Raw genomic sequence first — 57,671 nt, 5'->3', positions numbered from 1 at the left:
CACCAAAAATGTACCCCCCTGTACTTAAAACAAAAGGGCCGTTAAAATACATGTTGCCTGTTTCCCACATTAGTGCATATTTGCCCTTGCTTTTATCATTAAACGTTTTACTGAACTCCACAATTTCATTAAATGTTTTTGGTGGTTCAGGCAATAATGACTTGTTATAAAATAATGCGGTTGTTTCTGCTGCACGTGGATATCCATATAACACACCATCATAAGTGGAAGCCGTAATAGAAGCTTCTGTATTGTCCTTTTTTGTTTCTTCTGCAAATACATCATTGGCTAAGAGCAAGCCCGATACGGCTGCATTCCCCATATGATCATGTGGAATAACGAGAACATCCGCTGCTAAACCCGAGGGTGCATCTTGCGTCAGCTTTCCAACCTGATCAGGTGGAGCTACCTCTTCAATTTTCACTTTAACCCCATATTTTTGTTCAAACCGCTTCACAACCTCATTGGTATAGGCCTTCTCATCCTTACTATCCCATACAAGTAATTCTGCACCCTCCTCTGGCTTAAGGTCTTCCGCTAATTGGATGCTATCGTTAGCTTGAGTTTGATTAGCTCCACTCTGATTATGGCTTGAACCCTCAGTACTCCTGCTTCTACTACTCTTAACCCCACATGCTGCAATCATTGACATTAACGAGATAACAACAACTAAAACCATCAGTTTTTTCACTTTCTTCACAACTAACCCCTCCTAATGATGATGATAGGTTAACACTAAAATACAAGAGCGCAAACGATTGCATTAAGATAACTAGATATATGTAAGCGCTTTATGTTTTGAGGATATAATACACCACCATTTTACATTATAAAAACGTTTGCATTGGTCATTTTTACCGTTTTTAATTAAAATTCCTTAACTTTTCTCTCGAGAACAAGGTTAATCGTAAATTTACTCTGTTTTTTAGATTGAAAAAAATATTTTTTCGTGTTCTCTATCTATATAAAATGGCTCCTTTATCAGTTTTCTACTATCTTGTGCAAAGGTTTGAACTCATGCTATAATTCACTGCAAATAATGGAACAGCTAGAAGATTACACCCTTGATCACGTTTAATTATCCTTTTAAAGCCAAGGAGGTTTGAAGTGTCATGTTTCTCGAAGCAATTTATCACCGTCCACAGCTGAATTGGTCGTATGCTTATGATAAAGAGACCATTCATCTCAGATTACGCGCTAAACGAAATGACCTTACAGAGGTCACAGTCCTTGCAGGCGACAAATACGCTTGGGACAAAACGAAGGAACTTATTCCTATGAATAAACTGATTGCTGATGAGCTATTCGATTATTGGGAATGTAGCATTAAGCCACTTCACCGTCGTCTTCGTTATGCTTTTAAGTTAAAATCAGAAGATGACCAAATTTGGATGACTGAGCATGGCTTCACGCCACAACGTCCTGAAACACCAAATCCATTATTTGAATATCCATTCCTTAATCCGATAGATATATTTACGACACCAAAATGGGTAAAGGATGCTGTGTTTTATCAAATTTTTCCGGAACGTTTTGCAAATGGAGATATTACTAATGATCCTCCTAATGTCCTGCCTTGGGGTGATACTCCTGCAAGGGACAATTACTTTGGTGGAGATTTACAAGGAATATTGCTACATTTGGATTACTTACAGCAGCTTGGTGTAAATGCACTTTATCTCACACCTATTTTTGAAGCAAATACGAATCATAAATATGATACAACTGATTACATGAAGGTTGATCCTCATTTTGGTGACATTAAAACATTAAAAAAGTTAGTTCAAGCGTGTCATGAACGAGGAATACGTATTTTGTTAGATGCTGTATTTAATCATGCAGGCAGTAGGTTTGCTCCGTTTCTGGATGTACTGGAGCATGGGGAGTCCTCGAAGTATAAGGATTGGTTTCATATTCATCAATGGCCAATTACAAGCTTAGAGGAAAGCGCATACAACTATAGCTACGATATGTTTGCATTTGAAGCCACCATGCCAAAGCTAAATACAGAGCATCCTGATGTGAAAAAGTATTTATTGGATGTAGCACAATTCTGGGTTAAAGAAGTGGGGATTGATGGTTGGCGACTGGACGTTGCGAATGAAGTTGATCATCAATTTTGGCGGGAATTTCGAAATGTTGTTAAACAAGCAAATCCTGACGCCTATATTTTAGGTGAGATCTGGAATGATTCAACTGCCTGGCTACAAGGCGATCAGTTTGATGCCGTAATGAACTATCCTTTTACAGAAGCAGTGTGGGACTTTATTGCCAAAAATAAGCTTGATGCAGAACAATTTTCACATACAATGGGTAAGCAATTAGCGCGTTATTCTAAGCAGGCTAGTGAGATCACCTTTAACTTGCTAGATAGTCATGACACCCCACGCTTGCTCACACTTTGTCAAGATGACAAGCTCAAAATGAAGCTAGCCGCTGCTATTCAGTTCACCTATCTTGGCGTGCCGTGCATATATTATGGGGATGAGGTTGGGCTAACAGGAGAAGATGATCCTGATTGTCGAAAATGCATGGAGTGGGACGAGAGTAAACAGGATCAACAACTTTTGCAGTTTTACAAACGCTTGATTGAAGTTCGTAAGCAATCACCTGCACTCCAATCTGGTTCCGTCCGTTTTCTAATCGCTGAGGCTGGTGGTGACATCCTAGCTTATGAGCGTAGGCTTGATGATGAAGTTGTTGTCGTCGTAATCAACAACTCGGATATGAAGCAAACGGTGTTACTCCCTGTTGACCATACAGAATGGCAAGATGTTATGAACCAGAAGAAGCTTCATAATAAAAGCAATTTCTCTTCAGGCTCAGGGCTACCCATCATATTAGGTGCTTATGACTTTGTAATTTTAAATCGTCTTCATTAAGATATGAATATATCGTTTGCACTCATTTAATTGTATGCTATACAATACAGAGAAGAAGGAGCCTAGTCTTTACATTTAAGGAAGATTTAACGGCTTTTGTAACAAGGAGGATTTTTATGTCCGTTACGATAAAGGATGTGGCCAAAAAGGCTGGAGTTTCACCCTCCACCGTGTCTCGTGTATTGTCTAATCATCCTAAAATTAGCACTGAAACATCACTAAGAGTAAAAAAAATTATGAATGAGCTTGGGTATCATCCTAACATCATGGCGAAAAGCCTTGTCTCTAAAACAACACATACGATTTGCATTATGTTACCTAAATCAGCCGAAGATTTATTTTCTAATTTTTTCTTTATGGAATTGATTCGAGGGATTATGACACAGGCAAGAAAAATGGGATACGATGTATTATTAAGTTCTGGCTCCAATGAAAGGGAAGAGCTAGAGGGCATTTCTAGATTGTTAAATGGCCGTAGAGTAGATGGCGTCATTTTACTGTACTCTCGAATTAATGATCCTGTCATTGATTTTTTGCGAGATAACCATTATCCCTTTGTCTTAATTGGGCGTAGTGAGCAGTACCCGGATATATTATCCGTAGACACCGACAATATTCAAGCCGCATATGATACTGCACAGCATTTAATTTCACTCGGGCATCAACGGATTGGCTTTGTCAGTGGTCCTTCTGAGCTTGTTGTGTCTCAAGATCGCCTAACAGGCTACATGAATGCTTTAGCTGATGCTGGGATAGAGACAAGACAGGAATGGATTGTAGAGGGCGACTTTTTGCAGGATAGCGGCTATCGAGCCATGTCATTTTTTATGAGTTTACCAGATCGACCAACTGCAATTATTGTCATTGATGATGTTGTCGCTTTTGGTGTATTACGTGGATTACATGAGCTTCATTATAACGTCCCTAAGGACCTTTGCCTTGTAAGCTTTAACAATATTCCATTAGCTGAACTGGCAACACCCCCATTAAGTAGTATGGATATTGGAACTTATAACTTAGGTTACACTGCTTCACGTTTATTAATTCAAAGTATTCAGCAGGACGGAAAGGGGATTACGCAAAAAAGGCACATCATTCCCCATCGTCTCATGATTCGAGACTCATCTATATATAGCTTACCTCAACAATAGAGAAATTTTTGGTTTCTCTATTTTCTTTCACAGTTCAAACGTTTGCACTAAGGAGTGATAAGATGAATTTGAATTTTATAAAAGCATGTATTTTTGATTTGGATGGCGTTTTAGTAGATACAGCACATTATCATTTCCTCGCATGGGCGCGACTTGCAGCAGAGCTTGGCATTGAATTTACAACGCATGATAATGAAGCACTCAAAGGGGTGAGTCGGATGGCCTCCCTCGATATTTTGCTGGATAAGGGCAACATGATTGTAGACGAGGATACAAAAATTAAATTCGCTGAGCGCAAAAATCGTTGGTATGTGGAATATATAAAACGTATGAATGAAAATGATCTTTTACCTGGAGTCGAACAGTTTCTAAATGCCTGCCGAGAACGGGGATTCAAGTTAGGACTTGGCTCTGCCAGTAAAAATGCTAAAACGATCCTTACCCTCACTCAACTAGTCGATAAGCTAGATGTAATTGTGGATGGGACGTGTGTAGCATCTGCAAAACCAGATCCTGAAGTTTTCCTGCTAGCGGCCAAGCAGCTTGGTGTAGAGCCACAACAATGTGTTGTATTTGAGGATGCAGCAGCTGGTGTTGAGGCAGCCAAACGAGCCGGTATGTATTGTGTTGGCGTAGGAAATTCAGAGATACTACAGGACGCCGATCTTGTAGTTCCTTCTCTAAATGCAATGTCACTTACGTTATTAGACAGCTTGACTATTTAGTTAACAATTACCTAACTATTACCTACTATTACCTAAGGAATGGAGAGAACATGCATGGAGCAGTATTTACAATTAGATGAATGGTCCATTATCGAAGAAGGCTTTCATCCTAATCACCATGAGTTATCTGAAAGTATTTTCAGCATTGGAAACGGATACATGGGGCAACGTGCTAATTTTGAAGAAAGGTACAGTGGCTGCTCCTTACAAGGAAGCTATATGGCAGGTGTCTATTATCCTGATAAAACGAGAGTGGGCTGGTGGAAAAACGGCTATCCTGAATATTTCGCAAAGGTACTTAATAGCACCAATTGGATTGGGATTGATGTCAACATTGACGATCACCCGCTTGACTTAGCTACCTGCAAAATTCTTTCCTTTAGGCGAGAGTTAAATATGAAGGCGGGTTATCTTTTAAGGGAATGCATTGTTGAGTTGCCTAATTTTAAACAGGTTAAAGTTGTATCCACACGTTTTGTTAGCTTAAAGAGACGCCAAATTGGGGCGATTAAGTACCAAATCACACCTTTGAACTTCTCTGGAAAGCTAGCTTTAACCTCTTATCTAGATGGTGATGTCTCCAATAAGGATGCCAACTACGATGAAAAATTTTGGGTAGAGGTAAATAAACAGGCTACTGCTGACTGTAGCTATTTAACCGTTAAAACTAAAAAACTTGATTTCCATCTTACATCAGCGATGCATACAAAGTTATTTCATAATGATGCTCAGCTTGAATTACCTTTACTTACAGGGCTGATTGAAAGGGATAAATATGTAGGTGTGAGCTCTGAATTTATTACGCAACAAAGGGAAACGGTCACACTGTATAAATACGTAGCTAACGTGACCTCAAGAGATTATGATCCGTCACAGCTCATTAATCAAGCGATGCATTTCCTGGATGAAGCTAGCCATATTGGCTTCGAAGCATTACTTGAGGAGCAACAGCAAGCATGGGGTGCGCACTGGAAGGAATGTGATATCGTTATTGCAGGGGATTTAGCTGCTCAGCAAGCTATTCGCTTTAATATTTTCCAATTGTATCAGACTTATACTGGCGAGGATAACCGCCTTAATATTGGCCCTAAAGGCTTTACAGGGGAGAAATACGGCGGAAGCACCTATTGGGATACTGAAGCTTATTGTCTTCCCTTCTATTTAAGCACAGCAGATGAGCCTATTGCTCGGAACTTACTTATTTATCGTCATCATCACTTGGAAAAAGCAAAAGAAAATGCACGCAAGCTTGGATTCAGTAAGGGTGCACTTTATCCGATGGTGACAATGAATGGTGAGGAATGCCATAATGAATGGGAAATTACATTTGAAGAAATACATCGTAACGGCGCAATTGCTTACGCCATTTATAATTATGTGAATTATACAGGGGATGAGGCCTATTTATTTGAATATGGATTAGACGTACTGATTGAAATTTCGCGTTTCTGGGAAGAGCGTGTTCAATTTTCTAAGGTGAAACAGCAATATGTCATGTTAGGGGTTACAGGGCCAAATGAATACGAAAATAACGTAAATAATAACTGGTACACCAATCGTATAGCAACATGGACATTGGAATATACATTACGGTCATTAGAAGCGTTACGTCTATCCCATACAGCCAACTATAACCTACTTGTAAACAAACTGGCCTTACAACAAGAAGAGCTTACACAATGGCAGCATATTATTGATCACATGTATTTCCCAGTGGATGAGGAGCAAGGTATATTTTTGCAGCAGGATGGATTTCTAGATAAAGAAATCGTCCCTGTGAAGGCGCTATCTCCTGCCCATCTGCCTATCAATCAGCATTGGTCATGGGATCGTATTCTTCGCTCTTGTTATATTAAGCAAGCGGATGTCTTGCAAGGGTTATATTTTTTAGGTCATTTATATGATATTGAAACAAAAAAACGAAATTTTGATTTCTATGAACCAATTACAGTTCACGAATCGTCCTTATCCCCTTGTGTTCACAACATTTTAGCTTGTGAATTAGGATATATCGACAAAGCCTATGAAATGTATTTACGTACCTCGAGGTTGGATTTAGACAACTATAATAACGATACAGAGGATGGTTGTCACATTACGAGTATGGCAGGCACTTGGATGTCAATTACACAAGGGTTTGGTGGAATGAAGGTACGACAGGATATGCTGTGTCTTGCTCCGATTATTCCACATTCATGGACTGCATTTTCCTTTAAAATCATGTTTCGTCATGCTAGATTGCAGGTTCATGTGTCCCAAGAAAAGGTCACCATCACTCATGAGGCTGGACCAGAGATTACAATACGACTCTACGAAGAGGTGCACACGCTTGCTCCTCAACAAGTAATAGAAAAACCAAAAGTATTTTAGTTCAAAAGTATTTTAATTAAAGAAAAATCCGAACTATTACGGAGTTTCAATTACAATTCCTTAAACTAGTTCGGATTTAGCTTTTACCCAAAAGCAAGCACAACCATGCCAATCCCATCAAGGTGAAGCTTATTATTTCTCAACTCCACTACATGCTCGCTCCCATAACGGATTTTCCATGCTCCATACCCTAAATGAGGCAACTCTACAGTTATCGGCGTCCTATTGGCATTGTAGATCACATAAAGATGAAGATCCCAATCTCCGCCAGCATGATTGCGGAGTGTATAAGCGACACTCCGAGATGGCGCCATTTCAAAAAATAAATGGTTTCGTATTTCCTCAGACGTACGCAAACGAAAGGCTGGATGAGATTTACGTAGAGAAATTAGACTTTGCATGTAAGCCACATCATCACCAAACTGAGCACAACGTTGCCAATCAAGTGCATTTAACTCAGCAGGGCTATTATAGCTGTTGTCCACACCTTGCTTTGTTCTCATAAACTCCTGACCTGCATGAAGGAAAGGAATGCCTTGGCTTGTTAAAAGGATAGCCGAAGCTAAGCGATGTAGCTTGCGATAATCTGCTTCACTTGCATTCGGACAACTCACGACTAGTTTATCCCATAACGTTAAATTGTCATGGCATTCTACATAATTGACGGTTTGATCAGGCTCGGATGCAAAACCAGACAGTTGCTTGTTATACTTTATACCGCCAACAATACCACTTTTAATCGAAGCTTCAAGTCCTTCCTCACCATGAATAAACCCTTTGCTTGATACATCAAAATTACTGCCCTTGATCGCATCTCTAAATAAATCACTAAACTGCCCAATCCGTGGCAATAAGCTGCTATTACGCTGTGCAGCACGCTTATTTTCAGGTAACACCGTGGGCAAATTCCAGCCTTCACCAAGCATTATAATCGATGGGTCTATTTCATCTAACCTTCTACGGATTTCATTCATCGTTGCGATATCCAATAAGCCCATCAGGTCAAAACGGAAACCATCCATATGGTATTCCTTAGCCCAATACAGGACAGAGTCCACGATAAATTTAGACATCATAGGCATTTCGGAAGCGCATTCATTTCCACAAAATGAACCATTAGATAAGCTACCATCTGGCAAATGTCTAAAATAATAATCTGGAGCTAGCTTGTTGAAGCTGCTTTTAGCGACATCAAATATATGATTGTAAACCACATCCATAATGACAGAAATCCCCTTACTATGAAGCTTATGAATCATAAGCTTCAGCTCGCGAATCCGAGCATCTGGACCATAAGGATTTGTTGAATAAGATCCTTCAGGCGCATTATAGTTCTTAGGGTCATATCCCCAGTTGTAGTGAGGCTGCTCCAGCTTCGTTTCGTCAACACTTTCTGTAGCATAATCAAAAATAGGCAATAGCTGCACATGCGTAACTCCTAATGCCTTAATATAATCAAGTCCTGTCTTTATACCATAAGGTCCCTTTGTACCTGGTTGTGCTAATGCAGTATACTTTCCTCTCGGAGACATACCAGAATGGGGATTATAAGAAGCATCCCTAATGTGCAGCTCATAAATAACAGCATCTACAGGCTTAAATGATGAATCCCGTTTTAATCTTTTCCAGCCCATTGGATTTGTGTCCTCTAACTCAACAATCGCTCCTCGATCCCCATTCACCCCTACGGCTACCGCATACGGATCAACAGCTTCATGACATTGCTCACCTATCCAAACCTTGTAAGTGTAAAAGTAATTACGGAGGTTTTGATTAATGTAACAGACAAATGTACCTGCCTGATCTCTGTGCATCATATAGCTTTCACCTGAAACTGAAGACCAATCCAAGTACAAGACAACCTCTGCTTTCGAAGCGGTGGGTGCCCACACCCTAAAAAATGATCCTTCTGGATGATAGGTTACTCCTAAGTCATCTCCATCATAAACATCATAAACAAACTGCTCGGCAAGATTACCATCATGTATACTAACATCGGTTCCCCTTTGTAGTGACAATTGGCTCACCCCAATCCTAATGAGATTCATCTTCCCTATAGCTTGCTCCAAAAACATAAAGGCTAGTTCTAATTCATAATATGAAATCTTACCCTACTGGCGTTACGGCATTATGGCTAAAAAAACTTAGCAATATAGCGAGAAAATTGTCAAATTTTGTTTCTCAAATGTCATTAAATTAGGTATAATGAAATCATATTGTGCTAAAGTTAAACGGAGGTCTCCCATGCACTGTTATCATTGTTCTGAATTTTATGAAGCAAATGCTCCAGCATGTCCAATGTGTGGAAAAGAAAGGGACATTTCAAAAAATGAAAGCGCTAACTTGAATTTATTCTTGAACCATGAGCTTGGGTTATTTGTAGGTACAAATACAAATTTTTATATGAAAAATTGTACAAAATCTCGTTATTGGAATTGGTCTGCGTTTTTATTTGGTGGCTATTGGTTAATCTATCGAGGGATGTACGCGTATTTAATTGTTTATTTGTCCTTACTTCTAGCCTATTTATGTTCTGCTACCCTTTACATTTGGCATAGTATTGATCCTTTTTTTGTCATTTCACAACTAACAGTTGTCTTTTTACTATTAAGAGCGATGTTTGCCTGTTTGGCCAATCATATTTATTTATGCTTTGCTACACGCAAAATCCAAAGGCTACATCAAAAATACCCCGATGATGTTCAATCACGTAATATACGAATTATGCTGGCAGGTCGAACGAACTTATATTTCCCAATTGCCATATCGATGTTACCGCTAATTCTAATCCTCTTTCTAATCATTTATTACGTAATTAACATGAATCATCAACCAACTCAAAATATAAAGGTATTAAGCTATTGCTACAATTTTTTCCGTTACTTGGTCACACAGCATCTTACATAACAAAACTGTAGCAAAAATATTCATAATTATTAGATTAAACACGTAAAGTTGATATAGTATAAATTTTTATAATGTTAGACGTGCAAAACAAATCATTTATGAACGATATCCCCCTTTTATGGCATTCGCATTCATTAGCGGTATCCGCTATAATGATTATAAGTTTTTATCAAATTATTCATAATAGAGGAGTAGATGTTTATAATGCAAGGTGACAGGTTTTTGACATTAAATTTGGGTTTAGTTGTATTGCTTATTGCTGCAACAGCATTTTTTGTGGCCGTAGAGTTTGCGATTGTCCGCGTACGGAGTAGTAGAGTTGATCAGTTAATTGCGGAAGGACGCAAAAATGCATTAGCAGTAAAGCAAGTAACATCAAATTTAGATGGCTATTTATCAGCCTGCCAGTTGGGTATTACAATAACAGCTTTAGGACTAGGATGGTTAGGTGAACCAACCATAGAAGCTTTATTAGGACCTATCTTCCACCAATTACAGGTACCTACAGCGATTACTGGGGTTTTATCCTTTATTATTGCGTTCGTTATTATTACGTATCTTCACGTTGTTGTTGGTGAGTTAGCACCAAAGACTATTGCAATCCGTAAAGCAGAAGAAGTCGCGATGTTAACTGCAAAACCACTTATTTTATTTACTAAAGTAATGAAGCCATTTATTTGGACACTTAACGGTTCTGCGAATCAGCTTGTTAAATTGGTAGGGATTAAACCTGCTTCCGAGCATGAGGAAGCCCATTCCGAAGAAGAGCTTCAAATTATTATTAACGAAAGCTTTGAAAGTGGAAAAATTAATCAAAGTGAATTCGGCTATGTAAACCGTATTTTTGCCTTTGACAACATGCTTGCTAAGGAAATTATGGTGCCACGTACCGATATGATCTGCTTATATACAGATAAAACACGCGAGGAAAACTTATCTATCATTACTGAACAGCAGTATACTCGTTTCCCTGTTGTTTCAGGTAACAAGGATAATATCATCGGTGTTATTAATACAAAGCAATTTTTCTTAGCCTATGAGGGTAATCCTAATTTAGAAATCTCCTCGATCCTTCGCCCAGTCATGGCGGTTTCAGAGGTGATGCCTGTCAATGAGCTTCTGAAAAAGATGCAATTGGAAGGTAGCCACATGGCGATTCTGATTGATGAATATGGTGGCACATCTGGTCTTGTTACAATTGAAGATATCCTTGAAGAGATCGTTGGCGAAATTCGTGATGAATTCGACACGGAAGAGGAGCAACCGATTCAGCAGCTAAGTGATCACCACTTAATCGTAGATGGAAAAGTTGCCATTAATCAAATTAATGATACGTTGTTAACGAACCTAGACTCCGCTGAGGTAGACACGATTGGCGGATGGTTATATGGGATGCATCCTGAGATGGAAGAAGGGGAAACGCTAGAGCATGATGGTGTAATATTTACTTTACTTGATAAGGAGCCACATCGCTTTAGACGGTTAGAAATTGTAAAACAAGAAGCTACAGCAGAAGCGGTTGAAGCTGAATAATAATTACCACAGAAAGGGCATTCCAATTAGTCAGTAATAACTGACCTTGGAGTGCCCTTTTCATGAAGCTATATTTTAAATAAATTAACTGCCTTCTGTAGCTCCTGTGCCAAGGAAGATAGCTGACCAATGGATACGGAAATTTGCTCCATCGCAGCACTTTGCTGTTCAGCTGATGCCGCTACTTCCTCGGATGCTGCCGCTTGCTCCTGTGTCACTCCAGAAATTTGCTGAACTGAGGTGGATATACTCTGATAGGATCCCTCGACAACGACCAAGGAATGTAACAGTTGCTCCGTTTGGCTAGTAAACTGCTCAATCCCCCTAAAAATATCCTGAAAATTATCGTAAGTAATACTCATTAATTTCTGCCCTTCTTCAATCGCACGACTTCCTTCATTTATGCTTTCAATTACGGATAAGCTATTTTGCTGTGTACCCGCAACTAATCCTGTTATTGATGCTGCGGCAGAAGCAGACTGCTCTGCTAACTTACGAACTTCACCAGCAACAACTGCGAACCCTTTGCCTTGCTCTCCAACTCTTGCTGCTTCAATGGATGCATTTAAAGCAAGTAAATTGGTTTGTTCAGCAATTCCTGTAATTATACTAATAACCTCACCAATTTCAACGGAGCGTTGCTGTAATTCAGCTGCAATTCCCTCTGAGCTTTGCATAACCTGCTCGACCTTATTAATCTGCTCCAAGGTTTGCTCAACAATATTTTGTCCTTCAGATGCCTTATGACTTACTTGCTTCGCAATAATTTGCATATCGTTAACCTCTACACCTACACCTGACAATTGTTTTTCAATCTCTAGCACAGAGATGGAGCTTGCTCCAATAGATTGCACTACCTCATTTATTCCTTCTGCCATACTGTTCATAGACACAGCAACCTGCTCAGCACTTGCACTAGATTCTTCAACCACCTGAAGAAGTTGCTCACTTGTACCTGCAACCTCATTAGAAGACTTTGAGATATGACCAATAAGCTGTTTCATATTTGTACTCATCACTTGGAAGGCCTGCGATAATTTGGACACTTCATCGCTTCCCTTCACATGAATTTCCTGAGTCAGATCACCTTCTGCAAATGCTTGTGTTACCTTCATCAAATCTTTTATTGGTCTGGAAATAAGTCTGCCTTGCAAAAACGCCATTATCAAGCCCACAATAATAACAGAGATTATGACAATTATACTATAGAAGGTTACACTTTTTAGTGTATTAGGTATAACCCCTGCATCTAAGTCGATTCCTACAATCCCTGCAACTTGACCTTGTTGATTCTTCATCGGGACAAAAATGGACTGATAATACCCATCATCATCACTATAAATGTCACTTAAGATGGTTTTATTACTAGTAATAGCCTCTTTCATCTCTGCAGTTAGTTCATATTCTTTATTAAAATCATCGGGAGTGTCAGAATATACTAAAAATCGTTCCTTTCCTCCCTCATTTGTTAAAATAAATACGTTTTTCACTTCATATTCCTTTTTGAATTGATCAAATAACGCCCTCGTCTGCTTGTAAGTTTGACTGTCTGCGCTTTGTATGTTTAATATTTTGACTCCCATAACTTCCATCTTATCGTTTAAGGATTGCATATTAACAGATAGACGAGTAGTTAATTCACTACTCAATTTTTCACTTAACGTAGTGTAGGTATAATACAATAAACCTGAAAAACAGATTGCAGTCATAAAAATTGTAAGTATACTTCCCCACATAATTTTTGAGGCTATTTTACCTATGAATAAATTTTTTATATTTAAATTTTTAATTTCCATATTGTCTAGCTCCTCACTTTAATAAAATATAAACCAAATTTATAGTACACAAAAAAACCCTAATTAAAAGCTAGTATTAAGGCTGAACATTTTTCGTTTTATATCATACGGATATGGATTATTAATGATTTCACCGTTTTATGTATGGCTTTATATCTGACAGAATCAATAATTTCATCCATCAGACATAAGTAGCTAGCCATCCATAAATTAAAACGGTGTTACAGTTAACCCATATTCCATACCTAATTACAGGTTTATAACTTAAACACGTTAACCGCCTTTTGTAATTCCTGTGCTAATGAGGAGAGCTGATCAATTGCTGCTGAGATTTCCTCCATCGCTGCACTTTGCTCTTCAGAAGAGGCTGCAACCTCCTCTGATGCAGCTGCCTGCTCCTGCGTAATACCAGAAATCTGCTGCACAGATGTGGATATACTTTGATAAGATCCCTCTACTAATACTAAAGAATGTAAGAGCTGCTCTGTACGATTGGTAAACTCTTCAATCCCTTTGAAAATCCCTTGGAAGTTTTCATAAGTAGTATTCATTAGAAGTTGACCTTCAACAATCGCACGACTACCTTCATTAATACTTTCAATAACAAGGTTGCTATTATGTTGTGTGCCAGCAACTAAGCCCGTAATTGATGCAGCTGCGGAAGCAGATTGCTCTGCAAGCTTACGCACCTCTCCCGCCACAACTGCAAACCCTTTCCCTTGCTCGCCAACTCTTGCAGCTTCAATCGAAGCATTTAAAGCAAGCAAATTCGTCTGCTCTGCAATTCCTGTAATGATTCCAATTACTTCTCCAATTTTGATGGAGTTTTGTTGCAATTGTCCTGCAATCTGTTCTGAGTTTTGCATAACCTCTTCAACTTTATTTATTTGCTCTAAGGTTTGCTCAACGATATCTTGTCCTTCTGAGGATCTCTTGCTCACTCTTCTAGCAATGAGCTGCATGTCGTTAACCTCAGTAGCTACACCTGATAACTGCTTTTCAATTTCAACCACAGATGTTGTACTATTACCAATTGATTCTACTACTTCATTAATTCCCTCCGTCATATTGTTCATTGATTCAGCAACCTGCTGAGCACTTGCACTTGACTCTTCAATTACTTGTTGTAGCTGTTGGCTTGTACCTGCCACTTCATTCGAAGAGGTTGATATGTGTCCAATAAGCTGTTTCATATTTGTACTCATCACTTTGAACGATTGAGATAATTTTGCAATCTCATCATTACCTGTGACCTCAATAGACTGAGACATATCTCCATCCGCAAATTGCTGTGTAACGTGCATTAAGTTTTTAATTGGCTTCGCAATTAACCGTCCAAGTAAGAAAGCTAGCAATAAACCAATTCCAAACAATATTACTGAGATCACTACAGTATACCAAGTTACACTGGAAATCGTATTAGGGATTACCGCTGCATCAAGGTCAATACCTAACAGACCTTCAACATCACCTTTACTATTTTTTAACGGTACAAAAATGGATTGATGAATCCCATATTCGTCTTCATAAATTTTGCTCAAGGTTTGTTGCTTGGTTTCAAGCATTCTTTTCATATCGTCTGAGAAGGTGTAATCCATATTAAAGTCATCTGGTGTATCTGACAATGCGATAATCCGCTCTTTTCCACCCTGATTAGACAAAATAAACACATTTTGCAAATCATATTCTTGCTTTAGTTTATCCATTAAAGCTCTTGCTTCTTTATAGGTTGGACTATCAGCGTTAGGGATTTCAAGTAAGTTACCCTTTACCCCCTCTAATTGTGTGGATACGGTATGGATATTACCTTTTAAGCGCGTTTCTAATTCATCACTTAGTTTTCCACTTAATGTAGATGTAGTAAAAATCAATAAACCGATAAAACATGCAACAGTGATGACAATCGTTAATGCGCTTCCCATCATAATTTTAGAGGATACACTACCAAATAAATGTTTTTTTATTTTTTCCATCATGTTGTTTTCATCTCCTAGGTTGATCATAGCTACATAACTAGATAGGCTTATTTCACAGTACTAACAAATTGCTCATATACTTCTGTAATACATGCCTTTAAATAGTCTACAACCTCAGTAACAAGCTCTGGCTTGGTATGTGGTGAAATGACAAAAAACTTACTAACATACAATGGGATACTTTGATCCTCTAAGGTGTTTACGATTAAATGCTTTTTTGTATCCCCAAAAAACATTTGGTCTCTTTGCTCGCCTAGCTTTTCAAAAAGACGCTCATTTAACAGGTTTGTTTGTTCAATATCACGAATAGAACAAGTGCCTTTAACTTCATCTTGGAATCTTGGTGCCTGTGGCGGATAAATCCGAAAGACAGTGGAAATAGCATAATTATCTGGATTTACAATATCTACTTCTGGAATTTTAGCTACCAATTGCTTACGGAATTCATAGCTTACCTCTAAAAATTGAGCAAATAATCGCTGATAACCTTCAATTCCAAAGGCTAGTAATGCGCTATACATGCTAATCGAACTAGCCATACGTGTGCATTCTAATGTATAGCCGGTATGATAATCTCCATAACCACGATGTCCCACATAAGGTGTCTCGTCCTCACCAAGCTCTAGCAGTCCAAAATCGTTTGCATTTTTCACTAGGAATAAACTAGACACATACGGTGTTTGTCCTAGCTTTTGGAAATCAAAGCACATGGAATCTGCTAGATGTAAATGTCTCATTTTTACTTGTAGCTTAGCGACCATGTCAAGCACACCCGCACTAAATCCAAGCTCGTTTTTACTCAAATTATAGTCATTAAATACGGCGAAAAAGCCACCTAATGCGGAATCTGCATGAATATGCGGACAAGCTAAACCAGCTTGCTCAGTCACCTTCTGAGCAACTTGACGAATAAGAGAAACATCATCAATTCCAATTGCATCTGTCGTTCCTGTAGTGGCTACTATGTATACTGGAATTCCACCACTAGCTATAACCTGATTCATTTTACGTTCTAGATCTTCTGTGTCCATCGAGCTGTCTGATAACGTCTTAACTTTAACAAGATGATTGCTACCAATTCCTGTTGCTTCTACTGATTTGAACAAGCTATAGTGTGCTGCCTCCGAGCAAAAGACATATAAATTTCCTGGAACACCATGCTGTGGTGCTTGTGGATCATGTTTAGCAATCGCGATTCTTAATCCAGAAAATACAGCACCTTGTCCTCCCCACGTCGTATAACCACCACTTTGTTCAGCATCATAGCCGACCAGCTTTGACATCATTGCTGTCACCCTAACCTCTGCTTCAGCACCAGCAGGTCCATACACATCCCACAAATTGTTCCCGTTTACTAACATCGCAGTCAGCATTCCCATCATGCCTGGCATCGAAGCCATCGGTAAAATGTTCGAAAAGAAATATTTAGTATGATATGGATGACCATGCAATAGCTTTAATAGTTCTGTGTTCACCTCCTCCATTGCTGCTCCTACTTGGGGTATGTAGCTTTCTTTGGTTAGCTCTCCATAAAAATTGCCGTCTCGCTTCTTATCCCCCTTTAAATTAACTCCATCAGGATTTTTTAATTCGTCTACACCTGTAATAAGCTGTTCTATTAGTTTCATCATTTCTTCCCGTTTTTGATTGTTACCATCTTCACTTGGAAACCAGTCTCTTACATCGGGCTTATTTGATGTTTGCATGTTTAAAAACTCCTTATTTTAGATTGGATTCATAGATGTCTTGGATAGATATACCCTCTCCTAAATGCTGTATCTAGTTACAAAATAGTAGATATATCCTCCTAGATTATAAAATATATTCTTATATATTACAGTTATTTTAAGGGTGAATTCCAATAAATTGTAATTGATGAATAGGTCTTTTTTGCCATTTTCACTTCTTAGGACCTGACTAATATACATATCTTTTTTACCATATCATTTTCTAAGAAGGTTCTTCGAACCCTTACATGACAAGTAAGTTTTTATAAAAACAAAAGAACATTCCTTAAAATCATTTGTAATTTTCATCATATTTCAAGTAATTATTTTCATTACAAAAAAAAGTAAGAATTTTCAGTGAATTTTCTTCATTCACTCATTTTGATCACAATAAAGGAGCATCTTTTTTGTAAAAATGCTCCTTTAGATCAATATTATTTCTAGTTGTTCTAACTGTATTTTAGTCTTGTTTTTTCAACTCAAATTGCTGATTCAACTTTTTCTGTAACTGAGTTAATGAATCTAGATCAAGAGCAGATAAATACACGTCTGCCATCCGATCCTTTATTTCCTTCGCCTCACCTAAATAAGCAATGGATTGCTTCATAGAGGTTGCATAACGTTGTTTAATCGGTGCTAACTCCTCTGCAAACCTTTCATCTGTTCCCGGTGTAATCGCCAGAGGATACACATCAATAATTTCATCCTTATCTCTTGCAGGAAAATGCTCATGTGGGGCAGTACTATCAAAAATAGCTAAACTTAATTCAGGGAAAATTAACATATCTAAGCTATTCGGGTCAAAACCACAATGATAAACCTCAGTACTGATGCCACGCTCCTGTGCAATGGAGGCTAGTTTTTTAAATAAAGTAGACTTGCCTGAGCCAGGACGCCCCTTTACGTAGAATCTTTTATCAAGATCATCCGTCAAATTCATCACGTAATCTACAGCTCCAGTATACGTCGCCGCGCCAAGAAAACGATGCACTGTAGTAGGAGAATTTATAATAGAACAATTTTCGGGATTTGTTGACGTTGTCGTGAATGCTTCATTCTGAATTAAATATTTATCTCCCCACACGGTAGCAAGCTCATTCATCACCTCTCGATCAAGGTGCTCAATATAATACTTTTCCCACTCGTCATGAATTCTTAGTGTCTTCAGGAAAGAGGCATAAGCGGTGTCATAAGCTTCGTTGAGTTGCTGCTGTAAGCGTGTTAATGCTTGTGAAGCCTGAGTAATTTTGCCTACATCATAACAATCCTTAACCGGAATAACCTGTATGTCGGCTCCACCTATCGCATTAGGCTCTTGTGGAAAAGCTTCCTCATCAATGAAGCCAATTTTCAGGTTTGGAACGATAATCCCCTCTAGTAATTCACTATTTAAAGGATCATGAATGAGGTGCAAGCTATGTCCTTGGTGTTCAAGGTGCTGCGCTAGTTTTTTTAATATTAATGCTGTTCCCCCTGTATAACCTTGTAATACATAAACTGTACGTAGCCCACGATATGCTGAGTCCACTAAACTATAAAGACCTAGTGCTGTATTCCCTCGAACAAAATAATGCTTATGTGCTGTGTTCATTTGATGCAAGCTCCCTTCAAAAATCAACTTAATTCCTACACCTTACATCCTATGCAACTTATTCATGCTATGTGTTAGCCTATTTTTTTACAATAAAAAGCCCTACAAGCAGCTCTAATCGAAGCACTTGAGGACTATTAAAATTTTCTATAATTTTCAATTCGCAATCATACTAATCCAGGTTGCATAGACACGTCCAAAGGCTCTAATCATTTTAGGTATTAACAATACTAGCACAATGCCCACTCCACCCACGATTAAGGAATGCTCAAATGAAGTCATGGCAGGTAATAAGTACGTAAGGAGTGAGGTATTCCCTTCAAATAAGTCAAATGAAAAATATTGCAGGCTAAAGTAATTTGCAATTGGTGCTAACATCACTGCGATAAAGGTCAAAGGAAACACGAGTGCAAAAGTGAAGTTAATGATACCTACTGGGAGCTGTAGTATGCAATAAAACAGCCCTTGATAGCTTCTACGATCCTGTAGCATGGACCACAATCTGCTAAAACCCTGCCATTTGTAGCTTGTAGCTTGATGATCTTGTTCATTATATGCTCCAGTATATTGTTCATTATATGATTCACTGTATTGTTGATTAGATTGTTCACTATGTACTTGATCTGCAAGTTCATATGAATATGGGTTCAGTTGATTTTGTTGTTTATGTTGAGCCTGTTGATTTTTTTGATTGTGTGGGTGATGTGCATTAGATTCATTGTGTAGCCATTGATTTACTTGTCTCTCTTCTTCTCCTAACAGCCACTGACAAATGCGTAACGTCATATCTAGCAATGGAAATCCAATCCATACAATCATTAACGGTAGGCTGATACATATCCCCGCAATGGCAACGACAAATGCTATAATCCCTCTCGGTAAGGATAACAGCATAATGATCCATGCCTGCAATGCACTTTGTTTTTTCATGGTAAGCCCCTCTTTCCTAATCCTATAAACAGTATAAAAGATGATGCCAAGAACCAGCCCCCCTCTATAGACTGAAAAAATGCTGGACCTTAGTCTAGATTGATGGGTATAACCATTTTCTTTGACTTCCATAATCCAAAGCGTTATTGTCATAATAAAACGACAAATCAACGAATATAACGTCTTGCATGTGATTTTAATATGGCTAAGGAGTAATTATGATTAATCCAGAACAAATCTTAAATCGAATGAATAGGGATCAAAAAATTAATTACGATACTGTATTGCAAAAAATGATTCGCAATTGGAAAGAATCGGAGCAACGCCCAAAAATACTTATTCATAGCTGTTGTGCCCCATGTAGTACATATACGTTAGAATATTTGGTGCAATATGCGGATATCACCATTTATTTTGCCAATTCTAATATACACCCACAAAGTGAATACGAACGTCGTAAAATTGTGCAAAAGGAATTTGTTGAAAACTTTAATACTCGTACAGGTAGTGAAGTTGGTTTTATTGCCGCAGATTATGAGCCACATGTCTTTTTGAAACGGGTCAAAGAGGGACAGCTACAAGATGAGCCTGAAGGTGGCAAACGATGCACCGCCTGCTTCGAGATGCGACTGGAATCCTCTGCACTCAAGGCGCTAGAGCTTAATTTTGATTACTTTGGCAGTGCCATTACATTATCTCCGAAAAAGAACAGTCAACATGTGAACGAAATCGGCTTAGATGTTCAAAAAATATATGATGTCAAATATTTACCTAGTGATTTTAAGAAAAACAATGGCTATAAACGGTCGATTGAAATGTGCAAGGAATACGATATTTTTAGACAATGTTATTGTGGTTGTGTTTTTGCTGCTACTCAGCAAGGAATAGACTTAAAGATGATTCATCAAGAGGCAACCCGCTTTTTAGATCAGTAACTGTATTCAGCAAAACATCAACTGCTCAACTGAATATGAAATAAGCTTTGACGCTAACAGGAAGAAAGGATTTCAAGGATGAACGTTACAATTATAGATATTGCTAGACTAGCTGGCGTAGGAACAAGCACCGTTTCCCGTTTTCTTAATGGGGGTTACGTCAGTGACGTAGCTAGAGAAAAAATTCAAAAAGCAATCAAGGAAACAAACTATAAGCCAAATAATTTTGCACAACATTTGAAAGGAAAGCGTTCCAATCTAATCGGGATCATTGTGCCGAGATTAGATTCTTTTGCGGTGTCAAAAATGTTAAATGGCATCGACGCAACCCTGAAAAAGCATGACATGCAGATGCTTATTCATACATCACAGCAGGCTTTAGATAGAGAAATTGAAAGCTTATATAGTCTTGCCACCCAAAAGGTGGCGGGGATCGTTTTGCTAGCGACCGAAATAACGGAAAAGCACCTAGAGACGCTCCATAAAGTTCAGATCCCTTGCATGTTGATTGGACAACAGCATCCCGATTTCCCTTATGTTATCCAAGACGACTACCATGCAGCCTACACAATGGGACAACATATCGTTGCACAAGGTCATACTCAAATTGCTTACTTTGGCGTATCTGAGATGGACGAAGCGGTAGGTGTTCAACGTAAGAAAGGTTTCATGACGGCGATGCAGGAGCATGGCTTGAATTCAATTTCATTTGTAGAAACAGGCTTTTCAATCGATGATGCAGAGCAAAAAGCTCTAGATTTCTTAACAAATAACAAGCATAACACCCCTTCGATTATAGCCTGTGCTACCGATAATATTGCTTTAGGTGTGATGAAGGCCGCAGGAAGGTTAAGTCTCTCCATTCCAAAGCAGCTATCGATTACAGGTTTTGGTGGATATGACGTGTCTCAAATTGTGCAGCCTCATTTAACAACCATTAAATTCGATTATGAAGCCACTGGCATTCAAGCCGCTACGAATTTAGTAGAATGGATTGAAAAACGGGTCTCAACACCGCAAACCCACACCATGAGCTATGAATTGTTGAGCGCGGAAAGCGTTGACAACAAAAATGGGTGTGCTAAAATATGAACATTATTTAATAAAAACTGCTTTTATTTCAATTATTCAATGTGGTAACGTTACCACATGGTTAAATATACATTATAGAAGTAGTAATAATAACGGTTAGGCTCTGCAATTCACATAAGTCACTAGACATAAGCTTTTGCACACTACGATTGGAGGAAATGATATGTTAGGCTGGTTTAAGAAAAAAGAACAAATTACAGAAATCGAAATTATTTCACCTGTAGCTGGTACTATCGTACCAATAGAGCAAGTACCTGATGAGGCATTTGCAAGTAAAGCAATGGGAGAAGGGTTTGCCATTGAGCCTAGTGAAGGTAAGGTGTTAGCCCCCTTCTCTGGTAAAGTTGCACATATTATGGAGAAAAGTAAGCATGCCATTTTATTGGAGCACTCCACAGGAGTTCAAGTGTTGATTCATGTTGGAATTAACACTGTTGGTTTAAAAGGCGATGGCTTCCAGCCCCATGTAAAGGTTGGAGATCAAGTAAAACAAGGACAGCTCTTATTATCTTTTGATATCGATAAAATTCAACAGGCGGGTTATCCTGTCATTACGCCACTGATTATCCCAGATGGTCAAGACCAAGTTGAGCGTATTACTATTAATATAGAAAACAACACACCGATGCTCACGCCACTTGCAATCGTTCACTTAAAATCATAGATGATTATAAAACTAAGTTAGTAAGTATTAAACCTATAATGTTAGGAGGTTCATTATTGTGACAATCTTAGGTGCAATTGAGGCTGGGGGCACAAAGTTTGTATGCGGGCTTGGGACTGAGGATGGGACACTATTAGATCGCGTTAGCTTTCCCACAACTACACCAGAAGAAACGATGAAGCACGTGCTTCATTATTTTAGTGATAAAACAATTGATGCCATGGGCGTTGGCTCCTTTGGACCAATCGATCCGATTGTAGGTAGTCCAACGTATGGATACATTACGTCAACACCTAAACCACATTGGAGCAACTTTAATCTTATTGGTGCCTTACGCGAGCATTGGGACATTCCAATTGGCTTTGATACGGATGTGAACGGAGCCGCTTTAGGTGAATCGCTGTGGGGCGCTGCCCAGGGCTTGGACAACTGTCTGTACATCACCGTCGGAACTGGAATTGGCGCAGGGGCTATGGTTGGCGGTAAGCTTATTCATGGCTTATCTCATCCTGAGATGGGACATATTCTTGTTCGTAGACATCCCAAGGATACCTTTGAGGGCGCTTGTCCTTATCATCACGATTGCTTAGAAGGCTTAGCCGCAGGCCCCGCCATTGTGAAGCGCTGGCAGGTCGCGCATGGATCTGACTTACCTAACGATCATGAAGCTTGGGAAATGGAGTCTTATTATTTAGCTCAAGCGCTCATGAACTATGTGCTTATTGTGTCTCCGCAAAAAATTGTGATGGGTGGCGGCATAATGAAGCAAACACATCTATTCCCTATGATTTCCATGCAACTAAAAGCACTATTAAAAAATTATATACAGCATCCTAGCTTAAACGTTAACATCGATAATTACATCGTGCCACCTGGATTAGGTGATAATGCTGGGCTATTGGGCGCAATTGCATTGGCTAATCTTGCTGTGCAAGAGAAGTAGAGGAAGCTAGCTTTAACGGCATAGAAAATTTTAGAAGGTTTAAAAAACAGAAAAAAAAGAATCACAAGAAAAATGAGGGCTGGAGCTACAGAATAATATTTTGCCTCCATCCCTCACTTTACTATTTTAAATTAAACGCAATTATTCTATGATCTGATTAATTTTAGCTAAGTACATTCTGCTACCTTGGTTTAACAGTAATTGATTTCTCCTTAGTGATGCGCGAACAAGTTTTTCTCCTGATTCATCTACAAACTGAATACTCTGCTTGCCAACTAGGTTTCCTGGCTTGGCTAGTTTCTTTAAAATATAAGTGCCATGCTTGCTATACCCTGCATCAAACAAAAAATGATCACCATCCGTACAAAATCCAGATGACCCAGAGATATGTGGGTCCATAAATGTAATTTCCGGTTGGTCTATTCCTCCTTGAATATAGCCAAGCTTAAACTCATTGTAATAGTAAAACCAAACCTCATCCTCACTGACAACATTTAGCGCATAGCAGTCATCAATACAGGCTACTTTATTTTCAAACTTCTTGTTACCTTGTTCATCCCAAGCTATAAGCCCACTTGCTCCAATCGGTTCATCCCAACCATAATTTCCATATACCCCCTCGTCAAAGTAACTTGTCCATATCGTTCCTCCTGCTGTCACCTGTACGTCTTGTATACCATCTCCGAGGCAAAATTGAGTAATTATATTTCCATCAAAATCACACACCTTAGCATTATAGTCACAATCTCGATAAGAAGCTTGGTTTTGATATTTTCTAGCTCTTGCGCCAACAAGCAATAGACGATCCTCACCTAAAGGCTGCAGGTAGTGATAATTGAATTTCTCGCCTATTAGAATTACATCCTGAATTTTTAATTGGTTAATAATAAGCATTTTGTAAGTGCGAAATTGATTTAATGATGTCTGAACAAACATGCCTTTTTCCCTTTCAGGAATTTTATCAATCAGCAATATATAAATATATCCATTTTCGCTTAAACTGAACGAGACGATTTCAAAACCTTCCATATATGTAGCAATATCTACGAACGGTTTTAACTTTATTTTTTGAGTCATCAGATTGTTCCTCCTTTAGTTTATCCTGCATGAAAATTAATAAATCATACATGTAAAGGGTATAAATGATTGTTTCCCTAATCCATATTATGGAGGAAGGGGTAAAGGCTGAACATGGCGAAAGTATGACGAGCTCAAATTTTTAGAAAAGGTATCATTAGAAAGATAGATATGAAAATATGAAAAAAAGTCCCCGATCTACTACAAAGAGTAGACACGAAGACTAGGTCGTATCTGAAAATTATTTTATAGCTTTAACTACAGCTTTTCCCATCTACGTTTAAGCTCAAAGGCAATAGACTTAGGTCTACGATCGCGAGTAAAAATCCCTTTTTTGTTTCCATCGATTCTACGAATATTCGCAGCCGTTTCAAAATCCGCAAAATTCCAAAGGTGTTCTCCCACGATATAATCCAATTCATCTAATACCTCAAAATTCCGTCTATAAAAGTCAATTTGGAACTCTTCGGAGTAAGGGGTTCGATATAGTGAATGCAGTCCTGAAATCGTATCTGCCCCAAACTCGGAGAACATAATCGGTTTATTCGGATATTTTTCATGCCACTTTTTCAGCTCATTACGAAGCCCTTCAATCGCCAAATCTAAGTTTCCATGTTGAATATACCAACCATAATAGCGATTTAAGCAGATGACATCTACAAATTCAGTGACTTGATCCAGCTCTGGTGTTGCATTCACAATGTTTGGGATCACTACAGGACGTTTTTGGTGATCTAACCTCTTCGTTAATTCCACTAACGGTCTAAAATATTGTCCCGCTCCCTCTTGATGACTTGCTGGTTCATTGGCAATCGCCCACATCACGACACACGCATGATTTTTATCTCTCTTTACCAATTCTTGAATCACATTTTTGTGATTGTCATGGGTTTGCAACGTTTGCCACGTATTTTTTGAATCCTTATTGATATTTAGGTTTACATCAACATGGAAATTCGTAAATAAACCAACGCCAGGCACTTCATCAATAACAACAATCCCCTCACGGTCAGCTAATATCATTTCCTCTTCTGAATAAGGGTAATGAGAGGTTCTAAAAGAGTTAGCCCCTAACCACTTCATCAGATTTTTATCTAAATTGGTGACAGCGCTATTAAAGCCTTTGCCTAGCACTGGGAAATCCTCGTGTTTACCAAAACCTTTGAAGTAAAATTCCTTATCATTAATGTAAAATTTATTGTTTTCGATCTTTACAGTTCTTACGCCAAACTCTTCTGCATAGGTATCGAGTAAATTACCGTTGACATTATATAAGGAGACCTTCAGTTTATATAAATAAGCTTGTAATGGCTGCCACAAATGAGTACCTAAGATGAGTAAGCTCTCATTTAAACTGTTGGCTTTAGCAACAATTTTATTATTTTCATCTACAATTTCAATCGTCACCTTGTCATATTCACCACTAATAGCTACTTCTGGAGTAACGCTCGTCTCTCCATCTTTATAATCGTAATGGATAATGATGTCATCAATATGAGTGTGATTCGTGGTGTACAGCTTAACAGGACGATGAATCCCACAATAATTGAAGAAATCAAATCGTGGTGTCACATAGGGTTTGCCGTTAATTTCCTGATAAAATCCACACGGTAGTGTACTTTCATCTAATATATTAGACACACATACCTTTAAATTGTTGATGCCTAGTTTTACATGTGAATCTATTTCCACCTCAAAAGGTGTAAATCCACCTATGTGTTCAGCTACCTTTTCTCCGTTAATAAATACAATAGCCTTATGAGTAACGGATGCAAACCGAATTACTTTTCTTTCATTAAAGATGCTAGAAGGCAAAGTTAACTCTGTCTCATACCAAAAGTTCCCCACATGATTACGAATCTCTTCATCAATGACTTGATCATTTAAGGAGGCTGGAACCGCAATCAATATTGTTTCTTGAAGTGGTTTACATGGGTCAATATTTGTCCCCTGTTTTTCAATCTGCACCTTCCAAATTCCTGATAAATCAATTAGCGATCTAGTCTCATTCATTTTTGGATACAACATCATCTTCACCTACTGTGCTAATATTTTTTGTTCCTCAATTACCGCCTCTTTATCAAGCATTTTAAACCATGGATACCATAGGATTGGCGACAACACTAACTGAATAAGCAGCTGCAAAATGATAATAGATACACTGCCTCCAACACTAGCGTGGAATCCAAGTGGTAAGCCAAACACGGCTTGGGCCCCAATCGTTTGAGCAACGAGGCCTATTTTCGTTAATAAGTAAGCGAGACCTAAACAAATAGAGTTGTTAAAAATAAAAGGAATTGCCATTTTAAAGTTCAATACTAACGGTGTCCCAAAAATAACGGGTTCAGTTATCCCAAATAACGCAGGCACGACCGACAATTTACCTAACTCTTTATATCTTTTGCTTTTTCCGACAAATAACATCAAAATGACTAATCCAAGTGCCGTACCGCCCCAACATACAATGTTTACAAAGGCATGCGTAACGATATGTGGCATTTCCTTCCCTGCTTCATATGCCGATAAGTTCTCTACATTTAATGCCATAAGAATAGGTGCTACAACAGGGGTAATTATATTTGTTCCATGAATCCCTAAAAACCATAAAAATTGCTGGAAGGCGATAATTAACATAATGGCCCAAATGGAGCTTCCGATGCCTTGAAGCGGATTTTGAAGCACAGTAAACATAAGCTGATGCATATTACCAAAGGAAGTTAAGCTAAATAAATAAGCAATAATTGCAGATAATGTCCCCAACAAAATCGTCGGAATCAATGATTCAAATGAACGAGAAACCATCGGGGGTACACCTGGTGGCATTTTAATCGTCCATTTTTTCTCTTTAATAAACACATACCCTCTACCTACTAGTAAACCAACGATAATTGCGGAGAACATCCCACTTGTACCTAACCATTTTAAAGGGATCGCAGTGACGTTGGATTCCCCAGAAACAAAGTTACCTAGCGGCGTTAATATTAAAAAGTTCATAATGGCAATTAAACCAACCGTCGTGCTGTCATCGCCAAAATTAAATTTTGAAGCTAGATTTTTAGCAATGAGAAATACGAGATAAATAGAAATCGCACCAATGGTTAAGTTATAAATAGCGCCAAAATAAGGTGCAATCCCGATATTTTCAAAAAAAGTGGCAACTGACTTTATTGGAAACGCCTTCAAAATAACAGCAAATGAACCAAATACCATAATCCCGATCAGAGTCATCATCGAATCTGAAACAGACTTCACATACTTATTTTTACTAAAAGCAGTAACCGCAGATAAAACTTTACTGAATTTTGTTGAAGTATTATTCATGTGTATTCTTCCTCTCAGTTTTTCTTAGCCAGTAATAAGTATCCTTTAGGACTCCGTATTCCTTTCTATCCTTTCTATGTTTAATCTTAAACGCCCCCCATCAGCTCCTATCCTCCGTTGACTACAAAACGAGGTGCAAAAACTTTATAGTTAAATCATATATGTATTTCCCAAGTAAGATATATTCTATATTTTGCCGTTATAAAATGCAGAATACAGGCTATTCAAGTTAATCGCTTACATGTCATGATATACATATGGCCAGCACGTTGTAGTTTACGATACTAGTATCAAATAAATGAGGGAATGAAATGAGGGAACATCGAGTTATTCGTATTTTACTATCTGCACAGTATTCACCTGTAAAAATGACAGAGTTAACCACTCAGTTAGGTTTATCAGAAAGAACCTTGCGAGATGTGATTCGCTCTCTTGAAAAAAGTGGTGTGCGTCATGGCTTTAGCATTAAAGTGATCCGCGGCCAAGGTTACCAGCTAGAAATTGTAGATGAATACAAGTTCAATCAGTATTACAAACAAGGACGATTTAATTCAGAGCTCATTGATCCCGATAATAGGGAGGATCGTCAGCGTTATCTACTATTTTATTTGCTTCAAAATAATAGTTATACCTCTATGGGTAAACTAGCTTCGCAAATGGGGATTAGTAAGTCGACAATTATTTCCGATCTCAAAGAGGTAGAGCAACGGCTAGCCAATTTTTCACTCACCTTAACTCGTCGTGTCTATTATGGTATGCGAATTGAAGGGGATGAACAAAATTATCGGAAAGCGTTTTCGCACTTTGTTCTAAATAACAATAAATTTATTATGCCCTCTGCGCAATATGAACAATTCCGGCATGAGTTTGATACGGAGAGATTACAGGCTTATCTGTTACAGGTGTTAAAAGAAAAGGATTTGAAGATTTCTGATGTATTCCTGAATAACATTGTCACCCATCTATTTATTTTGCTCTATCGGGTAACGAAGCACAATTTTATTGTTTCTGGTCAGGCGATGCCACAAACCCCTGATCCTTTATATCGGGATATTGCTGGGAAAATCGCGGTCTGGATTCATGAATTTTACCAAATATCACTACCAAGTGATGAAATCGATTATTTAGCATTGCATATTTCAGGAAAAACCATTACCGAGCATATTAGTCATGATAAGAAAAAGCAGCTTAGAGAAGGTATCACTTCGATTTTACAGCGACTTGATCAAGAGTTTTTAACTAGTTTTAATGAGGATGAACACCTGAGAGAAGCATTGTTACTGCATATGTTCCCACTGCTTAATCGTCTCTATTATAATTTACAGCTCAGTAATCCAATCGTTGAAGATGTGTACAGTCAATATGCTAATGTGTTTGTCATTTCATTTCGCTTTGCAGAGATTATTGAGGAGGAATACGGCTTTAAGATGTCTAGAGATGAGGCTGGTTATGTTGCTCTTCATTTTGCCACCCATTTAGAACGGATGAAGCAACAAAAGCTGGAGCAATTCAAGCGTATTGCTGTCATCTGCTCCACTGGAGGTGGTAGTGCACACTTAATTAGGCTAAAGCTAGAATCTGTGTTTCCTAATGCCTCTGTCATTACAGCTTCAGAAAATGAAATTACAGAAATTTTGTCCAAGCCGATTGATCTCATCCTAACGACCGTTCCCCTTGAAGAGAATAAGAGTGATAAACCCGTCATTCATATTAAACATTTGTTGGACGATTCAGAATTACATCGGATTAAAGAGATTATTGCGATTCAAATCAATCATAAACAACCTTCTTATAAATTTATCGATTTTAAAGCGCTGTTCAGACCTGAATTGTTCCATCTAAGTGGGCCTGATGATTACGTGGAATTATTGAAAGAACGCTGTGAAGAAATTGTAGCGCATGGATTTGCAGGGGAAGGATTTGTAGAGCAGGTATTAGCACGCGAAGGAAAGTTTACAACGATCTATACAAATGGTGTAGCAGGCCCACACCCCATGCGAATGAGTGCAGTTAAAGATTGTATTAATGTGACCGTATTACAAAAACCAATCGTGTATGAGGGGAAGCAAGTTCAATTTATTTTCATCATTAATCTAAAGGCAGGTCAATTATTTCTCCACAAGGAAATTAGCAAATTACTGCTGTTGATGATGGAAAAAGAGGACATTCGCAAAACATTACTGCAAGTAACCAGCTTTGAGCAGTTCATGAAAGAGATAGAGAACCTACTGTAGGAGTGAAGCCATATGGATTATGAACATATTATTATGCAAATTATCGCAAATAGCGGTGAAGCAAGAAGCAAAAGCTTGAAGGCATCTCGTGTTGCACACGAAGGGGATTTCGAGCAAGCTGCACATTTTTTGAAGGAAGCCAAAGACAACTTAACCGCCGCACATAAAGTACAAACGCAATTAATCCAAGCGGAAGGCCGTGGCGAAAAAACCGACATTTCGATCTTAATGATTCACGCCCAAGACCATTTAATGAACGCTTTAACCGTACGTGAGCTGGTCGTTGAACTTGTGGAGGAAGCTAAAGCTCGTAAGGAATTAGAACAATACGTGAAAGGTTTGGTGAAATAAGATGACAAAGATTTTATTGGCATGTGCAGGTGGATTCTCTACAAGTATGTTGGTAGAACGAATGAAGGAAGCGGCAAAAAATAAGGGCCTAGAAATCGTCATTGATGCAGCCGCAGAAAGTGACATCGAAAGTCAAAAGCCTTTTGACATTATTATGTTAGGTCCTCAAATGGGTCATGCAGAAGGTGAGCTTTCTAAGGCGTATCCAGATATTCCTGTAACCACAATTAACATGATGGACTACGGAATGATGAACGGGGAGAAAGTGCTGGATGCAGCGTTAAAGTTACTTGGTAAGTAAACTATAATGTACAATATATAAAAGCCTCCTACATCTATAAATACTAGACTAGGAGGCTTTGTTGCTTATAGCTGTTTATTGTTGCTAATTGCTGCTTATTGATGTTGTTAAATCAACGGAACTGCTGTAATCCTTCATTCAGCTCACGCGTTTGGGTATAAACCTGTTGATACAATTTGAATAGCTTCGAATAGGTAGCTACGTTGTCTGGATTTGGCTCATAGGTTGCGCCGTATTCAATAAATTGATCTGCACAAGCCTCTAAGCTATCAAACCAACCACAGCCCACAGCCGCCATCATTGCGGAACCCATCGCAGGACCTTGTTCATTTTTAAGGGAAACTACAGTTTTACCAAAAATGTCAGCTTGCATTTGTAGCCAAGTTGGATTTTTTGCGCCACCCCCGATGGAAATAACACGCTCCACTGTAATGCCTGCTTGTTGGAACAACTCCAAGGACTCTTGAAGTGAGAATGTAATACCTTCCATGACTGCACGCGCAAAATGCTTCAATTCATGTGTGCCAGACACACCCACAAAGCTTGCACGAATTGCAGAATCTGCATGTGGAGTACGTTCCCCTACAAGATAAGGTGTAAACAATAGACCTTCTGATCCAGCCTTAACGTCAGCAACAGGGGCCAACATCTCGTTGAAGCTAATCGATTTAGCAAACGTTTCTTTAAACCAGCTGAGGCTATAACCTGCTGCTAATGTAACACCCATCGCATAAAATGCACCTGGATGTGCATGGTTAAAGAAGTGTACTTTTCCTGCAAAATCTTTATTTTTATCTTCTTCATAGGTCAAAATAACGCCAGATGTACCGATACTAGAAAGTGCATCCCCTTTACGGACAATGCCTGCACCTACCGCGCCACACGCATTATCTGCGCCACCACCAAATACTTTGGTTGAAGTAGACAAGCCACTAAGTGCTGCAAATTCTGGTGTTACTGTACCCGTAAGCTCTGTACTTCCTACGATTGGCGGGCAAAAGCCTTCTGGTAGACCAAATGCTTTTACCACCTCTTCACTCCATTTTCCTTCTGCAACATTCAACATTAACGTTCCCGCTGCATCGGAAATTTCCATATCTACCTTACCTGTCATACGGTAGCGTAGGTAGTCTTTAGGCAATACAAATTGCTTTGCCTTAGCAAAAATTTCAGGTTCATTTTCTTGCACCCACAAAATTTTTGGCAAGGTAAAACCTTCTAATGCTGCATTTCTTGTAATTTCAAGCAACTGTGAGCCTAATTTCGCTTCAATATCACGACATTGCTTCGTTGTACGCGTATCATTCCACAAAATCGCTGGGCGAAGTGGATTGTTGCCCGCATCTAGTAATACAAGGCCATGCATTTGTCCAGAAAAGGATACCCCTTCAATTTCTTCAGGAGAAATTGCATTTTCCTTCAAAAGCTCCTGCAAACATGCTATCGAGCCATTTACCCATTCCTGAGGATCTTGCTCACTGTAGCCAGGACGCTCATGAATTAAAGGATAAGGACGGGTTGCCTCTGCTTTAATTTCACCTTGCTTATTCACGAGTACCGTTTTTACTGAGCTTGTTCCAAGGTCAATCCCAATCACATAACTCATACTTTTTCACTCTCCATCTAAAAATAGCAACTTAAAAACTATTACATATAAAATATTATTCTGCTCTATTGGTTCTATTCCGTTCTATTTTAGTGTTTCTCCGCTCCGTTTTGTATCCAAACAATCTTTAAACTTTAAAACCTTTTATATTTTTTAGGCTCAAGTTTTTGCGCATTAAGTTATTTTCTCCGTTTTTATATCTATCTCTATCTCTATGTCTCTATCTCTATCTATATCTATTTATATCTATGTCTGTATCTATATATTTAAATCTATGTCTATATCTATCTAATTATATCTATCCCTACCAAGCTCACTAATCTTTAAAAAAGAGGACGACAGGCGTCCTCTTTTTCTTTTATAGCTTTGTATAAGCAATATGATTGCATTAAGTCGAACACAGTTTATTAAACAAAGATTTATTTTGTGTTGTACAAGTATTCATTAATTTGAGCTTTAGTTAATTCCAAGTGGTTCGATTTGTTTTGGATTTCGCCAGTTTGTGCAAGAGCGTAAGCTTCTAATGTTTTGAAGTTTGCTTTACCTGCAACGATGTCCGCACCAATACCAGTCTTGAAGCTAGCATAACGTTCAGCAAGTAGGTTTTCAAAGAATTTATCTTCGATTAATTTGCTTGCTACTTTCAAGCCTTTAGCAAAGGTATCCATACCAGCAATGTGTGAGTAGAACAAGTCTTCTGGAGCAAATGAACCACGTCTTACTTTAGCGTCAAAGTTCACACCACCAGAACCAATTCCACCGTTTTCTAAAATTTCATACATTGCCAACGTTACAGAATAAATGTCTGTAGGGAATTCATCTGTATCCCAACCAAGCAATGGATCACCTTGGTTCGCATCTACAGAACCTAACATATTGTTAATACGAGCTACACGAAGCTCATGCTCAAATGTATGTCCCGCAAGTGTTGCGTGGTTAGCTTCAAGGTTTAATTTGAAGTGTTTGTCTAAGTTATATTTTTGCAAAAATGCAATTGTAGTTGCTGCATCAAAGTCATATTGGTGAGTAGTTGGCTCTTTTGGTTTAGGCTCGATCAAGAATTGACCAGTGTAGCCGATTTCCTTCGCATAGTCGATTGCCATATTAAAGAATCTAGCTAGGTTATCAAGCTCAAGACCCATGTCTGTATTTAACAAGGACTCGTAACCTTCACGTCCGCCCCAGAATACATAGTTTTCAGAACCTAATTCTACAGCAGTTTCCAAACCTTTTTTCACTTGTGCTGCTGCATAAGCAAATACGTCAGCGTTAGAAGTTGTTGCTGCACCATGAACAAAACGAGGGTTAGAGAACATGTTTGCAGTGTTCCAAAGCAATTTCACGCCTGTTTGTTTCATGCCTTCTTTTAATTTACCAACGATAACATCCAAGTTTTCGTTTGTTTCTTTTAAGCTGCTGCCTTCTGGTGCGATATCGCGATCATGGAAGCAGTAGTATGGAGCGCCCAATTTTTCTAGGAATTCGAAGTTAACCTCTACGCGAGTTTTAGCTAAATCAAGACCACTTACAGTTTCCCAAGGACGAACCATTACACTTTTACCAAAAGGATCGCTACCATCCATTGTCAATGTATGCCAATATGCAACCGCAAAACGAAGGTGTTCCTTCATTGTTTTACCATTTACAACTTCATTTTCATTGTAATGCTTAAATGCTAACGGATTTTTGGAGCCTGCACCTTCAAATTGAATCTTGCTTACGTTCTTGAAATAACTCACAATAGAGTCCTCCCTATTTATTATTTGGATTTAGGTAAGCCCTTTCATAGTTGTTCTATGAAAGTATGCTGTTATTTAACAACACCCCAATTACTTACCCTCTAACAACTTCATCGTAACACGGGTGACTTAGTTTGTAAAGTGAATAAACAAAGTATTTGAAAAAATATTTTTGTGTACTTTTGCGATGGTTATTAGGCATAAAAGACTAGGATTAGCAATATAAAGCAATCAATTTATCAACCAAGCACTATAAATAGTATTTTAAATTTTTAAGAGCTTCTTATTATGAAAAAAACATCAAAAAATAAAAGCACTACAATCCACCCAACATTTAACAAGGTGAATTTTAGTGCTTATGTTTCTAATTAGCATTTTTTAAAAATGAGTATGTTTAACTTTCCATTGTTCCAATTTAATGCCAAGCCAAAAAGAATAAATACCAAGAGTAATAATACTAAGTATAAACCATTTGATCCAATTGCCAAAAAGACCAGTTGCTGTGCCATCAAACTTAAGACGACGACCTTCAATTATAGTATGTTCTATTTTCCACCGGTAGACCATCACTAGACTCCAAGGATAACAAATACCCAAGGTACAAACGGTAACTATCCATCCAAGTATTCTCCAACCTATGTACTGAGCTAGCCCCCCATCAAACACCGATTCATGTTTACTATACCCTACATGTTGTGGATTATGTGATGTATCAAATCCAGTAACTACATTCATTTCTTCTCATCCTCTTCATAATATTGTCAACTGTATTATTCTATATTCAACTCATTAACCCTCCTAATTTTTACATGGATTGTTAAAGATTTTATTCCCTTCAACATTTTCATAAGCTTGACAAAGTAAAAAAATCACATCAGCTATTATGCTTCGAGGTCTGTTATACATGTTCAATCTTTTACAGAGACTAAGGTAATAGTTCATATTTCATAGATTTGATGTATAAATTCTCATTCTTATCCAAAAAATTCATGGCACTTTCCTCCTAATACTGGTAGTATAATCAAATACATATTTTGGAGGTGCTTCAACATTGAAGAAAATTTTATTCATTTGTTTTGCTAGTATGCTTGTGTTAACAACAGGTTGTGGAAGTTCTAAGGAATCGTCTGCAAATACCCAATCATCAAAACAGGAGTCCAATAGCTCTAGCAATATCAGCAGCAATAATGACAGCAATAATGAAGAAGAAGGCAAGGAGAGTAATGATCCTAACACCCCTGCACAAATTCAAAGGGATCTACTCATTATGTCAAATGCAAGAAATATTTTAGTGAGAGACATTGCAAATAACGGATTTACAGAAATCCAAGCTTATTTACAGCAAGGAACAGGGAACTATGGCAAAGAGATAGATATCGATACTGTCATTCAAAATATAGAAAAAGCAGTTGAAAAAAGAGTTGAATATGATCAAAAAATAACTGAATTAGGTCCGAAATTTGATAAAGCAGCAGAATTATGGGCAAAGGTTTCTGAGGAAACAGATAAACTACTTAAAGTAGCAAAGGATAACCCGATCAAGCCGCTAGACACTGATTCCAAATTTGACATCACTGCTTTTAAAACAGTTGCAGAGGAATTTAACGATGAGTTCAAAGCGATTTATGAAGAGGTTAAGGACTTAGAGGTAAAGTAAGGGGATTAAAAGAACCTGCATGATTGCAGGTTCCTATGGTATAATTTAGCTTGTACAACACACCTTGAGTGGGTGCGGTTCCTCCAGAAAGGAGGTGTACCGTATGAACTTCTCTTTTTCCGATGTTATTATATTTGCAGCTTTTATTATTGCACTTTTAACATACATTGATAGAAAAAAGAAGTGATCCACTCTAAGGTTCGGCGCCTGTGAGGGTCACTTCTTCGTAAATTAACACCTTTATGGAGGAAACCCCCACTCAAGTTGTTTGTACTGAGGACGGTCGGGCGGATCGTCCTTATTTCTATTTTCATTTTATCACTTGTAAAACAAAAATGTAAGACAGTCATTTTAAATTCATCGTTTTTTTCTAATGTTTTAATCCCTGACTCTCTTCTCTAGTTAGCGCATAAACCCTCTAAAAAACACACTTTTCAATTTACAAAATTTCCAATGTATCTTACACTAAACACAGCCCAAAGCAGTACTAACCACAAAAAATGGAGGCGTTTACGATACATAAACTAACCACTCGATTTATTGCAATCCTCACTTCCCTTTTATTAATTTTTCCTTTAGTAGCTACAACGGTTAGCGCTAATGAAGCAGGCACTCTGAAAAAGGTGTGGTCAAACGGTCCTGATTCTATTCCCAACAGCCGCACTGGAGGCATCGCCTCTAACGGTGAATTTGTTTTCTTTTTCCCTTATGGTGACCTTGTTGGTTACAAATCAGTAGATGGGGTAAACTGGGAAACTGTAGAGACTCAGCTTCAAGAAACAGATGGCACGTTATATGATGGTGTTAGTGATGTGAAGCAATTGTTATGGGATGGCAAGCAGTTCGTAGCCATAACATCCTACAGTGTGCTAACCTCAACGGATGCCACTGTCTGGAAAATACATCATGTAGCTCATCCGAATACAGCCAAGGAATATGAATTACAGGATATTGTATATACAGGTAAGCATTATGTGCTTGTTGCCCAAGATCATAGCAAAAATGTGAGTGGCTTTTATACTCCTGGCCCAAATACATTTCTAGTATCTAAGGATCTGAATACATTTACTGCTGCAAAAAAGCAAAACATCGAAAAGTCGATTAGCGGGGAGCGCCCTATAGAGTTTCTTGCTACCAATGGGACTACGATTTATGGCGGAGGTAATACTACTGTTGTTTCAACTGACGGTGGACTGAGCTGGAAGGGGTTAGCTAGTGAAAACTCCCCTTATAGTGGATTTGGCGCCATTTGGGATGGAACGAAGTTTGTGCATGCCGTAGATAATCTCATTTTCACTTCAAAAGATGGCATCAAGTGGACAAGCAGTAAAATTAGCATTGCCGGTAATAAAGCCGAAATTAAAGTAGATAACATCGCCTACAACGGCTCCGAATATATCGCTACAGGCTACAATTATAGTAATAAAAAGGAATTTACCGTGTACACCTCCCCAGATTTGAAAAAATGGAGTAAGGTATCTGTAGCCAACGCAAATACGAATGTTATTCAGATTAAGCCATTCAAAAATGGATTTGTTTTACTCGGCACAGCGGCGTGGTTATATCAAAATGATAGTGTTAATATTGCAAGCAGTTGGGCACAAAAGGAAGTAAGCCAAGCCAAGGAGCATCGGCTAGTAGGCGACAGCTTAATGGGTCTATATCGTAAAAATATTACACGCGCAGAGTTTGCAGAAATTAGTGTACGACTCTATGAGCAGCTAACGCTTACTCAGCAAGACCAGCAAGGGAATACAAGCAATACAAGCAACACGAGCAATACGAGTAACACGAAGGCTGATGACACCGATCACCGTGCAATTAACAATGCAAACATGGAGAAAAAGTCCGATACGGGCTCTGAAAATGAAGATCGTGTTGAGCTAACGGTGCTTCCTTCTCCTTTTAGTGATATAAACAACCAATATGTAACCAAAGCGTTTCATTTAGGCATTGTTGCTGGTAATGGAAGTGAGCTTTTTAACCCAGCGCAATCGTTACAACGTCAAGACATGGCAGTGATGCTGAATAACGTGTTGAAGGCAGCTAAGGTGACGTTACCTGATAAACCAACCCAATGGCAAAAGCAATACAAGGATTTAAACACAATCTCAGGTTATGCGACAGAAGCCTTAAAGAGTTTTAACTCCACAGGCATTATCCAAGGGATTGGCGATCAAATCCAACCTAAGCAATCTACAACAAGAGAGCAAGCGATTGTAATTGCCGAAAGAATTTATCAGCTTGTGAACAGCAGTAAATAAGTAGTAGTAAATAAACAGCAGTAAACAGCAGTAAACAGCAGTAAATATACGACTGATAAGCAAGCTTATCACCAAATCCATTTCTTGAATTACAAACCACTACTCAGGCACATATGGGAATTGATTTCGTTTACACTACACGAGGTCAATTCCTAGCTTTTTATCACCCTAACAATAAATTAGCAGTAAACGAAGTACATACAGTGTGCTATGATAGCAAACATGAAAGTGAAAAGAATCGGAGGCAGTATTATGAAGATTACGGGAGACCAGCAATTGATCAAAAAAATGAATAAAACGATCGTGCTGGATACAATAAGGCAACGTCAGCCTTTGTCCCGCAGCGACATTTCAAGTACGATTGGGTTAAATAAAGCAACAGTTTCTTCTCTTGTATTAGAGCTTATTCAGAGTCAACTTGTCAACGAGATCGGGCCTGGTGCATCAAGTGGAGGACGAAAGCCTACACTACTCCTTTTTAATAGCAATGCAGGATATGCGATTGGTGTGGATATTCGGATACATCATGTGTATTTTGTGCTTGTAAATTTAGAAGGGGTGGTCATTAAGGACTTAACGATCGCGATTACTTCGATAGAGCCTGATGACATCATTCCTGAAATTGCTAAGCAAATTAAAGCGCTAGGTAACGAAGCCCCTCCTTCCCCTTATGGCGTTATCGGCATTGGGATTGGTGTTCCCGGCTTAGTGGATGAGCAACACCATGTTGTATCTACGCCCAATTTGGGTTGGGACAATTTTTCTCTAAAGACTTCATTGGAGCAATATATAGATTACCCTGTTTACATCGATAATGAAGCGAATGCAGGGGCGATTGGCGAACGCTTATATGGCGCAGGTAAAGAAAGTGATAACTTAATTTATTTAAGCATTGGGGTAGGGATCGGTGCAGGAATTCTCGTAAATGGACAATTATATCGGGGTACATCTAACTTTTCTGGAGAAGTTGGACATATGACAGTTACCGAAGAAGGCCCGCTTTGTCGCTGTGGCAATCATGGCTGCTGGGAGACGTTGGCTTCAGAAAAAGCATTGCTTGATAAAGCAACGAAACGGTTAGGACAATCGGAAATGGAAATTACGCTTGATGAGTTGATTGCACTTGCACAAGCAGGTGATAAGGCTACATTGGAGTTATTTGAAGAGGTAGGAACACACTTAGGCGTAGGTCTTGCAAATTTAGTAAATGTATTAAATCCAGAGTTAATGATTATTGGAGGTCGGCTCTCCTTAGCAGGCAATCTGCTAGAAGAACCGATGTTAAACACGATTGAAAATCGAAGCTTATCCTACCACCGTAAAAAGTCCGCCGTAACTTTTGCCAAGCTTGGACTTCGTTCAACTGCACTTGGTTCGGCATCTATGCCCATCACAGCTTTCCTTAAAGACACGGATAAACATTTGCAATCAGAGTAAGTAGAGCTCAGTGATCACACTAAGGCTAGTGATTACTTTAAAACCAGAGCTAGCTAATACGCTCTAAAAAATGCTGTACAAAAGCAACATGATCCACCGTAACGCAAACCTGAACAGTTGCAGAAGGGGAAGGAACACCGATCGTTTGACCTGTTTTTTCTCCTTCTGTCACGACTGTAATATCCATACGCTCTGTGGTCACAAAGCTAGAATTAATCGCCACACCAATCGCAAGCGGATCATGTAAAGCACAACCCCCAATACCAGGATATAGCTGCTCATATGCCCCGATATAAAAGTCGGTCATCTTCCCTAGTAGTGCTGTAGCTTGCTCGTTACTTTGTTGCCATTCCTTTATTTCAGCACGTGGAAGCAACGTTTGTAACGTCACATCAAGTCCAACCAATATCACATTTGCACCCGAAGAAAAAACAATCGCAGCCGCTTCAGGGTCAGCAACAATATTAGCCTCTCCATAAGGTGTTACATTGCCAGGTACGTTAACGGCTCCACCCATAATGATAATTTCTTTGATCAAAGGGATAATGTTAGCATCCTTTTGAATAGCAAGAGCAATATTTGTTAACGGCCCTACCGCAACAATGGTTAATTCATGGGGTATTTTATATATTTGCTCGATCAGGTAATCAACAGCGTGCATCTCTGGTAAGATACTTTTTATGGGTTGTGCTAATTCAACATTTCCGATTCCATTTTCCCCATGTACATGACGAGAATAACGCGACTTTTCACCACGGACTAAAGTTTCTGCTGCGCCTTGAATCACAGGCACATCAGCGCCTAATACCTCAAGCACAGCTAACGAGTTTCGTGAAGCATCCGCTACAGGAATATTTCCGAAACACGTGGTAACGCCAATTAAGCTTAATTCTGGTGAATGAACAGCATACGCAATCGCTAACGCATCATCCACACCTGTGTCTACATCTAGTATAATTGGTTTCATCTACATTCCTCCCGCTAAACATCATACACTATTTCTTTCTCTAGTAAATGACTAAGCTCTGTTTCTGTTAGCGGCTTACTGAGCAGATAACCTTGGATAAGATCACATTTTGCACGTTTTACATATTCAAGCTGTTCCTTCGTCTCGATCCCTTCTGCAACCACGACTAGCCCTAAATTACGTCCAATTAAAACAATAGATTTAGCTAATGTATGCTGATGTTCCGTATGATAACTAGTTACTTGATCTATAAAAGCTTTGTCAATTTTTAAGGTTGAAATTGGCATCCGCTCTAAATAACTCAGGGAAGAGTAACCTGTCCCAAAATCGTCCAAGGCAAATTGAACACCCCGAGACTTTAACAGCTCCAGCTTCCATAAGATCAGATCAAAGGACTCCATAAAAACAGACTCCGTAATTTCTAGCTCAAGCTGTTGTGCCTGTAGCCCTGTTTCCGTTAAAATCCCCCCAACCATATCAATAAAGCCATCATGTAAAACCTGTAGCAATGAAACATTCACGGACATTTTAAGCGAAAGTCCATACAAATCATTTATTTTTTTACCAAATTGGCATGCTTCTCTTAATACCCATTCTCCAATTTCTATAATTAATCGACTATCCTCAGCCACTTTTATAAATTTAGCAGGAGAAACTGTACCTAATTCTGGACTATACCAACGTATGAGCGCCTCTACCCCAAGGATTTTTCCTGTTTTTAGGCAAACCTGCGGCTGGTAATGGACTGCAAACTCTTGCTGTTTGATCGCTTTACGCAAGTGCTTTTCAATCGTATATCGATCATTAAAAGCCTGTAATAAAGCAGGTTCAAAAATAACAAATCGATCCTTCCCCTGCTCCTTGGCTCTATACATAGCTAGCTCCGCATTTTTAAATAATTCCTCTTCGCAATCCCCATTCTCAGGATAAAAGGAAACGCCAATGCTGAGCGTCACGTACACTTCATGCTCCATTACAGCAAAGGGTTGTCTAAAGCCCCATAGCATCTGCTCAATCCATTTGACTACTTCATTTTTGGAATGAAACTGGTTTAAAAAGATAATAAATTTATCTCCACCTAAATGAAAGATTTGACCCTTTTGACCAAAGAACTGACTTAATCTACCCCTAATAAGCTCCATCAATTGGTCACCACAGGCATGGCCTAACGTATCATTAACATACTTAAAATTATCACTGTCGATAAAAAACAGGGCTGCCTCACCTTGATCCTGATCAAGATAGGCTTTAATTTTTTGCAGTAGATAGGGCCGATTCGGCACAGGATTTAGTTCCTTAGTTTCCTCAGGTTCGTTTATTTCCAGTGATCTCTTCTCAGTTGATAGCTGGGCGGTAGCACTTACCTCTTTAAAAGCCAGATCCGCCTCTAAATCTATGTCTGTAATATCTAGCCCATACAACGTATACACTTGTTCAGAGCTGGAATTCTGACTTAGGCTTACTCGAAAGACAAGCTTAGTTGCTTTGCCATCCTTGTTGTTATTAAATGTGATCGAGCTATGCCCCTCTCGATTTGCAGCGATCATCGCATCTAGCAAATCAATAAACCTAGGATGCTTTTCGTATAATGAAGGAATGTTATCATATTTCATCCCTGTCACCCTTTGTTGCTCAATGCCTAACAGTTGCAGCGAATAATCATTCACTTTTAAAATTTGCTTATTCTTATGTACTATCCACATAAATATTTGAGATTGATCTTGCTTATCCTCTGTGGGCTGGGTGCCGACAAGTCTGTTCGAGGCTGCTATTCTTTTATATGCAATCCAAATGACAGCCATAAAAATAGCAAGTCCCACGATGGTTACCGACACTTCCGCCCACGAGGGGATTGCATCCAATATCGTAGTGATCCTCAAGCTGAATCCCTCCCTTCTTGAAATATAAGAACGAGGCAAGCACCATTTTCCTATCAGAAATTGACACTCTTTTACGTTGGATAAATTAGGATGCAATAACTCCCTACTATACTTAATTTTAACATACAAATGAGTTTCATTAATTGCATTAATATAATTTAGCGATTTACATAGTTATACATCACACCCATAAGTACACTACCGCCAATCAAATTCCCGATCGTAACTGGAATTAAATTGTGAAGCACTCCACCCCATGAAATAGCCTCAGAATGTTCTAATACTAGCGCGATGGCAAAGGTACACATATTGGCAATACTGTGCTCATAACCCGAAATAAAGAAACAAAATACAAACAACATCATCGCAAACATTTTAGCTCCATCGCCCTGCATAAACATCGGCACAAAAAAGGCAAGACATACAAGCCAATTACACAAAATAGCACGAAAGAATAGGGGGAGAACGGGATAGCTCATTTTATGCTCGACAACATCAAGCAAAAAGGTATTTACAGAGGCATCTGCAAATAAACCCGTTAAAAAGATTAACAAAGCAAACGCACATGCGCCTAAAATGTTACCTAAATAGCTAAAGCCCCACAGCTTTATCACTTCACGCCACCGAAGCTTTTTCTTGAGTGCTGCATAAGTATAATAAAACGTGTTACCTGTAAATAAATCACCACCGCCATACGAAATTAAAATAATCGCGGCACCAAACGTGATCGCTGCCATCGGATAAGCAAACGGAGAATTTTCCATGTAAAAGAAGTTGCCTGTCTTAAATGCTACAATGACCCCAAAGCCAATAAACATACTAGCAAGCATTGCTCTTGCTAAATAATGCAATGGGTTATGCTTAAAAATATTGAATTTTTTCAAAGCTAATTGCTCGACCTTCAACAACGCTTCTGTTTCCATAGAACCTCCTTAAAATTTTAAATATCACCTTCTTTCTATAATATGCTCTTTTTGCTTTTTATACAGTCATGTCAATGTTAGTTATCACAAATATCGGTGTGAGTTTACTTTTTTTTAAGGTTTTTATTTACTTTTTATCTTTTATTGTGCATAATAATATAAAGTTGATAATGATTATCATTATTGAAGGAGAGACACGCCCATGAGATTATCCACCCGCCAAAAAGCCTATCTACAAATTGATGATTATTTAGATTTGTTGAATTTGGCTACAAGTCTTGGTGATTCCACGTGGCAACAGGAAATTGTTGCTCAATTAGCGCAAATGCAAAATGAATCTGATCAGATTCAATTGAAATCATAGATGTACAAGTGAACATGCAGAAATCAATTTAAATTTAATACCCAAACATAAAAGAAGTGATCTCTAGAAATTAGGAATCACTTCTTTTATATATTTTTATATATAATAGTAGCCTTGTCTCTTTCTTATAACCTTAACTGTGAGTTCCCCATCAAATAACAATCGACCTCGTGTGCGACCTGTCTTCCCTCATGAATCGCCCATACGACTAAGCTTTGACCACGTCGCATATCACCAGCTACAAATACACCCGGTGCAGAGGTGGTGTAGTTGAACTTATTGCCCTGTCCTTGGTGCTGTTGATGTGATGAGTATCGTTCGATATTTAACTCAGCAAACATCGTTTCCTCTGGACCGGTGAAACCAAGAGCTAACAATACAAGATCAGCGTCGAGCACTTGCTCACTACCTGCCACCTCAGTTGGAACCCTGCTCCCCTGCTGCCACTCAATTTGACTTACCTTCACCCCTTTTACCTGTCCCTTAGCATTGCCAATAAATTGTTGTGTCGAGGTTAAGTAATGGCGAGGGTCATGTCCATACAGCGTTGTAGCCTCCTGCTGTCCATAGTCTCGTTTTAATACTTTCGGATACTCAGGCCAAGGATTGTTCGCTTGTCGTGTTGCAGGAAGCTCAGGCATGATCTCTAATTGCTTCACACTGAGGCAACCTTGACGAATCGCGGTAGCTACGCAATCTGTACCTGTATCTCCACCTCCAATGACAACAACATTTTTCCCTTTAGCTGAGACATAATTGTTATCCTCTAGTCTTGAATCTAGTAAGCTCCGTGTAGTCCCTGTTAGAAACTCCATCGCTTGGTGAATCCCCTGTAGCTCTCGACCTTCAACAATTAAATCACGTGCAACTGTAGCCCCGCCACATAACACAACCGCATCATATTGTTCACTTAGCTGCTGAGTTGAAATATCCTTTCCAACCTCAGTACCTGTAATAAAAGTAATCCCCTCGGCTTCAAGTAAATCTACACGTCTTTGCACAGTTGCTTTATCTAGCTTCATATTAGGAATGCCATACATTAGCAGTCCGCCAACTCGGTCAGCCCGTTCATATATAGTCACTTCATGTCCTGCCTGATTTAATTGATCCCCACAGGCAAGCCCTGCTGGACCAGAACCCACGACTGCAATCTTTTTGCCAGTTCTAGCTTCGGGAATTTTAGGTGTAATCCAGCCCTCTGCAAAACCTTTGTCTATGATCGCCTTCTCAATGCTTTTTATTGTGACAGGATTTCCATTCATCCCTACTGTACAGGCACCTTCACATGGTGCAGGGCATACTCGACCTGTAAATTCAGGGAAGTTATTTGTTTTATGCAGTCTTTTTAACGCCTCTTTCCAATTCCCGCGATATACAAGGTCATTCCATTCTGGAATAAGGTTATGCACTGGACATCCAGATGCCATACCTGAGATGATTCTGCCGACATGACAAAAAGGAGTGCCACAATCCATACATCGTGCACCCTGTGTTCTAAGCTGCTCCTCTTGTAGAGGGACGGAAAACTCCCCCCACCCCGTGATTCGCTCTACGACACCTACTTCGGTTGGAACCTGACGCTGGTACTCTAAAAAACCTGTTGCTTTTCCCATTTGACGCCTCCCATTCATGAATACGTGTACTGTACAGGTTAAGAAATGAATAAAATTTTACTAATGTGACTGAAATTAATTTATATTAGCACTTCTTTTCTCCTTTTTTGAATGAAGAAAATCACGCAAAGTATCATTCTTAATGAATAAATATGCAAAAGAGAGCAACTAACAAAGATATTAAGTTCTCACACAATCCGCTATAATTCCCGATAATTAAAATATAGACATTTAACGTTTCGTCACTTTGTGACAACTAATTCAGAAACCCATTGATTTCCTAAACCTACCGCATGTATGATGAGAGTATGATTTATATTTTGAAGTGAGCATATAACAATATAGATACATAATTTCGAGTATTCATTTCGAGGAGGCTATTACTGTGGATAAAGATGAAAATAACATCAATGTTGAAGCTATCATTAAATCCTCCGCGTTGTTGCGCTCTATCGATATGATGGGGGTGGGCATGGCCATCACCGATCCTTCTCTTGAGGACAATCCTTTAGTTTATGTAAACCAAGGATTTGAGAAAATTACAGGTTATTCTCGGGAAGAAGTATTACACAAAAACCCCCGTTTCCTACAAGGAGAAGAAACAGACACCGAGCATCTTAAAATTATCAAACGTGCGATCCAGACCGGAAAAGCCGAAACAGCAACAATTAAAAATTATCGAAAAGATGGTACCACCTTCTGGAATCAGTTTATTCTGAGTCCGCTTGTAGAGGATGGAAAACCAATTTATTTTATAGGTCTACAATTTGATGTGACAGGGGAAGTAGAGGAGCGTCAAGCCTCCCATCAGAAAATACAGCAACTCTCCTATTTTGATTCATTAACTGGACTATTAAATACAAATCGCTTTAAAGAAATTACAAAACGAAGGCTTGAGCAATCAGAAGCAAACCATACAACCGCAGCTATTTTACGCTTTAACATTAATCGTTTTCGTTACATCAATGAAAGCTATGGTGAAAATGCGGGAAATGAGCTTTTATACTTAGTCGCTGAACGGGTACGCACATTATTTCCAGATGATACGCCAATATGCCGCAGCTTTGCAGATGATTTTATGGTATTGATCTCCGATATCGTTAATCCACTACAAATTCATGAGATTGCACACAATTTAAATGAAGCATTAAAAAAACCTTATATTTTAAATAGTGAAGAACTAACGCTTGGGTTTGGCATGGGAGTCAGCTTATTTCCAGATGACAGCAAGGATACGACTTCTTTAATTAAGCATGCAGAAATGGCAATGAAGGAAGCGAAGGCAGAGGCAATTAATGGTCCTCATTATTTTGATTATTATTTAATGGATAAGCTACTAGAACGGATTAATATTGAAAAAAAATTGCCAAAGGCTTTGGCAGAAAATGAATTTGAATTATATTATCAGCCTAAAATTGATGCCAGTACGATGGAATTAACAGGCTTTGAGGCATTGATCCGCTGGCAGGATCCTGAGCTTGGCTTAATCCCACCTAACAATTTTATCCCGATTGCTGAGGATACAGGTTTTATTGTTCAGCTTGGTGAGTGGGTATTATGGGAGGCTTGTCGTACAAATAAAAAATGGCAGGATGCAGGATTACCTAAGCTGTCTGTCTCAGTCAATGTGTCTGCAATTCAATTTAGACATCCTCAATTTGTAAATACAGTAAGAAGTGTTCTTGAGCAAACCGGACTCGAAGCACAATACTTGGAATTAGAGGTAACCGAATCTCTTTTAAACACACCACTAATGATCAAAGAAAAGCTAAACTCTTTACAAAGTCAGGGTATTTCTTTATCGATCGATGATTTTGGTACAGGTTACTCTTCCATCTATTATTTGAAGGCTTTTCCCCTGCAAGTACTCAAGATTGATCGGGCATTTGTCCATGGTACACCTAACTCAAGTCGGGATAGCTCTCTATTACTATCTATCATTCAATTAGGTAAATCACTAGGGATGACCGTATTAGCTGAAGGTGTGGAAACGTGCGAGCAGTTTGAATTTCTGAAAAAACATGGCTGTGATCAAATTCAAGGCTATTATTTTAGCAAGCCTTTAAATCGTGAGGCGATGCATTCCTTGCTAGTATCTCGAAAAATATCATAATCAACTATAATTTAGACATAATTTAGACTTTAGGCAACAAAAGGGACTTTATTTTCGTTAAGATATTGTAGTATTTTGTAAATTAAAGTTAGTTAAACATCTTCATGAAAAAAGCGGATATAAACGAGGTGTATGATGAAAAAAACGGTATATTTATTGTTATTTAGTTTTCTATTAGTCATGTTATTTCCATTTGATCACAGTGCAGCTGCAGAAGCACCCAGACAAACCAAAATTATATTAGATGGCAAAGAGCTTGCCCTTGCTAAAAATACTGAGGTTACAAATATTAAAGGGAATGTCATGGTCCCCCTTCGTATTGTGGTAGAAAATTTAAAATACAAGGTGGAATGGGAGCCGAAAACAAAAGGTATTGTTATTAAAAATGAAGATAAAACAATCGCACTTACAGTAAACCAGCAACAAGCAGTTGTAAACAAAAAGGAAGTTTTATTAAACGTTGCGCCTATCATTCAAAATCAATCCACTATCGTCCCACTACGCTTTGTGGGTGAGCAAATGGGATTGGATGTGAAATGGGATAATTCCAACAAAATTGTCCGTTTGGCACAACTTGAAAAGGAAGCTCCTAGCGATTCAGAAACCAAACCAGGCTCATCAACCTCATCCAATTCGACACAAAATAAGCCCCCTGTAGTCAAGGTCAACCATATTAAAAAGGTGGAATTGATTCAAAATGAATTACATGTAGCATGGGACGGTGATGTGAAGCCAACGGTATCAAAGATTGGTAATCCAGAGCGAATTATTGTTGATCTTCCTAATACGACTTATTCGGATACGTTTGGTAACGATCATCCACTTGATGCAAGCTTAAAAGGGGCTCTAAATATTACCGATCCTACGACTGTAACTGGCGTGAGATATGCGCTCTTTACTCAAAGTCCTGATCAGGTTCGTGTTGTGCTTGATTTAACGGAAGCAACACCTTATACAGTGACACAGGATGCAAAGTCACAGCAATTAATTGTTAAGCTAGATGATTCAAATTTATCACAAGGGTCTAAGCCCACGGAGCCTACGAATACAGAGCCTACAACACCAACAACACCTTCAACCGATCCAACACAGACGCCAGTTACGCCAACTATACCTGATTATAGCAACGATGGACGGAATATCGTTGTCATTGATCCAGGGCATGGAGGCAAAGATCCAGGGACATCCGGTATCTCAAACACGCAGGAAAAGGATTTTACATTAGCGGTCGGCTTAAAGGTACAGGCACTTTTGCTTCAAGAGCCTAACATTGAGCTTTATATGACACGTGTAGATGACACTTATCCAACTCGTCCTGAACGTGTGAAGCTAGCTAATGATCTCCAAGCTGATGTATTTGTATCTATTCATGGTAATAGCGTTCTGGAATCACCTAATGCAAATGGCACAGAAACATATTGGTACAAACGAGAGAACAGCAAGCAATTAGCTACTATCCTTCATAAGCATTTACTACAACAAATGGGCTTAAAGGATCGTCGCGTAAAAGAACAAAGCTTCGAAGTCATTCGTGAAACAAAAATGGCAGCAAGCTTGGTGGAAGTCGGCTTTTTGAGTAATCTATCCGATGAAAGCTTTATGTTTACAGAGGATGGACAAAATAGAGCAGCACAAGCGATCGTGGACGGCATAAAAGAATATTTAGGGCTCTTATAGAGCTACGTCGCAGAGGGTGGTTTCAACCGCTGTTAAAGACTGATTTTCTTGAATTTATAATGATAGGTTGAAAATCAGTCTTTAAAGGCGGCCGCTTTCGCTTTTCCACCACCCTCAGCTCCTTCGCTGGAGTTTGGTTATTGTAAACTAATAATTTTAATGATGAACCCTAATAAATTAAAAACTCCAATTCACTTAATCTGTGAATTGGAGTTTTTTCATGAACATATTAGATAATTAAAATTAGCTGTTCAGTTGTGATTAAAGAAGATCAAGGATTTACTGTTTGATCTAATTCGAGGTTCCGCTAGTTTCTCCAACATTGGTTTGAGCACTTTGTGCTTTAATAGAAGTCTTTCCAACATTCTTAAGTGTTGAATATGCATCTCCTTGCGTTGAATTAGTAACAACATAAATATTGTAGGTTATTTTTGTAGTATCAATTTTATTACCAGTTGAGTCACTAGTAAGAGTTACAACAAGGTTATTACCTGTTATTCCTCCATTTTTAGCTAATTGTGATGCAGCTAAAGCTGTATCAGGCTGATTAACTTCACTTGGTACCGCTACTACAGTGTAAGATGAAATATTTTTAGTATTACTTGGTGCAGTAAGTGTAACTAAGATTGACTCACCAGCATTAATGTCAAAATTCGCACCATCCACTGGTGATACATTATCAGGTTTAGGCAATACATCTACCTGATTTGAAATACCTGATAATACATTATTTCTTATATTATCTTTAGCTACTGATAAAACCTTAATATTATAACTTGTATTATAATTTAAAGGACTACCATTAACATCTCTATCTGAAACAACAGTAACCCCATTTGTATTACTACCCGAAGCAATAGAGGTGTAATTTCTACTGCTTAATTGATTAGCTTCATCTATAGAATAATTCCTAGCTTGTGATGAAGGAATAACCAAAATCCGATACTCGTTAATATTGCTCTCATTACTTGGTCTAGTAAAGCTAACCTTAATATCCCCAAATGCGCCTGTATTCCCATTAACAGTTGCGCTTAGGTTACTTACAGCCTGCACCACAGAGCTATCTGCTAATGTGATCGATGATGAGCCATTAGATAAGGCATTATTTACTGATGAATTGGTGTTGCTCACAGACAAGACAAACACGGTATACGGTACACCTTGTTGAATTCTATCCCCATCTGTATCTCGTGCATCAGAGTTTAGTTGACTAGAATTCTGAGAGCCATTTTTATAAAAGATTGTGTAGTAACGGTTACTATTTGCTTGGGTCAAATTAAATGAATTTGCTTTGCTTGTTTTCACAACATAAACCTGATATCGGCTTAGGTTATTTTCGTTACTTATAGCCGGGAAGGTAACACGTAAATCACGGCCATCTCCAAAATCGGCCACATCAGCTGTACTCACATAGGACACTGCATTTACTGATGCATTGTTTCCTAATCTGATGGTAGAAGAAGCATAGGATAAGGCATTATCGCCACTGCTATAGCTATTTCTTACGGACATTACATACACTTGATAGTCTACATTGTTTTGAATGAGATTCCCTCTGACATCTCTTGCGCTAGAGGATAACACTTGGGTAATGTTCGCATTTCGTTTACTGATGCTTGTATAGTAGTAACTGCTTAAAGAATTTGCTTGATACAAATCAAAATTGCCATAATAGGTCGGAACAACGAATACACGATATTCGCTAATATTGCTTTCACTATATGGTTTTGTAAAGCTAACCTGTAAATCACGGCCATCCCCATAATCCGCTACATCATTTACATATAAGCTAGAAACACGCTCTACTGCTCCTGCATTTGTATTTAGCGTAATGAGACTAGATGCACTAGACAATGTATTGGTTCCATTATAAGTGCCTGAGCCCACTGCCATCACAAATATACGATAGCTGACATTGTTGCGAACGAGGTCACCATCTGTATCCCTAGTGTTATACGACAAGGTTTGAGTGAGGTTATAGTTCGTTTTATTTACTGACGTATAATTTGCACTAGATACATAATTGGCTTGACTTAAATTAAAGCTACTTTGCTTGCTATTTTTCACAACGAAGATGCGGTAACCAGAAATTCTGGACTCATCGGAAACTTTGTTAAAGCTGACACGCAAGTCTCTGCCATCCCCATAGTCACTAATATCCTCTACTTTAGTAATAGCTGGCGCTGTTAATGTACCTTGGTTTAAAACTAAGCTTGAAGAAGGATTAGATAACTTGTGATCCACCGTATTCGTATTATTACTTACTGACAGCACAAATGCAGTGTATGACACACCGTTTTTAATTAAATCGCCAGATGTATCTCTTGCTGAAGAAGAAAGAGTTACTTTAAGTGAAGAACTCGTTGATTTATTTACAGTCGTATAATATTGACTTGAGGCTCCAATCGCTTTTGCAAGTGTAAAGCTGTTGCTATCTTTTGTTTTAACAATAAATACACGGTAATTTGCAATATTGCTATCCGACTGTGGACGCGTGAAGCTTACTGATAAATCACGGCCATCCCCATAATCACTGACATCACTCATCACGACATTTGTAGCTACACCCACGCTTTGCCCGTTTGTCAACGTAACCTGGGAAGAGCGTGAGGACAATACATTGCTAATGTTACCTTTGCCTACTGCAAGCACATAAGCTACATAGCTTTCACCATTACGAATTAAATCACCATCAACATCTTTAGCACCAGAGCTTAAAACCGTTGAAGGGTCTGTTCCTGTTGCTAAAATATTTGTATAGTATCCTGCAGATGTAGCTCGTGTGGCACTTGTAATATTGAAGTTATTTGCTGATGAAGCTTTTACAATATATACGTTATAGCTTTGTACCAGCGATTCTGTAGTAGATTTTCCAAAGCTTACACGTAAATCTCTGCCATCTCCATAATTAGCTACATCAGTTAATGTAATATTACGCACTGGATTAATGGTATTGTTGCTTGGTGGTGTATTATTGTTATTTCCGGGATCTTCTGTCGTTAAAATCGTTACAGTTCGCGTACTCGTTTGCCAGCTCACGCTTTGCCCTAATGCCTCACTTACAAAACGAACAGGCACCATCGTTCTTGCCTTATAACCTAGTGGCGCTACATCAAGACTTACTTTTGTACCGTTGATGGTCGCAACTTTGGAGTCTAGATAAAGGATCATTTCAACTCCATCTTTGTATGCTGTAATCTTCCGCTGTTTAGGCTCCCATGAGACTGAAGCTCCTAGCTGCTCAAAAATAGCACGAAGTGGCAGCATTACTCTTCCTTTAATCATGATTGGATCAACATCTGTTGGTAATTTGTCTCCATTAATATTAATTGTAATCGGTATTTGCTTCGTAGGTGCTGCTTCCACTGGTGTCTGAAATAAAACTGGAATAACTAATGATCCTGCCAAAAGCGCAGCATATAGCTTCTTTGCCTTCACCTTATCCGCCCCTCTCATCATATTGGCACTTATTTCCACTTTAATTATAAATTATAATTCCAGAATAGGAACAATAATCTAAAAATAATTTTTGCCTATTCCTTAAACGTTCATAGTTCACCAAATGTTTCAGCAAAAATATAGGATTTATTCATATTCATTTAATGTTCGTGAGTTAATATTAATAACAAGCAAGTTAAATAAGTAATTTTGAAGTCAAACAACACACAGAAAACCTCTCGATTTTAAAAATACTGAAACTACATATCACTTCAATCGTATCTATAATAGATGTGCTGATTATTTTTAGAGCAATCTGTTTAATTACTTAGAAGTGATGAGGAAAGGATTACTTTACATGAATATAAAAAATATTATTATTATGAGTACGATGGCATTGGTAATCAGTTTAAGCTCTGGTGTATCAGGATATCGTGTTAGTGCACAGGTACTTCACCCATACGGACAAGAGGAAAGAAATGTAGATGGCTCTGGCGGTGAGGATCCGTTGCTTGCTTCACTTGGTGTCAAGGATGATAAGCGATTGTATGATCAGCTATTAGAAGGTCAATCTCTTGCAGATATCGCAACTGAAAATCAAGCTTCCATCGATGATGCTCTACAAGTGCAAACCACACAGCTACAAAGCCAAATTATTAAGCGCTATCAAGAAGGACAAATTAATCTTGAGCAATTAAAGCTACAGTTACAAGAGGCAGAGGAAATTATTGCAAATAGTGCTTTCACAAGATACAGTATCGGAATTTAGTCTTTCATCATATTTTAAGAACACGACATCTTCCCTAATTTATAGGTGGAGATGGTGTGTTCTTTTTTTATGTATTCCCAATAGTTTCCTCTAAGACAATCACTTGGCATAAACAAAATTAATTAGTTATTGACAAAAAAGTTGCACAGGAGCAAAATATGATTAGATCATAACTATATTGCTACATCAAACGATTAACAATAAATAAATTAACAGATAGCTTTAACAGAAAGAAGGAAAAATCATGAAGGCTATGACATCAAGTAAAGAAGCGGCCTACGAAGAATCAGCAATATTTACCTCAGCAAATGGTGCAAGCCTTGAGGAAATTAACAATACCGTTTCTCTCCCTAAAAATGCAGGCTTTTGGAAAAAGTTAGCCGCCTTTAGTGGTCCTGGTGCATTAGTAGCTGTAGGCTATATGGACCCAGGCAATTGGATTACCTCCATTCAAGGTGGCTCCCAATTCGGGTATACACTCCTTAGCGTCATTTTATTATCTAATTTAATTGCCATGCTCTTACAAGGCATGTGTGCAAAGCTAGGCATTGTGACTGGCATGGATCTAGCGCAGGCAACACGCAAAGCAACCTCGAAGCCTATTGCCATTGTTTTATGGATCTTAACTGAACTGGCTATTATGGCAACAGATATTGCAGAAGTCATTGGTGGCGCCATAGCACTCCAATTGTTATTTCATATCCCACTTTTAGTTGGCGTATTAATTACAACCTTTGATGTACTACTTCTATTATTATTAACTAGGGTTGGATTTCGCAAAATTGAAGCGATTGTTGCTACCTTAATTGCAACGATTTTTATCGTCTTCTTATATGAAGTAATCTTATCCAATCCAAGCATGGGTCCACTACTTCGTGGTTTTATTCCAAGCACTGAAATTGCAACAAATGGACATATGCTACTTCTTGCATTAGGTATTATTGGGGCAACGGTTATGCCACACAATTTATATTTGCACTCTTCGATTGTACAAACGAGACAATTTGAACGAAATACAGAAGGGAAAAGAGAAGCGGTTCGTTTTGCGACCATTGACTCCAACATACAGCTCAGCATCGCATTTGTCATTAACTGCTTATTGCTTATATTAGGAGCGGCATTATTTTTTGGTACCACAAGTGATTTAGGTCGCTTTACTGACCTTTATAATGCTTTAAGTGATAATGCAATCGTTGGAGCCATTGCAAGTCCGCTGTTAAGCACCTTGTTTGCAGTTGCATTGCTTGCATCTGGACAAAATTCAACAATTACAGGTACGTTGTCAGGTCAAATCGTCATGGAAGGCTTTATCGAGATGAAAATGCCTACCTGGCTACGCCGCATCATTACACGCTTGCTCGCTATCGTGCCTGTTATCATCTGTGTTATTATTTACGGCGGTAGAGAGGATGCAGTCGAAAAGCTATTGCTATACACCCAAGTCTTTTTAAGTATTCAGCTTCCCTTTGCCATCATTCCTTTAACGATCTTTACAAGTAGTAAAAAGCTAATGGGTGAATTCGCTAACCCAGCATGGATGAAATATTTAGCATGGACGATTGCAATTACGTTAACTATTTTGAACTGCTTCCTTATTTACGGCACATTTGTAGGGTTGTAAAACATCAAAATTGTAGTATTAATACGCAAAATAGAGCTAGCTTAATTTCCAAGATACCCATAGAATTATATACTAGCTAGTTGAGCATTGTGATGCTGTAGCATGCTGGCTTAATTATTGGATATTTTGAGGAGAGAATAATGGTCACTTTTTTATTAGTTATTATTTATCTAGCATTTTTAGGACTCGGGTTGCCTGATGGACTATTGGGCAGCTCTTGGTCTGTATTGAGGCTGGATATCGGTGCCACCACAGAGATGGCAGGGTATATCTCATTAACCGTATCGTCTGGTACCGTCATTTCCAGCTTATTTGCCAGCAAGTTATTACACAAATTTGGTACGGGCAAAGTTACGCTTGGTAGTATTTTTCTTACCGCAATTGCCTTAACAGGCATATCTTTTTCAGATGCCTTCATCTATCTAATCCTGTTAGCAATTCCACTTGGCTTAGGAGCAGGTTGTGTAGACGCAGCTTTATCTAATTATGTTGCCCTTCATTTTAAAGCAAAACATATGAGCTGGTTACATTGCTTTTGGGGTGTAGGTGCGATGACTGGACCTATCGTGATGTCATACTGGTTGAGAAATGGGAACCAATGGCGCGCAGGTTTTATAACCATCGCTATAATGCTTACGATTTTGGTGCTTATTTTATTATTTACTTTATCCTTGTGGAAAATATTTGAGAAGGAAAAGTCTGCTGATGAGGAAGAAGCAAAGGTTGTCAGCAATAAAGAGGCTTTACGAATTCCTGGCGTGAAAATGTTTATGCTCACCATGTTATGCTATAACGGTACAGAAGCGGCTGTTAGCTTGTGGATTGCGACATTCTTAATTGAGAGTAAACAACTCTCACCTGCTTCGGCAGCGGCGCTTTCCTCAATATTTTTTATCGGAATTATAATTGGACGGTTGGTATCTGGCTTTTTATCGACATATGTCTCAAGCAAACACCTTATTCGTTATGGCGGGATCATAGGCTGTGTAGGATTCATTATACTCATTACCCCTGTTCCTTATCCTGCTATGGCTAGTGCCTTATTTATTATCGGTTTTGGTGGCGCACCTGTCTATCCAAGCATAGTACATGCAACACCAGAACGTTTTGGGGAAAAAGCCTCACCAAGTGTGATTGGGCTTGAAATGGCAAGCGCTTATGTAGGAGCTACCTTAACCCCCTTGCTTGTAGGTCTAATCGCCACCCAATTTGGCATGTTTTTGATTCCAATTTTACTCCTATTGCTGTTCATCATTATGTTTATTGCGTCTGAAATGGGAAATCGTGTTTTTCGCCAGCAAAAGCTGAATTAATTCTGAAAACAGCCCGAAGTTCACTCCTTATGCATACTTTGACAAGCTAAGGCACAGGGAGCGCTACGGGCTGTTTTTTTATTAACGTTTAGGCAGTAGCTTCACATACTGATCTGATAATTTCATAAGCTCCAGAATGTAATCGTAGTCACTTCGATATTTTGCAAAGTCTGTAACGGGCTCAAGTGTATTTATTGAGGTTGCTTGTCCGTCATCAAAGCCTTCACCAGGAACAAATAAAATATCATCGTTAAAAAAGGATCCTGTAGGAAGATAATATCTCATCCCCACGACATTATGATCAATATTAAGTAAATCTTGTCCAAAGGCTGTAAATTGTGCATCCTTAAGCGATATACCTAATAAATTGGCTAAGGTAGGCATGATATCCAGTTGCCCACCTGTACGCTCGATCACCTTGCCATGGCTTTCCCCTGGGATATGAATAATAAATGGAATATTAAATCGACTAATACGATCATCATAAGGAATTCCTAGCTTGGCTGTAATTTCTTCTGCCCCTGTCTCCGTTGGCTGGATACCAAAATGATCTCCATAAAAGGCAAGGATCGTATTTTCCCACATGCCCTGTTGCTTCAGACTATTAATCAACTGACCAATCGCATAATCAGTATAGTTGATCGCCATAATATAGTTACCAAGGTTACTTCCCTCTAATTCCGCAGGTAACGTAATTTTACGTTTATCCTGTGGCACAACAAATGGGGAATGACTAGAGGTTGTAACAAATTGAGCATAAAAAGGCTTAGATTGTGCTTGTAGCTGACTTAATTGCTCCATCCCTACTCTATACATTTCCTCATCCGACGCCCCAAAATCGTTAAAATGATCATTGTTATAATAAGGACGATCAAAATATTGATCAAAATTAAGGGCTGGATATAGGCGATGCCGATCCCAAAACTTTACGTCATTGATATGATAGGTTTGCGCTACGTACCCTTTACTTTGCAGTAAACGTGGCAAGCTTGGCAATTGCCGATTACCAAATCCTTTAGACATCGCAACGGTGGCTGTAGGATAAATCGAAGTATTCGACATGAATTCGGCATCTGACGTATTGCCAGTTCCAATTTGCTGATAAACATGAGGGAAATATAAGCCTTCCTTTGCAAGCTGATTCAGCACAGGCGTAATCTCTTGTCCGTCTATTTTCAAGTTAATCGGAAAATTTTGAAAGGACTCCATTTGAACTACGATTAAATTTTTACCTTTTGCAGCGCCAAAATACTGTGCTTCTTTCGCCACCGCATCTGTCTCTATATTTTTGTAGTTATAGCTTGCTTGATGCTCTGCGACCTGCTTCTCAATCTCATGTAAATTTCCTTCAGCAATTAATCGCTCTTCCTCTTGATTACGAAATACTGCATCAAATTGAAAATTAATGAAGCCCACACTTTCAGCGCGAACAAGCTCATTATCGATACTTCGACCTGCCTTGACGTACATACCTGAGGTCAACACACAAATGGCAAGCACCACGCCTATACCTAGCTTCCATCCCCATGTCGGTTTAAAACGGCGAGATGAGAAGGAATAGTTGTCCCCGTAGCTAGATCCAATATCCGAGCGAAAACCAGAGCCAAAGCCCCCATTAAAGCCATAGCTAGAGCGATTTCTTCTATTTAAAAACCATTTAATGATCGCCCATACTGCCAAAACAACAAAATCAGCAAAATATAAAAATTGCTGTGGACGGAGTAACGCGCCAACACTGGCCTTTACTTGAGGGACTTGGTTTAACTCACCCAATACTAAATAAG

General features: G+C 38.7%; 41 protein-coding genes (2 of these 41 cut by a window edge). 22 read left to right on the top strand and 19 right to left on the bottom strand.

What is annotated here, in order from left to right; all coding sequences use genetic code 11:
* A protein-coding gene (locus J2Z32_RS13470) for a sugar ABC transporter substrate-binding protein (protein WP_425343002.1) crosses the window boundary here: on the bottom strand, positions 1-700 show its 5' portion. It extends 623 nt beyond the left edge of the window; only the first 700 of its 1,323 coding nucleotides appear in the window; it begins with the start codon at positions 698-700; its stop codon lies off the left edge, out of view.
* Between the two features lie 412 nt (positions 701-1,112).
* Between J2Z32_RS13470 and J2Z32_RS13465 the strand changes: the two genes are divergently transcribed.
* The 4 genes from J2Z32_RS13465 to J2Z32_RS13450 all read left to right on the top strand — a co-directional run bounded on the left by J2Z32_RS13465 (position 1,113) and on the right by J2Z32_RS13450 (position 7,128).
* Positions 1,113-2,882, top strand: coding sequence for an alpha-glycosidase (locus tag J2Z32_RS13465; protein WP_210089687.1), 1,770 nt, complete (start codon positions 1,113-1,115; stop codon positions 2,880-2,882).
* 116 nt (positions 2,883-2,998) lie between these two features.
* On the top strand, positions 2,999-4,033 hold the full coding sequence (locus J2Z32_RS13460; RefSeq protein ID WP_210089686.1) for a LacI family DNA-binding transcriptional regulator: 1,035 nt from the start codon (positions 2,999-3,001) through the stop codon (positions 4,031-4,033).
* 68 nt (positions 4,034-4,101) lie between these two features.
* Positions 4,102-4,758, top strand: coding sequence for a beta-phosphoglucomutase (gene pgmB / locus J2Z32_RS13455; protein ID WP_210089718.1), 657 nt, complete (start codon positions 4,102-4,104; stop codon positions 4,756-4,758).
* Between the two features lie 54 nt (positions 4,759-4,812).
* Positions 4,813-7,128, top strand: a complete 2,316-nt coding sequence (locus J2Z32_RS13450; RefSeq protein WP_210089685.1) for a glycoside hydrolase family 65 protein — start codon at positions 4,813-4,815, stop codon at positions 7,126-7,128.
* Positions 7,129-7,211: 83 nt separating this feature from the next.
* Here J2Z32_RS13450 and pulA read toward each other — a convergent pair whose 3' ends face one another.
* The gene (gene pulA, locus J2Z32_RS13445) at positions 7,212-9,146 is read right to left on the bottom strand and encodes a type I pullulanase (protein ID WP_210089684.1); all 1,935 of its coding nucleotides are present in this window, start codon (positions 9,144-9,146) and stop codon (positions 7,212-7,214) included.
* A gap of 226 nt (positions 9,147-9,372) precedes the next feature.
* Between pulA and J2Z32_RS13440 the strand changes: the two genes are divergently transcribed.
* Entirely contained in the window at positions 9,373-10,035 is a 663-nt protein-coding gene (locus J2Z32_RS13440) for a DUF2628 domain-containing protein (RefSeq protein WP_210089683.1), read from the top strand.
* A 204-nt stretch (positions 10,036-10,239) separates the two neighbouring features.
* Positions 10,240-11,568 carry a hemolysin family protein gene (locus J2Z32_RS13435; protein WP_210089682.1) on the top strand — a complete coding sequence of 443 codons (1,329 nt, stop codon included), beginning with the start codon at positions 10,240-10,242 and terminating at the stop codon, positions 11,566-11,568.
* Positions 11,569-11,636: 68 nt separating this feature from the next.
* Here J2Z32_RS13435 and J2Z32_RS13430 read toward each other — a convergent pair whose 3' ends face one another.
* From J2Z32_RS13430 to J2Z32_RS13410, 5 genes are all read right to left on the bottom strand, one after another.
* Positions 11,637-13,364, bottom strand: a complete 1,728-nt coding sequence (locus J2Z32_RS13430) for a methyl-accepting chemotaxis protein (protein ID WP_210089681.1) — start codon at positions 13,362-13,364, stop codon at positions 11,637-11,639.
* Between the two features lie 257 nt (positions 13,365-13,621).
* On the bottom strand, positions 13,622-15,340 hold the full coding sequence (locus J2Z32_RS13425) for a methyl-accepting chemotaxis protein (protein WP_245251448.1): 1,719 nt from the start codon (positions 15,338-15,340) through the stop codon (positions 13,622-13,624).
* Positions 15,341-15,387: 47 nt separating this feature from the next.
* Positions 15,388-17,046 carry a pyridoxal phosphate-dependent decarboxylase family protein gene (locus J2Z32_RS13420; RefSeq protein WP_210089680.1) on the bottom strand — a complete coding sequence of 553 codons (1,659 nt, stop codon included), beginning with the start codon at positions 17,044-17,046 and terminating at the stop codon, positions 15,388-15,390.
* 481 nt (positions 17,047-17,527) lie between these two features.
* A complete protein-coding gene (locus J2Z32_RS13415; protein WP_210089679.1) occupies positions 17,528-18,658 on the bottom strand; it encodes a hypothetical protein in 1,131 nt (376 codons plus the stop codon).
* 156 nt (positions 18,659-18,814) lie between these two features.
* Positions 18,815-19,588, bottom strand: coding sequence for a sensor domain-containing protein (locus J2Z32_RS13410; RefSeq protein WP_210089678.1), 774 nt, complete (start codon positions 19,586-19,588; stop codon positions 18,815-18,817).
* A gap of 218 nt (positions 19,589-19,806) precedes the next feature.
* Between J2Z32_RS13410 and J2Z32_RS13405 the strand changes: the two genes are divergently transcribed.
* The 4 genes from J2Z32_RS13405 (at position 19,807) to J2Z32_RS13390 (ending at position 23,222) form a co-directional block, all read left to right on the top strand.
* Positions 19,807-20,523, top strand: coding sequence for an epoxyqueuosine reductase QueH (locus J2Z32_RS13405; protein WP_210089677.1), 717 nt, complete (start codon positions 19,807-19,809; stop codon positions 20,521-20,523).
* A 78-nt stretch (positions 20,524-20,601) separates the two neighbouring features.
* Entirely contained in the window at positions 20,602-21,615 is a 1,014-nt protein-coding gene (locus tag J2Z32_RS13400) for a LacI family DNA-binding transcriptional regulator (protein WP_210089676.1), read from the top strand.
* A 163-nt stretch (positions 21,616-21,778) separates the two neighbouring features.
* Positions 21,779-22,279, top strand: coding sequence for a PTS sugar transporter subunit IIA (locus J2Z32_RS13395; protein ID WP_210089675.1), 501 nt, complete (start codon positions 21,779-21,781; stop codon positions 22,277-22,279).
* 58 nt (positions 22,280-22,337) lie between these two features.
* Positions 22,338-23,222, top strand: coding sequence for an ROK family protein (locus J2Z32_RS13390; protein ID WP_342453961.1), 885 nt, complete (start codon positions 22,338-22,340; stop codon positions 23,220-23,222).
* A gap of 141 nt (positions 23,223-23,363) precedes the next feature.
* Here the strand turns inward: J2Z32_RS13390 and J2Z32_RS13385 are convergent, their stop codons facing one another.
* The 3 genes from J2Z32_RS13385 to J2Z32_RS13375 all read right to left on the bottom strand — a co-directional run bounded on the left by J2Z32_RS13385 (position 23,364) and on the right by J2Z32_RS13375 (position 27,620).
* A complete protein-coding gene (locus J2Z32_RS13385) occupies positions 23,364-24,299 on the bottom strand; it encodes a hypothetical protein (RefSeq protein WP_210089674.1) in 936 nt (311 codons plus the stop codon).
* 258 nt (positions 24,300-24,557) lie between these two features.
* The gene (gene uidA / locus J2Z32_RS13380) at positions 24,558-26,327 is read right to left on the bottom strand and encodes a beta-glucuronidase (protein WP_210089673.1); all 1,770 of its coding nucleotides are present in this window, start codon (positions 26,325-26,327) and stop codon (positions 24,558-24,560) included.
* Positions 26,328-26,336: 9 nt separating this feature from the next.
* Entirely contained in the window at positions 26,337-27,620 is a 1,284-nt protein-coding gene (locus J2Z32_RS13375) for a PTS sugar transporter subunit IIC (protein WP_210089672.1), read from the bottom strand.
* A gap of 311 nt (positions 27,621-27,931) precedes the next feature.
* Here J2Z32_RS13375 and J2Z32_RS13370 point away from each other — a divergent pair, with 311 nt between their 5' ends.
* From J2Z32_RS13370 to J2Z32_RS13360, 3 genes are read left to right on the top strand one after another with little or no spacing between them, the layout of a single operon-like run.
* A complete protein-coding gene (locus J2Z32_RS13370) occupies positions 27,932-29,854 on the top strand; it encodes a BglG family transcription antiterminator (protein ID WP_210089671.1) in 1,923 nt (640 codons plus the stop codon).
* A gap of 12 nt (positions 29,855-29,866) precedes the next feature.
* Complete coding sequence (locus J2Z32_RS13365) at positions 29,867-30,205, top strand: PTS sugar transporter subunit IIA (protein ID WP_210089670.1); 339 nt, start codon at positions 29,867-29,869, stop codon at positions 30,203-30,205.
* 1 nt (position 30,206) lies between these two features.
* Positions 30,207-30,506: a PTS sugar transporter subunit IIB gene (locus J2Z32_RS13360; RefSeq protein ID WP_210089669.1), complete on the top strand. Its 300-nt coding sequence runs from the start codon at positions 30,207-30,209 to the stop codon at positions 30,504-30,506.
* Between the two features lie 112 nt (positions 30,507-30,618).
* Here J2Z32_RS13360 and xylB read toward each other — a convergent pair whose 3' ends face one another.
* From xylB to J2Z32_RS13345, 3 genes are all read right to left on the bottom strand, one after another.
* The gene (xylB, locus tag J2Z32_RS13355; RefSeq protein WP_210089668.1) at positions 30,619-32,112 is read right to left on the bottom strand and encodes a xylulokinase; all 1,494 of its coding nucleotides are present in this window, start codon (positions 32,110-32,112) and stop codon (positions 30,619-30,621) included.
* A gap of 419 nt (positions 32,113-32,531) precedes the next feature.
* Positions 32,532-33,875: a xylose isomerase gene (xylA, locus tag J2Z32_RS13350; protein ID WP_342453962.1), complete on the bottom strand. Its 1,344-nt coding sequence runs from the start codon at positions 33,873-33,875 to the stop codon at positions 32,532-32,534.
* 354 nt (positions 33,876-34,229) lie between these two features.
* A complete protein-coding gene (locus J2Z32_RS13345) occupies positions 34,230-34,586 on the bottom strand; it encodes a DUF898 family protein (protein ID WP_210089666.1) in 357 nt (118 codons plus the stop codon).
* 316 nt (positions 34,587-34,902) lie between these two features.
* On the opposite strand from J2Z32_RS13345, the gene J2Z32_RS13340 reads away from it, so the two are divergent.
* The 3 genes from J2Z32_RS13340 to J2Z32_RS13330 all read left to right on the top strand — a co-directional run bounded on the left by J2Z32_RS13340 (position 34,903) and on the right by J2Z32_RS13330 (position 39,209).
* Positions 34,903-35,508, top strand: a complete 606-nt coding sequence (locus J2Z32_RS13340; protein ID WP_210089665.1) for a hypothetical protein — start codon at positions 34,903-34,905, stop codon at positions 35,506-35,508.
* 500 nt (positions 35,509-36,008) lie between these two features.
* Positions 36,009-37,772, top strand: coding sequence for an S-layer homology domain-containing protein (locus J2Z32_RS13335; protein ID WP_210089664.1), 1,764 nt, complete (start codon positions 36,009-36,011; stop codon positions 37,770-37,772).
* Between the two features lie 252 nt (positions 37,773-38,024).
* Positions 38,025-39,209: an ROK family protein gene (locus tag J2Z32_RS13330; RefSeq protein ID WP_210089663.1), complete on the top strand. Its 1,185-nt coding sequence runs from the start codon at positions 38,025-38,027 to the stop codon at positions 39,207-39,209.
* A gap of 49 nt (positions 39,210-39,258) precedes the next feature.
* Here the strand turns inward: J2Z32_RS13330 and J2Z32_RS13325 are convergent, their stop codons facing one another.
* The 3 genes from J2Z32_RS13325 to J2Z32_RS13315 form a co-directional block, all read right to left on the bottom strand.
* Entirely contained in the window at positions 39,259-40,176 is a 918-nt protein-coding gene (locus J2Z32_RS13325; protein WP_210089662.1) for a nucleoside hydrolase, read from the bottom strand.
* A 14-nt stretch (positions 40,177-40,190) separates the two neighbouring features.
* The gene (locus J2Z32_RS13320) at positions 40,191-42,056 is read right to left on the bottom strand and encodes a putative bifunctional diguanylate cyclase/phosphodiesterase (RefSeq protein WP_210089661.1); all 1,866 of its coding nucleotides are present in this window, start codon (positions 42,054-42,056) and stop codon (positions 40,191-40,193) included.
* 158 nt (positions 42,057-42,214) lie between these two features.
* Positions 42,215-42,979 (bottom strand): formate/nitrite transporter family protein, encoded by a 765-nt coding sequence (locus J2Z32_RS13315; protein WP_210089660.1) that lies wholly within the window; start codon positions 42,977-42,979, stop codon positions 42,215-42,217.
* Between the two features lie 202 nt (positions 42,980-43,181).
* Here J2Z32_RS13315 and J2Z32_RS13310 point away from each other — a divergent pair, with 202 nt between their 5' ends.
* A complete protein-coding gene (locus J2Z32_RS13310) occupies positions 43,182-43,343 on the top strand; it encodes a hypothetical protein (RefSeq protein WP_210089659.1) in 162 nt (53 codons plus the stop codon).
* 125 nt (positions 43,344-43,468) lie between these two features.
* Here the strand turns inward: J2Z32_RS13310 and J2Z32_RS13305 are convergent, their stop codons facing one another.
* On the bottom strand, positions 43,469-44,956 hold the full coding sequence (locus J2Z32_RS13305) for a glutamate synthase subunit beta (RefSeq protein WP_210089658.1): 1,488 nt from the start codon (positions 44,954-44,956) through the stop codon (positions 43,469-43,471).
* A 385-nt stretch (positions 44,957-45,341) separates the two neighbouring features.
* Between J2Z32_RS13305 and J2Z32_RS13300 the strand changes: the two genes are divergently transcribed.
* Entirely contained in the window at positions 45,342-47,069 is a 1,728-nt protein-coding gene (locus tag J2Z32_RS13300) for a putative bifunctional diguanylate cyclase/phosphodiesterase (protein ID WP_342453960.1), read from the top strand.
* Between the two features lie 135 nt (positions 47,070-47,204).
* Positions 47,205-48,746 (top strand): N-acetylmuramoyl-L-alanine amidase family protein, encoded by a 1,542-nt coding sequence (locus J2Z32_RS13295; RefSeq protein WP_210089657.1) that lies wholly within the window; start codon positions 47,205-47,207, stop codon positions 48,744-48,746.
* Positions 48,747-49,037: 291 nt separating this feature from the next.
* Here the strand turns inward: J2Z32_RS13295 and J2Z32_RS13290 are convergent, their stop codons facing one another.
* Entirely contained in the window at positions 49,038-52,184 is a 3,147-nt protein-coding gene (locus J2Z32_RS13290) for a stalk domain-containing protein (protein ID WP_210089656.1), read from the bottom strand.
* 358 nt (positions 52,185-52,542) lie between these two features.
* Here J2Z32_RS13290 and J2Z32_RS13285 point away from each other — a divergent pair, with 358 nt between their 5' ends.
* The 3 genes from J2Z32_RS13285 (at position 52,543) to J2Z32_RS13275 (ending at position 55,887) form a co-directional block, all read left to right on the top strand.
* The gene (locus J2Z32_RS13285; RefSeq protein ID WP_210089655.1) at positions 52,543-52,953 is read left to right on the top strand and encodes a hypothetical protein; all 411 of its coding nucleotides are present in this window, start codon (positions 52,543-52,545) and stop codon (positions 52,951-52,953) included.
* A gap of 253 nt (positions 52,954-53,206) precedes the next feature.
* The gene (locus J2Z32_RS13280) at positions 53,207-54,574 is read left to right on the top strand and encodes an Nramp family divalent metal transporter (protein ID WP_210089714.1); all 1,368 of its coding nucleotides are present in this window, start codon (positions 53,207-53,209) and stop codon (positions 54,572-54,574) included.
* A gap of 140 nt (positions 54,575-54,714) precedes the next feature.
* Entirely contained in the window at positions 54,715-55,887 is a 1,173-nt protein-coding gene (locus J2Z32_RS13275; protein WP_210089654.1) for an MFS transporter, read from the top strand.
* An 81-nt stretch (positions 55,888-55,968) separates the two neighbouring features.
* On the opposite strand, the gene J2Z32_RS13270 is transcribed toward J2Z32_RS13275, so the two are convergent.
* Positions 55,969-57,671, bottom strand: partial view of an LTA synthase family protein gene (locus J2Z32_RS13270; protein ID WP_210089653.1) — the 3' portion only. 286 nt of this gene lie beyond the right edge of the window; only the last 1,703 of its 1,989 coding nucleotides appear in the window; its start codon lies beyond the right edge, outside the window — the gene reads right to left on this strand; its stop codon occupies positions 55,969-55,971.

This window comes from Paenibacillus turicensis, from assembly GCF_017873435.1.
Classification (GTDB): Bacteria; Bacillota; Bacilli; order Paenibacillales; family Paenibacillaceae; genus Fontibacillus; species Fontibacillus turicensis.
The sequence above is the reverse complement of the archived record's forward strand: the minus strand, read 5'-3'. Positions and strand labels throughout refer to the sequence as shown.

Coding starts and splice junctions, on each gene's coding strand:
- J2Z32_RS13465 (WP_210089687.1), top strand. CDS start 1,113: ATGTTTCTCGAAGCAATTTATCACCGTCCACAGCTGAATTGGTCGTAT.
- J2Z32_RS13460 (WP_210089686.1), top strand. CDS start 2,999: ATGTCCGTTACGATAAAGGATGTGGCCAAAAAGGCTGGAGTTTCACCC.
- J2Z32_RS13450 (WP_210089685.1), top strand. CDS start 4,813: ATGGAGCAGTATTTACAATTAGATGAATGGTCCATTATCGAAGAAGGC.
- J2Z32_RS13440 (WP_210089683.1), top strand. CDS start 9,373: ATGCACTGTTATCATTGTTCTGAATTTTATGAAGCAAATGCTCCAGCA.
- J2Z32_RS13435 (WP_210089682.1), top strand. CDS start 10,240: ATGCAAGGTGACAGGTTTTTGACATTAAATTTGGGTTTAGTTGTATTG.
- J2Z32_RS13430 (WP_210089681.1), bottom strand. CDS start 13,364: ATGGAAATTAAAAATTTAAATATAAAAAATTTATTCATAGGTAAAATA.
- J2Z32_RS13425 (WP_245251448.1), bottom strand. CDS start 15,340: ATGATGGAAAAAATAAAAAAACATTTATTTGGTAGTGTATCCTCTAAA.
- J2Z32_RS13420 (WP_210089680.1), bottom strand. CDS start 17,046: ATGCAAACATCAAATAAGCCCGATGTAAGAGACTGGTTTCCAAGTGAA.
- J2Z32_RS13415 (WP_210089679.1), bottom strand. CDS start 18,658: ATGAACACAGCACATAAGCATTATTTTGTTCGAGGGAATACAGCACTA.
- J2Z32_RS13410 (WP_210089678.1), bottom strand. CDS start 19,588: ATGAAAAAACAAAGTGCATTGCAGGCATGGATCATTATGCTGTTATCC.
- J2Z32_RS13405 (WP_210089677.1), top strand. CDS start 19,807: ATGATTAATCCAGAACAAATCTTAAATCGAATGAATAGGGATCAAAAA.
- J2Z32_RS13400 (WP_210089676.1), top strand. CDS start 20,602: ATGAACGTTACAATTATAGATATTGCTAGACTAGCTGGCGTAGGAACA.
- J2Z32_RS13395 (WP_210089675.1), top strand. CDS start 21,779: ATGTTAGGCTGGTTTAAGAAAAAAGAACAAATTACAGAAATCGAAATT.
- J2Z32_RS13385 (WP_210089674.1), bottom strand. CDS start 24,299: ATGACTCAAAAAATAAAGTTAAAACCGTTCGTAGATATTGCTACATAT.
- uidA (WP_210089673.1), bottom strand. CDS start 26,327: ATGTTGTATCCAAAAATGAATGAGACTAGATCGCTAATTGATTTATCA.
- J2Z32_RS13375 (WP_210089672.1), bottom strand. CDS start 27,620: ATGAATAATACTTCAACAAAATTCAGTAAAGTTTTATCTGCGGTTACT.
- J2Z32_RS13370 (WP_210089671.1), top strand. CDS start 27,932: ATGAGGGAACATCGAGTTATTCGTATTTTACTATCTGCACAGTATTCA.
- J2Z32_RS13365 (WP_210089670.1), top strand. CDS start 29,867: ATGGATTATGAACATATTATTATGCAAATTATCGCAAATAGCGGTGAA.
- J2Z32_RS13360 (WP_210089669.1), top strand. CDS start 30,207: ATGACAAAGATTTTATTGGCATGTGCAGGTGGATTCTCTACAAGTATG.
- xylB (WP_210089668.1), bottom strand. CDS start 32,112: ATGAGTTATGTGATTGGGATTGACCTTGGAACAAGCTCAGTAAAAACG.
- J2Z32_RS13345 (WP_210089666.1), bottom strand. CDS start 34,586: ATGAATGTAGTTACTGGATTTGATACATCACATAATCCACAACATGTA.
- J2Z32_RS13335 (WP_210089664.1), top strand. CDS start 36,009: ATGGAGGCGTTTACGATACATAAACTAACCACTCGATTTATTGCAATC.
- J2Z32_RS13330 (WP_210089663.1), top strand. CDS start 38,025: ATGAAGATTACGGGAGACCAGCAATTGATCAAAAAAATGAATAAAACG.
- J2Z32_RS13325 (WP_210089662.1), bottom strand. CDS start 40,176: ATGAAACCAATTATACTAGATGTAGACACAGGTGTGGATGATGCGTTA.
- J2Z32_RS13315 (WP_210089660.1), bottom strand. CDS start 42,979: ATGGAAACAGAAGCGTTGTTGAAGGTCGAGCAATTAGCTTTGAAAAAA.
- J2Z32_RS13310 (WP_210089659.1), top strand. CDS start 43,182: ATGAGATTATCCACCCGCCAAAAAGCCTATCTACAAATTGATGATTAT.
- J2Z32_RS13305 (WP_210089658.1), bottom strand. CDS start 44,956: ATGGGAAAAGCAACAGGTTTTTTAGAGTACCAGCGTCAGGTTCCAACC.
- J2Z32_RS13295 (WP_210089657.1), top strand. CDS start 47,205: ATGAAAAAAACGGTATATTTATTGTTATTTAGTTTTCTATTAGTCATG.
- J2Z32_RS13285 (WP_210089655.1), top strand. CDS start 52,543: ATGAATATAAAAAATATTATTATTATGAGTACGATGGCATTGGTAATC.
- J2Z32_RS13280 (WP_210089714.1), top strand. CDS start 53,207: ATGACATCAAGTAAAGAAGCGGCCTACGAAGAATCAGCAATATTTACC.
- J2Z32_RS13275 (WP_210089654.1), top strand. CDS start 54,715: ATGGTCACTTTTTTATTAGTTATTATTTATCTAGCATTTTTAGGACTC.